The following is a 44,093-nucleotide window of genomic DNA, read 5'->3' as shown; positions in this document are numbered from 1 at the left end:
GACTTGGCCTTGGCGAGCAGGTCGGCACCGTGTGAACCCAGCTTGTCCTTGGGCGATTTGACGGTCCCGGCGGGCTTCACGGGCCCGGTCTGCGGGCCGTCGGCGAAGGCGGGGGCCGCGCCCGTGGCGGCGAGGGCGACCGCTGCGGCGGCCGCGACGGTATTCGGCCGGCGCGTCTGGCGCCGCCGCGGGGGGAGGGGGTGGTCATGGAGGTCCCTGGCTCGTTGAGGTAACGGCTGCCGGTGGCGAGGTCCGGATATCGGAACCGGATGACGCATCACTTTTATGGAAGTGACGGGCGTTTGGGGAGAGTTGACAGGGCGGGAAAATAAAGATGGCGTAAAAAGCCCGCCAGCCCGCGCACCGGGGGAAGCGGGACGGACGACGTGAACCGGTCGCGGCCCGATTCGCGCGCCTTTCCCGCAGCTCAGCCGGGTGGGGCACGGGCAGGCAAATGGACTACAGCGGTACCCGCGGGGCCATAGGGTTCCCTGGGTCGCCTTCCTGTCGGGTGAACGCTGAGTGAGCCTCAGTGGGGAGGGGACGAGTGATATATGTCGGTTCGCAGTAGCCAAGATCGATGTGAGGTGATCGGCGGCGACCGTTGCCGCCCTGTTCACGCCCAGGTCATTCGCGCTGCCACGATCCTCGTGACAGCAGCGCAGACGCCTGCACGCCCGTCGCCTTCGCGTTCGCACTCGGGGAGACCGCCCATGCCCAGCAGATCGAAAGATCCGCAGCTACGCACCTCGACCGCCGCGTGGTTCACTGGCCGCCGCGGGCGCGCCGTCGGCACGACACGGACGCGCGGAATCGCCTGGGCTCGTTGGTGATTCAACGGCTCAACGAATCACGGTAGTTCATGTGAGAGACATCCTCCGACTGTGCCCGAACCAAGCACCTGCCCTCTTGTATCCGAATGAACGAATGTCAAACTTGCCCAGATTTATTCCGTTTTTCACGGTCGGGCGTTGCGATACCTACAGCAAACCCTCACCTTCCCTTTACAAGTAACTTGCCGAGTACATACAGTCATCAGGCCTGAGGGGGTGTCAGGTCGCCCAGCGGCCTCGCCATGTCCGCGAGTTCGCTCCACAGCACCTGGAACGCGAAGCAGTGCTCCCCGAGGCTGCCTTAACGCCCATGTATATGCCAAAGGGGACATAGATGCCTGCGAGTCATCCCACTTACGCGCGCTTGGGAGAGGCCGTCAAGCGCGGGATGGTGGCCACCGCGGTGCTCGTTGCCGTCACAGGAGCTCTGGCCCCCGGTACGGCTGTCGCCGAGCCGATGGTCACGGCTACTGCTGCAGAGGGCATCGGAACCACCGAGGCCCAACGGATCGCTGCCGCAGGGCTGGTTGGGCTCGATCCGACTCCGGACGTACTTCTGCTCAGCGATTACAGCTTCATCCGCGCGCTGTGACAGAAGGCCAATGACGCAGGCGAGAAGCGGACCGCGGTGCGTACGGCGGCCGAGGAGGCCATGGCCAGCGATTCCGCCGAGGACCATGTGCGGTTCATCGTCACGGGCATATTTGACGCGGACAAGCTTGATGCGAAGCGGGAGCAGGACCGGGCCGAGGCCGAGCGCGCGGCCCGGCTCGCCAAGTCCCAGGCGCTGCTTGCTGCCGGCATCCCCAGCAGTCCGGAGCTTCTGGAGCGAGCCGCCCCTCGCCGGTCCTGACGCCCCAACTGGTGTCGCCGTCATGGAAGGTGGCGATGATGGCCCCGTGAGGGCCCTGTCCCACGCTGACCGTCGTCGTGGTCGCGCAGGGCGACGAGTCGTCCTCGTCCGGTGCCGCCGAGGCCACCCCGGCCGCCGTGCCCGCGGTGAGCAGTGCGAGGGCGGTCAGGGCTGCGATGTGGCTGCGGCGGCGATTCATCCCGGTCTCTCCCCAGTGGCACGGGTCGGTCGATGCGGTGGCGCTGCAGGAGCCCCCCTGGTCCAGGCTGACAGGGTGGCCACACCGTGCACAGGCCCATTCGGCTGAACCTGAACGCCCTCAGCCAGCCCACACCCCCGACGCCGCCGCCTCCCGCGCGAACTCCGTGAAGTCGCGCGGGGCCCGGCCGAGGACCTCCCGTACGCCGTCGACGAGATGCGCGTTGCGGCCGTCGGTGATCAGGGCGAGGAGATCGGCGAGTTCGGCGGGCAGCTCGTGCTCGGCGAGGTACGCGCGGTACGCCTCGTCCGTCACCGGGGTTGTAGCGGATCTCCCGGCCCGTCGCCCTCGACAGTTCGGCGGCCACGTCGTGGAAGGTCAGGAGGCGCGGGCCGCCGAGTTCGTAGGTGCGTCCCGCGTGCCGGGCGTCCGTGAGGGCGGCCACCGCGACCTCGGCGATGTCGCGGGTGTCGACGAACGGTTCGGCCGCGTCGCCGGTCGGGAGGACGAGTTCGCCGGACAGGACCGCGTCCAGGAAGAACGCCTCGTCGAAGTTCTGGAAGAACCAACTGGCGCGCAGGATCGTCCAGTCCGCGCCGGAGGCCTGAAGGGCGCGTTCCGTGCCCCGGGCGCCTTCCTCGCCGCGCGACGACAGCAGGACCAGGCGGCGCGCCCCCTTCCCGACCGCGAAGTGGGCGAACTCGCCTACGGCTTCGGCTGCGCCGGGCATCCCGAGGTCGGGGTGGTACGTGACGTAGGCGGCCCCCACCCCGTCCAGCGCGGCGTCCCACGTCGCCGGGTCGTCCCAGGCGAACGGCGGCGTCGCGGAGCGCGAGCCGAGGCGGAGCGGCAGGCCCTGTGCGGTGAGGAGTTCGGTAACCCTGCGGCCGGTCTTGCCGGTTCCGCCGATGACGAGAATGGGCTTCTTCGCTTTGTCGCTGACTTCGGTCATGACCTGTCGAACCGCCGCGAGCGGGATGGGAATTCCCGCGAGCGACTGTGCGGCGTTTGCGATCCGTCCCCCACACGAGTGGGTTTACGCGCGTATGTACTCTGCCGTTTCGGACAGTTGGGGGGAGACATTCCGGCCCGGGCGTGAACTCCTTGGCTTAATCTGACTGTCCGAAAAAATATGTCGTCGTCCCATGCCGGGACGGTCCGGCAGCCGGGGGTGCGTGACATGTCCACTGTGCCCGACCAGCCCACTGTGCCCGCCCACCGCACCGAGGCCACGCGGCTCCTCTGTGCGGGCGTCTACCTCGATCTCGATTTCCGCCGTCGCGTCATCGAAGAGCTCTGGGAGCACCGGGAGAGACCGGTCGCGCCGTCCCTCGGCATCGACGTCGCGCCGGTGCTCGGCCACGCCCTCCGGGCCCGTGGTCAGGACGCCATGACGGCCTTCTTCCTCGTCGTGCTGTGGGCGGGATTCGCCGCCTGCGACTACGCGTACGTGTCCACCGCCGACCCTGCCGGCCTCCCCTTCGGGCTCGATCTCCCGATGGTGTGGTGCCTGATGTACGCCGTCGTGTCGATGGTGTACTGGCTCGCCCAGGTCGGGGCCGGGCGAGGCGGATCGGCGTACGTCGTCGACAACCGCACGCTCCAGAGCGGCCTGACGGGTCACGGCTCGATGCGGGCGGTGAAGGTCGTCGGATCGTGCGGACTGCTCTCGGCCTACTGGGAGTTGGCGATCGAGGCCATGGCCGACGGAGCGGGCAACTGGCCGGCGGTCGTCTTCCCGCTCCTGCTCACCGTTCCCGTGTGGTTCCACCGGATCTGGGTCGCCTCCGTGATGAGGGAGGAGCTGTGCTGGCGGGCGTGGATCAAGGACGTTCCCCGAATCGTTCCGAACCGCCCCGCGCTCGTCGAGGCCATCGACCGCGAGCAGTGCTCGCAGCTGTTGGTCTACGACGCGTCGCGTCCCTTCATCGGCATGGGGCAGCCGGGCGAACCCTGGTTCTTCGCCCTGGAGCTCAAGCGCCGGGCCGGCGCGGACGCGGCGACCGCTCCGCTCACCGCCCGTGAGGTCCTGGAGCTGATCCGGCCCCACCTGCGGGATCTGCAGGGGCCGGACGAGGCCGTGACCTACGACAGCCTCAAGGGCCTGGACATGACGGAACTCGTCTGTGTCCCTCCCAAGTGGCGCCGGAACGAGGTGCCGTACGACCCGGTGAAGGTCGGCCAGTGCCTTCGGGAAGCGTTGGAGGGAGGTGGTGAGTGGCACCGGCACTTCCTCTGGGTCCGCGTCGGCGCCTGGAAACAGGACGTCGTGGTGTCCGTGCTGGTGCGGGTGCACACGCAGGGCGGCATGCTCGTGGTGGAGGTCGCCCCCCATGTGCTGATGCCGGTCCGGCTGGAGTACCGCGCGGTGGACGCGATCGGTGAGCGCGGCGAGGGCGGACTCCTGGGCTGGATCCGGGCGTTGCGGACCGCTCACGCCGCGGGCTTCGCGGCGGTGGTCTCGACCTGGCGCGCCTGTTCCGACGGCTGCCGGAGCTGGTTCGCCGCGGCGCAGCGCGCCCTGCCCGACAGCCCGGCGGCCTCCGTACGGGAACTGGGCTCGGCGGACCGGCTCTCGCTGTTCCAGGAGATGGACGCGAGCAGGTACATCAGGACGGTCCAGGACCGGGTCGTCAGCGGAGTGCGGGACGCCCTGCGGTCCCGGGGCTACGAGACCGACGAGTTCGAGCAGCAGGTGGTGCAGCTCGGCGCGGGGAGCGTCTACATCGGGGCCATGAGCGGTGGCGCGGTGGCGGTCGGACGCGAGGCCCGGGCAAATGCCCGGAGCCAACGGTGACTCGGCAGGGGGATTTCTGTGCGACAGGGTGACGAGAACGAGCGGCAACGGTCCGGATCCGGGGGCGGCAACTTCTACGCCGGGCGGGTCACCGGCAGCGCCGTCGCGGTCGGGGAGGGCGCCCACGCCGAGTACGAGGGCGACGGGCCGTCCCCCGGCCGGGAGGTGGCGCCGTCCGCGCCTCCGCATCCGCCCATGCCCGCGCAACCGCCCGGATCGGGGAACGCCGTCGTGGGCGAGGTGGACAGCAGCGCGGTCGGTGTGGGCAAGAACGCACGGGCGGTGCGCCGCGAGCACATCCGCGTACCGCAGGCCGTGCTGGACGGACTTGAGCGGCTCGACGGTCAACTCGCCCGCGCCGGCCGGACGTCGGAGGACGAGCTCAGGAGGCTGATCGCGGAGGTGCTGGCGGACGGGGAGCGGGAACGGCCGACCGGGCGGCGCCGGCTGGAGCGGTTGCGCGCGCTGCTGGCGGGCGGGGTGTCCGTGGCCGGCCGCCTCGTGCCGGTCGCGGAGCTCGCCGGAAAGATCGGCGAGCTGGTGGCGTAGGACGGAGTGCGCTCAGTCGACCGTCACCCGGAAGGTGAGTGTGCGCAGCAGCCCCGGTGAGGAGCAGCAGGGCTGCTGCTGCGGCGGTGGGGGCGGTGCGGCGCATGGTTCCTCGGGTTCCTCGGGGATGTGTCAGGAGCTTGTCAACGGTCCGGACGGGACATCGTGCACCGGTCCCTGTCCGGCCCGTCCCGGCATGTCACAGAAGGGGATGACGTGATTCAGGTCACCTTTTGCAACCGGCGAGGCATACATCGTTCGAATTTGGTTAGGCGCGGCGCGTTGACGGCCGAGCGCTGGGCGCCCGGCCACATGCACACAGCACGGAAGGCAGACGATGTCGGCAGTCGAGACGATCCACGTGGACGGGGTGTGGCGGGCCGCCGCCTCCGGTGACCGGCGGGAGGTGCTCGACCCGGCCGACGCCAAGGTCCTCGCCGTGGTCGCCGAGGGCGGCGCCGCGGACGCCGACGCGGCCGTCGCCGCGGCCCGTACCGCGTTCGATGCCGGTCCGTGGCCGCGCACCCCCGTCGCCGAGCGCGCGGCCCTCCTGCGCCGCGTCGCCGACCTGCTCCAGCGCGACCGCGAGGAGATCGCGCTCGTCGAGAGCCGCGACACGGGCAAGACGCTGGAGGAAGGGCGCGTCGACGTCGACGACGTCACCAATGCCTTCCGGTACTTCGCCGACCTCGTCGTCAACGAGGGCGGCGGGCGCGTCGTCGACGCGGGCAGCAGCGATGTCCACAGCGTCGTCGTCCACGAACCCGTCGGCGTCTGCGCGCTGATCACGCCGTGGAACTACCCCCTCCTCCAGGCCAGCTGGAAGATCGCCCCGGCGCTCGCCGCGGGCAACACCTTCGTCATCAAGCCCAGCGAGGTCACCCCGCTGTCGACGGTCCGGCTGATCCGGCTCCTCGTCGAGGCCGGGCTGCCCGCCGGCGTGGCCAACATCGTCACCGGCGCCGGCGACCCCGTCGGAGCCCGGTTCTCCGAGCACCCGGACGTCGACCTCGTCTCCTTCACCGGCGGACTCGCCAGCGGCACCCGGGTGATGGCCGCCGCCGCGCCGACCGTCAAGAAGGTCGCCCTCGAACTCGGCGGCAAGAACCCCAACGTCGTCTTCGCCGACGCCTGCGCCACCGACGAGGGCTTCGACACCGCCGTGGACCAGGCGCTCAACGCCGCGTTCATCCACAGCGGCCAGGTCTGCTCGGCCGGCGCGCGGCTGATCGTCGAGGAGTCCGTCCGCGAGCGCTTCGTCACCGAACTCGCCCGCCGCGCCGAGAAGATCCGGCTCGGCCGCGGTACGGAGGACGGCGTCGAGTGCGGACCGCTCGTCTCCGCCGCCCAGCTGGCCAGGACCGAGGCGTACGTCGCCTCCGCGCTCGCCGAGGGCGCGGTGCTGCGCTGCGGCGGCTCCCGCCCGGAGCCGAGCGAAATCCGGCCCGCCACCGGCTACTTCTACGAGCCGACCGTCCTGGACCGGTGCAACCGCGGCATGAAGGTCGTCCGCGAGGAGACCTTCGGGCCGATCCTCACCGTCGAGACGTTCCGCACCGAGGACGAGGCCGTCGCCCTCGCCAACGACACCGAGTACGGGCTCGCGGGCGCCGTGTGGACCCGCGACGCGGGCCGCGCCCGCCGCGTGGCCGGCCGGCTGCGGCACGGCACGGTCTGGATCAACGACTACCACCCGTACCTGCCGCAGGCGGAGTGGGGCGGCTTCGGCAAGTCCGGCGTCGGCCGCGAGCTCGGGCCGGCCGGCCTCGCCGAGTACCGCGAGAGCAAGCACATCTACCAGAACCTCGCCCCCGCGCCCGTCCGCTGGTTCGCCGGCTGATCCGCCCGTAAGCACGCGTACCACCCATCAGCGCAGCACCTTCAGCGACAGAGGAGTAGCCCCGTATGCCCCCCGCAGTTGAGAAGATCACCGCTGACTACGTCGTCGTCGGCGGCGGCACCGCCGGTTCGGTGATCGCCTCGCGCCTCGCCGAGGACCCCGGCACCAGCGTCGTCGTCATCGAGGGCGGCCCCACCGACATCGACCGCCCCGAGGTCCTCACGCTGCGCCGCTGGCTCGGCCTGCTCGGCGGAGAGCTGGACTACGACTACCCCACCGTCGAGCAGCCGCGCGGCAATTCGCACATCCGGCACAGCCGCGCCCGGGTCCTCGGCGGCTGCTCCTCGCACAACACCCTGATCTCCTTCAAGCCGCTGCCGGGCGACTGGGACGAGTGGGCCGCCAACGGGGCCGAGGGCTGGGACGCCGCGTCCATGGACCCGTACTTCGGCAAGCTGCGGAACAACATCGTCCCGGTGGACGAGAAGGACCGCAACGCCATCGCCCGCGACTTCGTCGAGTCCGCGCTGAAGACGGCGGACGTGCCGCGCGTCGCGAGCTTCAACGCGAAGCCCTTCCACGACGGCGTCGGCTTCTTCGACCTCGCCTACCACCCGGAGAACAACAAGCGGTCCTCCGCGTCCGTCGCCTACCTCCACCCCCACATCGAGGCCGGCGACCGCCCCAACCTCCGCATCCTGCTGGAGACCTGGGTGCACAAGCTGGAGCTGGACGGCACCCGGGCCACCGGTGTCCGCGCCCGCACCGAGGACGGCCGGGAGCTGCTCGTCGAGGCCGGCCGCGAGGTCGTCCTGTGCGCGGGCGCCGTCGACACGCCGCGGCTGCTGATGCACTCCGGCATCGGGCCCAAGGCCGACCTGGACGCCCTGGGCATCCCCGCCGTCCACGACCTGCCGGGCGTCGGCGAGAACCTGCTCGACCACCCCGAGTCGGTGATCGTCTGGGAGACGAACGGGCCGATCCCCGAGAACTCCGCGATGGACTCCGACGCGGGCCTCTTCGTCCGCCGGGACCCCAACTCCCCCGGCCCGGACCTGATGTTCCACTTCTACCAGATCCCCTTCACCGACAACCCCGAGCGCCTCGGCTACGAGAAGCCCGAGCACGGCGTGTCGATGACCCCCAACATCCCCAAGCCGCGCAGCCGCGGCCGGCTCTACCTCACCAGCGCCGACCCGGCCGTCAAGCCCGCCCTCGACTTCCGCTACTTCACGGACGAGGAGGACTACGACGCGCGCACCCTCGTCGACGGCATCAAGCTCGCCCGCGAGATAGCCAAGGCCGAGCCGCTGGCGGGCTGGCTCAAGCGCGAGGTCTGCCCCGGCCCGGAGATCACCACGGACGAGGAGATCAGCGAGTACGCCCGCAAGGTCGCCCACACCGTCTACCACCCGGCCGGCACCTGCCGCATGGGCGCCGTCGACGACGAACTCGCCGTCGTGGACCCGGAGCTGCGCGTCCGCGGCCTGGACGGCATACGCATCGCCGACGCGTCGGTCTTCCCGACGATGACGGCCGTCAACCCGATGATCGGAGTCCTGATGGTGGGGGAGAAGTGCGCGGAGCTGCTTGTCGAGGCCTCGGCCGAAAGGGGGGACGGCCAGTGACCGTTGCCGATACCCGCGTCGCGGAGCCGCAGGCGACCGCACCGGACGCCGACGCCGCGCCGCCCGTCTTCTCCGTCCGCAACCTGTGGAAGGTCTTCGGACCCGGGGCCGACCGGGTCCCCGGCACCGAGCTGGCCGAGCTCTCCCCCGAGGCCCTGCGCGAGCGGACCGGCTGCACCGTCGGTGTCCGCGACGTCTCCTTCGACGTCCGCCCCGGCGAGGTCTTCGTCGTCATGGGCCTCTCCGGCTCCGGCAAGTCCACGCTGGTGCGCTGCCTCACCCGGCTCATCGAGCCCACCAGCGGCAGCATCGCCATCGACGGCGAGGACGTCTGCGCGATGGACAAGAACGCGCTGCGCGAACTGCGCCGCCGCCGCGCCGCCATGGTCTTCCAGCACTTCGGCCTGCTGCCGCACCGCACCGTGCTCGACAACGTCGCCTACGGGCTGGAGATCCAGGGCGTCCCGAAGCTCCAACGCCGCGCCAAGGCCGCCGAGATGATCGAGAAGGTCGGCCTGGCGGGGATGGAGGGCCGCCGTCCCGCACAGCTCTCCGGCGGCCAGCAGCAGCGCGTCGGCCTCGCCCGCGCGCTCGCCGCCGACCCCGAAGTGCTCCTGTTCGACGAGCCGTTCAGCGCCCTCGACCCGCTGATCCGCCGCGACATGCAGGAGGAGGTCGTCCGGCTGCACCGCGACGAGGGCCGCACCATGGTCTTCATCACCCACGACCTCGCCGAGGCGCTGCACATCGGCGACCGCATCGCGCTGATGCGCGGTGGCCGCGTCGTGCAGTGCGGCACCCCCGAGGAGATCGTCGGCTCCCCGGCCGACGACTACGTCCGGGACTTCGTCCGGGACGTGCCCCGGGAACAGGTGATCACCGTGCGCCGGGCCATGCGCCCGGCCACCCTCGCCGAGGCCCGCGGCGGCTCCGGGCCCACCGTCGCGGCGGGCACCACCGTCGCCCAGGCCATCGACGTCGTCGCCCGCGACGGCAGCCCCGCCCGCGTCCTCGACGACGGCCGGTGCGTCGGCATCGTCGACTTCAAGTGCCTGCTGCGCGTCGTCGCAGGGCTCGAAGGCCCCGGCCGCCTGGAGAAAGCCGCCGCATGAGCACCACCGGTACCACCACCCCCCGTTCCGTGGCCACGTCCCCGTCGGCATCGGACCCCGGCCGGCTCCGGGCGCTGCTGCGCCACCGGACCGTCCGCCGGCTCCTGCCGCTGGCCGCGGCCGGGGCGGTGCTCGCCCCGCTCGCCCACGTCCTGTGGGGGAGCGGCGGCTGGCCCGACGCGCTGAGCGTCTCGCTCGACGGGCCGCTCCGCTCGGCCGGCGACTGGATCGTGGACAACCGCGACAGCCACTGGATCTTCCTGTACTTCTTCGGCTGGATCAGCGCGGGCCTCATCGCCGCCGTACACGGCGTGTACGTCGTGCTGCTCGCCCTCGGCTGGGCGGGCGTGACGGCCGGCGCGGCCCTGATCGCCTGGCGGGCGGCCGGGGTACGGGCCGCGGTCACCGCCCTCGCGTCGTTCGCGGCGTGCGGGCTGCTGGACATGTGGGTGCCCACCATGCGCACCCTCGCGCTGATGGCCGTCGCCGTCGCCGCGTCCGTCGTCGTCGGCGCGCTGCTCGGCCTCGCGGCCGGGCTGTCGGAGCGCGCGTTCCGCGTGCTGCGGCCCGTCCTCGACACGATGCAGGCGCTGCCCGCCTTCGCGTACCTGCTCCCCGTCGTCCTCGTCTTCGGCATCGGCGTCGCCCCCGCCGTCCTGGCGACGGTCGTCTACGCGGCCCCGCCGATGGCCCGGCTGACCGCGCTCGGCCTGCGCTCCACGGACCGGGGCGTCCTGGAGGCGGTCGACTCCCTCGGCGCCACGCCCCGCCAGCGCCTCCTGACCGCCCGCCTCCCGCTGGCCCGGGAGCAGCTGCTCCTCGGCGTCAACCAGGCGATCATGATGGCCCTTTCGATGGCGGTCATCGCCTCGGTGATCGGCGCGGACGGCCTGGGCGACCGCGTCTACCAGGCCCTGTCGACGGTGGACGTCGGCGCGGCGCTGGCGGCCGGCATCCCGATCGTCCTCCTGGCGATAGTCATGGACCGGACCACCTCCGGCAAGGTGGGGGCAGGCGTTCCGCAGGGCGATGGGGGCACCCCCGGCCGGAGGTTGGGGGAGGGCGGGCACACCGGAACGACCACCCGCACCCGAACCGCAACCACATGGGCGCTCGGCCCTGGCCACCGTGGCCGCACTGGCACTGACCGTCCCCACCACCTGGCCGAAGACCTGGACGCTCCAGATCGCGAGGCCGGTCAACCAGGCCAAGGACTGGCTGGTCGACCACCTCTACACCGGCATCCCGGCATCGGCGGCACCGCCGACTGGGCGGCCCACTACACCGGCTGGATCGTCGACCCCCTCCGCGACGGCCTGACGGCCCTCCCTGGTGGGGAGCCCTCCTCCTCGTAGCAGCCCTGGCCAGGGCCATAGGCACCTGGCGCACCACCACGACCGCCGTCGCGGCCCTGGCCGCGATCGGCGTCATGGGCCGCTGGACCACCGCCATGGACACCCTCTCCCAGGTGCTCGCGGCCGTCGCCGCCACGCTCGTCCTCGGCTTCGCCGCGGCCGTCGCGGTGGCCCGCAGCCGCCGCACGGAGCGGCTGATGCGCCCGGTGCTGGACGTCTTCCAGACCATGCCGCAGTTCGTCTACCTCATCCCCGTGGTCGCCCTGTTCGGCGTGGGCCGGGCCCCGGCCGCCGCGGCCGCCGTCGTCTACGCCCTGCCGGCCGTCATCCGCATCGCGGGCGAGGGGCTGCGGCAGGTCAGCCCGGCGGCCATGGAGTCCTCGCGCTCCCTCGGCGCGACGGGCCGGCAGCAGCTGCTGCAGGTCCAGTTCCCGCTGGCCCGCCCCGCGTTGCTCCTCGCCGTGAACCAGGCGGTCGTCCTCGTCCTCTCCGTCGTCATCATCGGGGCGCTCGTGGGCGCGGCGGGCTCGGCTACGAGGTCGTCTTCGGCCTGGCGCGCGGCGACCTCGCCGTCGGGCTGGTCGCGGGCGCTTCGATCGCCTGTCTGGGACTGATGCTCGACCGGGTCACCCAGCCGACGAAGGGAGCGCACGATGCGCGCTAAGCACCTGGCCGCCGCCGGGGCCGCGTTCGGCCTCCTGGCCCTCACCGGCTGCGGCGCCGCCGACATGACCAAGCAGGGCTCGCCCTACGCCAACGCGGCGGGCGCCAAGTCCGTGACCCTCTCCGTCCCAGTCCTGGGTCGGCGCCCGCGCCAACGCGGCCGTTGCGCAATACCTGTTGGAGCACGAGCTCGGCTACCGCGTCGACACCGTCCAGGTGGACGAGGTGCCCGCCTGGGACGCGCTCAGCCAGGGCCGGGGTGGACGCGATCCTGGAGGACTGGGGCCACCCCGAGCAGGAGCAGCGCTACGTCCCGCGACAAGAAGACCGTCTCGGGACGCGGGCCCCCTCGGCGTCTCCGGCCACATCGGCTGGTGGGTCCCCAAGTACTTCGCCGACGCGCACCCGGACGTCCTCGACTGGAAGAACCTCAACAAGTACGCGGCGCAGCTGCGCACCCCCGAGAGCGGCGGCAAGGGCCAACTCCTCGACGGCTCCCCGTCGTACGTCACCCACGACAAGGCGCTGGTGAAGAACCTGAACCTGGACTACCAGGTGGTCTTCGCGGGTTCCGAGGCGGCGCAGATCACCCAGATCAAGCAGTTCGCCAAGGACCGGAAGCCGTTCCTGACCTACTGGTACGAGCCGCAGTGGCTCTTCAACGAGGTCCCGATGGTCGAGGTGAAGCTGCCCGCGTACAGCGAGGCGTGCGGGACGAAGGGCGAGAAGGACCCCGACTCGGTCGACTGCGCCTATCCCACGTCCGAGTTGAAGAAGTACCTCAACGCCGGCTTCTCCCGGAAGGGCGGCGACGCGGCCTCCTTCCTGAAGAAGTTCCGCTGGACGAAGAAGGACCAGAACGAGGTGGCGCAGCTGATGGCGGAGGACAAGCTGTCCGCCGAGGACGCCGCCGAGCGGTGGGTGAAGCGGCACCCGGACGTCTGGAAGAAGTGGGTCGCCTGAGGCCCTAGCGATCCCTCCCCGGGGCCCGCCGCCAGCGCCCGGCCTTCTCCTCAGGTCGTCACTGACGTGGCGGAGGAGGAGGCCGGCGCTCTCCAGCCGGGCCCCGGCGGGCGGTCCCGGCGCCGCCGAGGACGGCGGATCCCCGGAAGGCGGACTCGGCCAGGGCGCCGTTCATCCGGGCGCTGGTCAGCACGGCCCGCACCCAGGACGTCGTCGTCGACGACGTACCGCTCGGGCCCCGCGCCGCCCGTCGCGTTCCCGCCGGACCAGATCCTGCCCCTCCAGATAGGCGATCGCCTTCGAGACCGACGCAGGGCTGACGCGCAGCCGCCGGACCAGGTCGGCGGAGGTGAGGCTGCCGGAGTCGGTGATGGACAGGCAGCCGAGCACGCGGGCCCGTCATCCTCGGCACACCCGTGGTGACCAGGAGTTCCGTGAACTGCTCCACGAAGTCGCGCAGGGCGTCGGCGACTTCGGGCGGGGGCTCCGGGTCGGCGGCCCGGCGGCGGCGGGCGCGCCACTCCGTCGCCCGGTGGGCGTGGTCGGCGCGGTAACCGGCCGGTCCGCCGTTGCGGTGCGCCTCCCGGCTGACGGTCGAGGTCGGCCGCTCCAGGCGCCGGGCTATCTCGGCGTATCCCAGCCCGTCGGCCAGCCCGGTTGCGATGGCCCGGCGGTCGTCGTGCGTGAGCCTGCCTCCGGGCATGTTCCGCCTCCGTCGTCCTCCGCCGTGCCGTCGGGGACATCCGGTGGGCGCGATCACGGTGCGGGAGTCCGGCCGGCGGAGGCTCGGCTAGAGGATCACATGCGGGACGAACCGCGCGTACCCGTCCGTCACCAGCCCCGCCGACTCCCGTATCCCCATCCCGGCCGGCTCGCCGTCGACGACCCACGCCCCCAGCACCACCCGGTTGCCGTCGAACTCCGGCAGGGGTTGCCAACTCCTGGTAGCAGCAGGGCTCGTCGCGCACCGCGCCGGGGGCGGAGTGGAGCACCACCCCCGCCCCCTCGCGGCCGAGCAGCGGCTTCGAGACGTACGAGGTGAGGTCGCGCGGGCCGTCCACGTACGCCGGCAGCAGGTTCGGGTGCCCGGGGAACAGCTCCCACAACACCGCCAGCAGCGCCTTGTTGGACAGCAGCATCTTCCACGCCGGCTCGATCCACAGCGTGGACCCCGTCCCGCCCCCGTTGTCCAGGGTGTCCAGCAGCTGCGGCCCGAACCGGTCGGCGGTCATCCACTCCCACGGGTAGAGCTTGAAACAGGCCCGCACGAACCCGTACCGCTCGTCCACGAACCGTCCGGATATCCGGTCCCAGCCGATGTCCTCCATGGCGACGGCGCGCGTGTCGAGCCCGGCCTGCGCGGCCGTCTCGCGCAGGTAGGCGACGGTCATCAGGTCCTCGCCGATCTCGTCGCCGACCGAGTGCGCGAAGTGCACGGGCGCGCCCGGCGGGCAGCAGCGGCGCCTGCCTCCGCCACGCCTCGACGAGCCGCTCGTGCAGGGAGTTCCACTGGTCGGCCCCGGGGTGCTCCCCGAAGCGGTCCTCCATCCAGAACCACTGGGCGCTCGCGGCCTCCACCAGCGACGTGGGGGTGTCGGCGTTGTACTCCAGCAGCTTGGCCGGGCCGCCCCGCCCGTCGTGGCGCAGGTCGAACCGGCCGTACAGCGACGGGAGTTCGGTCCTGCGCCGCCAGGACGCGGCGACGAGGGCGGCCAGCCGCCCGTCCGCGATGCCGAGTTCCGCGAAGCGGCCGGCCGTCACGATGTGCTCCGCCGCCGCCAGGCACATCGCGTGCAGCTCGGCGACGACCTCCTCCAGGGCCTCGATCTCGGGCAGGGAGAAGGAGTAGTAGGCGCTCTCGTCCCAGTACGGGCGGAGAACGCCGTCGGGGTGGCGGGTGAGCGGGTAGACCACCCCCTGCTCCTCGACGGTCTCCTGCCAGCCGGGACGCGGGGTGGTGCGATGGCGCCGCACGCCGCTCACCCACCGCCCGAGCCGGACGAGGAGCAGCCGAAGCCGCCCCGGTCCACGGCCTGGCTCTTGCTGAACGTGCCGTTGTCGGCGTAGCCGCCGGACTTCCCGCCCGTGCCGTAGTACCAGCGGCCGCTCGTCGTACCGCTCGAACCGTCCTTGCACGCCTTCCCGTCGAGCACGCGGTAACCCCGCGTCACGTCATAGCTCTTGGGGTCGACGCACCGCTTGTCCGGCTCGGACCCGCAGGACGTCAGGGCCGTCGCCAGCACGCCCATCCCGCCGAGGAGCACCGTGCTGGACCGTAGTCTTCTGCCTGCCATTTCTCTGTCCCCCGTCGTACAACAGCGTCCGGACACGATAAACCCGGCCACCGACACCGACCCGGTCAGCCCTCGGGCGGCAGCGCCTCCAGCAGGGCCGCCAGGGCGGCGGAGAAGGCGTGGTCGGGCGGGGTGCCGTAGGCGACGACGATCCCGTCCCCGGCGTCCGGCCCGCCGGCCAGCGGGTGCCGGAAGCGGCCGAGTCCCTCCAGGGCCACGCCCCGCTCGCGGGCCGCCCGGACGGTGGCCGCCTCGGTGCCGGGCGGCAGCCGCAGGACGACGTGGAGCCCGGCGGCGATGCCCGTCACCCCTATGTGCGGCGCGCGGTCGGCGAGCGCGGCGACGAGCCGGTCGCGGCGGCGCCGGTAGCGCAGCCGCACGGAGCGCACGTGCCGGTCGTACGCCCCCGACGCGATGAGCTCGGCGAGGGTCAGCTGGTCGAGGACCCCCGTGCCCCACTCGCCGGTCGCCTTCAGCGCCGCCACCTCGCCGGCCAGTTCCCCGGGCAGCACCATCCAGGCCAGCCGCAGCCCGGGCGCGAGGGACTTGCTCACCGTGCCGCAGTGGACGACGTGGTCGGGGGCCAGGCTCTGCAGCGCGCCGACCTTCCGCCCGTCGTAGCGGAACTCGCCGTCGTAGTCGTCCTCCAGGACCAGCCCGCCGGTGCGCGCCGCCCAGTCGACGACGGCGGTGCGGCGGTCCGGGTGCAGGGGGACGCCGGTGGGGAACTGGTGGGCGGGGGTGAGGAGTACGGCGCCCACGCCCGGGTGCCGGTCCAGCTCCGTGACGTCCGCGCCCAGCGCGTCGACCGGCAGCGGGACGCCGCGCAGCCCGGCGCGCTCCACGGACTCGTGGTGGCCCCAGAAGCCGCGGTCCTCGACGCCGATCGCGCGCACCCCGCGCCGCCGCAGCACCCGGCCCAGCAGGGCCACGCCCTGCATGAACCCCGAGCAGACGACGATGTGCGCGGGATCCGCCCGCACGCCGCGCACCCGCGCCAGATAGCCGGCGAGGGCCGCGCGCAGCTCGGGGCGGCCGTGGCCGTCGCCGTAGCCGAACGCCTCGTTGGGTGCCGCCGCGAGGGCCCGCCGGGCGGCGGCCGCCCAGGCCGTGCGCGGGAAGGCGGAGACGTCCGACGTGCCGGCGCGCAGGTCGTAGGGGGGGCCGTTCGACGGGCCGGGGCGGGGCCGCCGTACGGGCGGCGGGCCCTCGCGGCGCCACGGAACCGGGTGCCACCCGGGTCGCCGAGCCCCGGCGCGCGGTCAGCCAGCCCTCGGCGACCAGCTGTCCGTACGCCTCGGCGACGGTGTTGCGGGCCATGCCGAGGTCGGCGGCGAGGGCGCGGGAGGAGGGCAGGCGCGTGCCCGGGGCCAGCCGCCCCGAGCGCACGGCGTCGCGCAGCGCCCGGATCAGCCCCGCGCGCAGCCCGCCGCGCGGGGCGGCCGGGTCGAGGTCGAGGTGGAGGTCCGGGGCGGCCCGGTGCGCGTCGGTTGCCCATGATCCGGTCATGTAAGTGGACCATACAGGCGGTCCGTTGGGCGCCTAGGCTGCGGTCCATGACAGACCTCACGGCAGCACTGCGCGCCCTGCACCACGGGCGCCGCCCGGACGATCCGCTGATCCTCCCCGGCCCCTGGGACGCGGGCTCCGCCCGCATGCTCGCCGACGCCGGCTTCCCGGCGCTGGCCACGCCGAGCGCGGGCATCGCCGCGTCGCTGGGCGTGGCGGACGGCGAGGTGCCGGCGGACGAGATGTTCGCGGTGGTCGCGAGGATCGCGCGGGCGGTCCCCGTCCCCGTCTCGGCCGACCTGGAGGACGGTTACGGGCTGCCGCCCGCGGAGCTCGTCGAACGCCTCCTGGAATCCGGCGCCGTGGGCTGCAACCTGGAGGACACCGACCGGCACACCGGCGGCATGGTGGACGCCCGGGAACAGGCCGACCGCCTCGCGGCCGTCCGCGCCGCCGCCGGCGACGCGCTCTTCGTCAACGCCCGCATCGACAGCTACTTGCACGGCGCGCCGGCGGAGGACGCGCTCGAACGCGCCCGCCTCTACGCGGCAGCGGGGGCCGACTGCGTCTTCCCGATCCTCGCACCCCCGGAGCGACTCGCGGAGATCGGAAAGGCCGCGGGCCTCCCCGTCAACTCCATCGCCAAGGGCGACGAGTTCACCCCCACCCGGCTCGGCGAACTGGGTGCGACACGCATCACCTTCGGCCCCGGGCTGCACCGACGGACGATGGCGGCCCTGGCCACGATCGCGGGCGACCTGCGCTGACCCCCGCGAGGGCGCGCCGGGACGTCGCCGTCTCCGCGAACTCCCGGAGCCACTCGCCGACTTGCCCGACTTTCGGTGCCTCGTCCTGGACGGACGAATCAGCCGGTCCGGGGGTCCGGGGGCGAAGCCCCCGGTGGGGGCCGGGGAGTGGCGCACCTCCCGGGTCGGGGGGCCAGGGGGCGGAGCCCCCGGTGGGGTGCAGGGGCGGAGCCCCGCCGGGGGTGCGGGGGGCGGAGCCCCCCGCTCGCCGCGGGCGGAGCCCGACCGCCGCGCCGAGCGCGGGTCCGGCGCGCCCCGCGCGCCACGGGGGTGCCGCAGGGGCTGCGCCCCTGCGGAGACGGGGAGAGGGCGGGGCGGGGAGAAATCCCCCCGCAGGCATCAGCCCGCCAGCACCGCCCTCAACTGGTCCAGCCCCCAGTCCAGATCCTCCTCCGTGATGACCAGCGGCGGCGCGATCCGAATCGTCGCCCCATGCGTGTCCTTCACCAGAACCCCCCGCTCCAGCAACCGCTCCGACACCTCCCGCCCACTGCCCCGCGCAGGCGCGATGTCGACGCCCGCCCACAACCCCCGCCCCCGTACCGCCTCCACCGCGCCCCCGCCGACCATCAGGCCCAGCTCCCGGTGCAGATGCTCGCCCAGCCGCGCCGCGCGCTCCTGGTATTCACCCGTTCTGAGGATCGCGATCACTTCCAGCGCCACCGCGCAGGCCAGCGGATTTCCCCCGAACGTGGACCCGTGCTCGCCGGGCCGGAACACCCCGAGCACCTCGCTCGACGCGACGACGGCGGACACCGGCACCACACCACCGCCCAGCGCCTTGCCCAGCACGTACATGTCGGGCACCACGCCGTCGTGCTCGCAGGCGAACGTCCGCCCCGTGCGCCCCAGTCCGGACTGGATCTCGTCCGCGATGAAGAGGACGTTCCGCTCGGCGGTCAGCCGCCGGACGCCCGCGAGGTAGCCGGCCGGCGGGACGAGGACGCCGGCCTCGCCCTGGATCGGCTCCAGGAGCACCGCCACCGTGTGCTCGTCGACGGCCGCGGACAGGGCCGCGAGGTCGCCGTAGGGCACGATCTCGAATCCGGGGGTGTACGGGCCGTAGTCCGCCCGCGCCTCGGGATCGGTGGAGAAGCTGATGATCGTGGTCGTCCGGCCGTGGAAGTTGTTGTCGGCGACGACGATCTTCGCCTTGCCGTCCGGGACGCCCTTGACCCGGTAGCCCCACTTCCGCGCGGTCTTGACGGCGGTCTCGATCGCCTCGGCGCCGGTGTTCATCGGCAGCACCATGTCCTTGCCGCAGAGCGCGGCCAGCTCGGCGCAGAACTCGGCGAACCGGTCGTGGTGGAAGGCGCGGGAGGTGAGCGTCACCCGCTCCAACTGGGCCTTGGCCGCGTCGATCAGACGCCGGTTGCCGTGGCCGAAATTGAGCGCCGAGTAGCCCGCGAGGAGGTCCAGGTAGCGGCGGCCCTCGACGTCGGTCATCCACGCGCCCTCGGCGCTCGCGACCACGACGGGCAGGGGGTGGTAGTTGTGCGCGCTGTGGGCCTCGGCGGCGGCGATGGCGGCGGTGCTGCGTTCCGTGGAGATCAACGTGTGCTCCGTTCAGATCCGGCAGATCCGGGCATGCGGCGGGATGTCGCGGCGGGTTGTCGCGGCGGATGCCGCCTTTTTAACACCCCTCTGACACCCGGACCCCACCGTCGGACCGACCCGACGGCGGTACCTGAGAGAATGTGGGCATGGCCCTTGATCGTTCGCGTGTGCTCTCCGGAATCCAGCCCACTGCCGGTTCGTTCCACCTCGGCAACTACCTGGGCGCCGTACGTCAGTGGGTGGCTCTCCAGGAGTCCCACGACGCCTTCTACATGGTCGTCGACCTGCACGCGATCACGGTTCCGCAGGACCCGGCGGAGCTGCGCGCCAACACCCGCCTCGCCGCGGCCCAGCTGCTCGCCGCCGGTCTGGACCCGGACCGCTGCACCCTCTTCGTGCAGAGCCACGTCCCCGAGCACGCCCAGCTCGGCTGGGTGATGAACTGCTTCACCGGCTTCGGCGAGGCGTCGCGCATGACGCAGTTCAAGGACAAGTCGGCCAAGCAGGGCGCCGACCGGACCACGGTCGGCCTGTTCACGTACCCGATCCTCCAGGTCGCCGACATCCTGCTGTACCAGGCCGACGCCGTCCCCGTCGGCGAGGACCAGCGTCAGCACATCGAGCTCACCCGGGACCTCGCCGAGCGCTTCAACGGCCGCTACGGCGACACCTTCACCATCCCGGCGCCGTACATCCTCAAGGAGACGGCGAAGATCTACGACCTCCAGGACCCGGCGGTCAAGATGAGCAAGTCGGCCTCGACGCCGAAGGGTCTGATCAACCTGCTCGACGAGCCCAAGGTCTCCGCGAAGAAGATCAAGAGCGCCGTCACCGACACCGACACGGTGATCCGCTTCGACCCCGAGAAGAAGCCGGGCGTCAGCAACCTGCTCACGATCTACTCCACGCTCACCGGCACGGGAATCGCGGAACTGGAGCAGAAGTACGAGGGCAAGGGCTACGGTGCGCTCAAGACCGACCTCGCCGAGGTGATGGTGGAGTGGGTGACGCCGTTCCGTGCCCGCACGCAGGAGTACCTGGACGACCCGGAGACGCTGGACGCCGTGCTGGCCAAGGGCGCGGAGAAGGCGCGCGCCGTGGCCGCCGAGACCCTGGCCCGGGCGTACAACAAGGTGGGCTTCCTGCCCGCCAAGCACTGACCGGCGACGGCGGACACCGGCGGACACCGCTGAGAATTCCGTCACAGCGGACAAGCCGGTACGGCCCGACGGTGCAGGGAGGAGCGGGATCCGCCCTGCACCCGGGACCGGTACACCTGGCAGTGGACGCGGCGCAGCCGCCACACTGACCACGGGGACCTACAGGCGCACAGGAGGGAGAACTCGATGGGGACCGTAACGCTCGGCGTTTCGATCGCGGTCCCGGAGCCGTACGGCAGCTTCCTCCAGAAGCGCCGCGAGGGCTTCGGCGATCCGCACGCCCACGGCATCCCCACGCACGTGACCCTGCTGCCGCCCACCGAGGTGGAGGCCGCGTCACTGCCCGTGATCGAGCGGCACCTCGCCGAGGTCGCGGCGCTCGGCCGCCCGTTCCCGATGCGCCTGTCGGGCACGGGCACCTTCCGGCCGCTGTCGCCGGTGGTCTTCGTGAACGTGGTGGAGGGCTCCGCCTCATGCTCGTGGCTCCAGAAGCGGATCCGGGACGCCTCGGGCCCGCTCGCCCGCGAGCTCCAGTTCCCGTACCACCCGCACGTCACGGTCGCCCACGGCATCCCCGAGGAGGCCATGGACCGGGCCTTCGAGGAGCTCGCGGAGTACGAGGCGGACTGGAGCACCACCGGCTTCGCGCTCTACGAGCAGGGCGCCGACGGCGTCTGGCGGCTGGACCGCGAGTACCCCTTCGGGGTGGACCCGGGGGCGTCCGCCCAGGACCCTTTCCAGGCCGCGGTGCCCCGGCAGACCGGGGTCTCGCGGCCGCCCGCGACCTCCCGCTGAACCCTCCCCGGCCCGTGGACCCGCCTCCGACGGGGTAGACGGGGATCATGGACTGGTTGACCAGGCTGCCCGTGATCGGCCCCATGGCCGCGCGGCTGTTCCGCACCCACGCGTGGCACTCCTACGAGACCCTGGAACGGGTGAAGTGGACCCGGCTCGCCGCCGCGATCACCTTCACCAGCTTCGTCGCCCTCTTCCCCCTGCTCACCGTCTCCGCCGCCGTCACCGCCGCCGTCCTCGGCCCCTCGAAGGTGCGCGAGCTGGAGGGGAAGCTCGCCGAGCAGGTGCCCGGCATCTCGAAGTCCCTCGACCTCGGCGCCCTGGTGGACAACGCCGGTACGGTCGGCGTCGTCGCCGGCGCCCTGCTGCTCCTCACCGGCGTCGGCTGGGTCAGCTCCCTGCGCGAGTGCCTGCGCGCCGTCTGGGAGCTGGAGGAGAGCCCCGGCAACCCGTTCCTGCTGCGGGTGCGGGACGCCGGCGTGCTGCTGGGCCTGGGCGGGGTGGTGCTGATCTCCTTCGGCTGCTCGGCCTTCGCCTCCGCCGCCGTGAGCTGGGCCGCGGGCCGGGCCGGGCTGCCGTCCGGCGGGGCGGGCGGCGCGCTGCTGTCGGCCGCGGGCTTCTGCGCCGCCGTCCTCGCCGACGTCCTGCTGCTGCTCTACGTCCTGACCCGGCTGCCCCGCGTCCAGCCGCACCCGCGGTCCCTGCTGACCGCCGCGCTGATCGGGGCGGTCGGGCTGGAGGTGCTCAAGCTGGTGATCGGCGGCTATCTGAGCGGGGTGGCGGCCAAGAGCATGTACGGCGCGTTCGGCACGCCCGTCGCGCTGCTGCTGTGGATCAACTTCACCGCGAAGCTGCTGCTGTTCTGTGCCGCGTGGACGGCGACCACGCGGCACGACTCCTCCGCCGACCTGCTCAGGGACGCACCCGATTAGGCCCGCGCCCGCTCAGGCCCGCGGCGGGCGCCTGAGCGGCCACCGGCGGTGCACCACGTACGCGGCCCCGGCCAGGACCGCGAGCGAACCGCCGGTGATCCCCACGGCCGTCCACAGCCCGCCGCCGCCCGAGCCGGAATCGGCCACTGACGCCTGCGCCTTGTCGCCCGCCTTGCCGCCGGACTTCGCGCTCGTACTGCCGTCGGCCTTGCCGCCGGAGCCGCCCAGCGGCGGCACCAGCACCCCGACCGGCTTGACGTGCCCGACCGCCTCGAAGCCCCAGTCGAGCAGGGCCGCGGACTCCTTGTAGACCTCGTTGGGCTCCTTGGTCTCCGGGTTCATCACGGTCACCAGCAGCTTGCGGCTGCCGTGCTGGGCCACGCCCGTGAAGGTGTTCCCGGCGTTGGTCGTGGAGCCGTTCTTCACCCCCGCGATGCCCTGGTAGACGGGCACGCCCTGGCCGGTCAGCAGCCGGTTGGTGTTCTGGATGCCGAAGCTCTCGCGCTTCTTGCCCTTCTTCTCCTCGCCCGGGAACTGCGAGGTGGCGGTCGCGCAGTACTCCCGGAAGTCCTTCTTCTGCAGCCCCGAGCGGGCGAAGAGGGTCAGGTCGTAGGCGCTGGAGACCTGGCCGTCCGCGTCGTAGCCGTCCGGCGTCACCACGTGCGTGTCGTTGGCCTGGAGCTCCTCGGCGTGCGCCTGCATGTCCCGGACGGTCTGCTCGACGCCGCCGTTCATCGCGGCCAGCACATGGACGGCGTCGTTGCCCGAGCGCAGGAAGACCCCCAGCCACAGGTCCTGCACGGAGTACGTCGACTCCTCCTTGAGCCCCACCTGGCTGCTGCCCTCGCCCATGCCCTCCAGGTCCGTCGGCAGGACCTTGTGCTGCGTGGTCTTCGGGAACTTCGGCAGCACGGTGTCCGCGAAGAGCATCTTCAGCGTGGACGCCGGCGCGAGGCGCCAGTGGGCGTTCTTCGCGGCCAGCACCTCGCCCGACTCGGCGTCCGCGACCAGCCACGCGTCACCGCTGAGGCTCCTCGGCAGCGCGGGGGCCCCCGGCTCCGGCCGCACCTGGACGCCCGGTCTGCCCAGCAGCTCGCCGCCCACCTCGGACATCTTCGCCGGCGGCTGCTTGGGCGGCCTGCCCTTGCCGTCGGACGGTGTTCCGGACGGCGTTCCGCCGGGCTTTCCCGACGGGGCGTGCGTGGACGGCGGCGTGTGCGTGGCCGGCGGGGAGGGCGGGGCGGCGAACGCGGGCGAGACGGCCGCCAGGGGGAGCAGCAGCGAGGCAGAGGCGGCCACGAGGGCCGCGCCGCGCCGCCGGACTGTCTGTGATGTCGTCATCGGCACGCCGGTGAACGTACCCCTCCGCCGCGGCTCCGAGGCCGCGCCGGCGGCGCGGTCCCCCGCCGAGGACCCGATAGGACCAGTGCCGGTGCCGGATCGCATACTGAAACCCATGGTGAATCCCTCCGGGTCGTCGGCCCCTCGCACTCCCGCTGTCCTCTCCCGCCCCGTGTCCTGGTTCCTGCTCGCCTTCGGCGTCTGGAGCTGGTTCATCTGGATCACTTTCGCAAAGAATCTCTGGAAGGACGGGAGCGGGCTCGCCTTCGACGACGCGGGTGAGCCGACCGCGTACTTCTGGGTCCACTTGGCGCTCGCGGTTACCTCTTTCCTTCTGGGGACGGCCGTCGGCCTCATCGGGTTGCGTGGGGTCAGGGCGTTGCGGCGCACCTCATAGCGGTTCCCCGCCGCGACCCGCGGACAGCCCGCCCGCCCCCGGATGGCTGCGAATCGGATGGCTGGCGATCACTTGGCCCATTCCCCGGACGCACGCGCGTTCGTGTGTTTAGGTGAGGCGCGTCACTGGAAAAGGGGGCGCGGTCGATGCGTGGGATCCGGAGACGCACCAGGGGCGGGGCGGCCGTTGTCGCGGCGGCACTGATCTGGGCGGGGCTGAGCGGCTGTTCGCTCGTCTCCTCCGAGGGAGGGGACGACGGTCCGATCACGGTGGGGACGACCGACACGGTCACCACCCTCGACCCGGCGGGCGCGTACGACGCCGGATCCTGGGCGCTCTTCGGCAACCTCTACCAGTCGTTGCTCACCTTCGGCCCCGGCACCACGGCCCCCGTGCCGGACGCGGCCGACGACTGCCGCTTCACGGACGAGGGACTGCGCACGTACACCTGCCGGTTGCGGGAGGGGCTGAAGTTCGCCAACGGCCACGATCTGACGGCCCGTGACGTCAAGTTCTCCTTCGACCGGATCCGCCGCATCAAGTCGGATCAGGGGCCGGGGCCCCTGCTGTCCACCCTGGAGTCGGTCACGACGACCGGCGCGGACAGGGTGACCTTCCGGCTGCGCTCGCCGGACGCCACCTTCCCGTTCAAGATAGCCACCGGCGCGGGCTCCATCGTGGACAGCAGCCTCTACCCGGCGGACCGGCTGCGCCCCGGGGACGGGGCGGACGGCTCCGGCCCGTACCGGCTCACGTCCTACGCGGCGGGCGCGTCGGCCGAGTTGACGCCCAACGACCGCTACAAGGGCGCGGTCGGCAAGCCCGGGCACCCCGTCACCGTCGACTACTTCGCCGACCCCGGGAAGATGGCCGCGGCCTGGAAGAAGCGCTCCGTCGACGTCGTCTCGCGCCAGCTGCCGCCCGCGGACACGGCCCGGCTGTCGCTCGGCGACGACGGCGGGAAGGGGTTCCATGTCACCGAGAACGCCTCGGCGAACACCCGCTTCCTGGTCTTCAACCTGCGCGGCGGCTCCCCGCTGAAGGACGTCGCCGTCCGGCGCGCCATCGCCGCCGCCCTCGACCGCGAGGCGCTCACCCGCGACGTCCACCGCCGCACGGTCGAGCCGCTCTACTCCCTGATCCCGCAGGGCGTTTCCGGCCACACCACGTCCTTCTACGACCGCTACCCGAGGCCGGACGCGGACGAGGCGCGCCGCCTGCTGACCACCGCCGGGATCTCCCTCCCCGTCCGCTTCCGCCTCGCCTACTCCAAGGGCGCGGCGACGGGTGAGGAAGCGGCCATGATGAAGCGGCAGTTGGAGTCCACGGGTCTGTTCCGTGTCGACACCTCCTACGTCGAGTGGAAGAAGTTCCAGGAGGGCTATGCGCGCGGCGCCTACGACGCGTTCTGCCTGAGCTGGATCGCCGACTTCCCGGACGCCGACACGTTCACCAGCCCCCTCCTGGGCCCCGACAGCACCCTGCACTCCGGCTACTCCGACGACCGCGTCACCCGCCTCATCCGCCGCGCCCAGCTGAGCAGCCCGCGCGACCGCGCCACGGACACGTACCGCACGATCCAGAAGATCGTCGCCGAGGACGTCCCGCTGGTGCCGCTGTGGCAGAAGAAGGAGTACGTGGTGAGCAAGGGCGCCATCTCGGGGGCGCAGTACCTGTCGGACGGGACGGGTCTCTGGCGGCTGTGGAGGCTGGGGCGGATGTGAGGCCGTTGTGACAAGGATGTGAGCCAGTCCTTGATCGTTTTTGGTCGGGGTTGTTGGGTCGGGGTGTTGTTGTCACCGAGAACGAAGGCGGTATGTCCCGTGTCCCTCACCCCCGAGACCGAAGAAGCGGTGCGCGGCGTCGTCCGGGACCTCCAGGACGCGTTCAACGCCAAGGACGCGGACGCCCTCGGCGCGGTCTACGCGCGGGACGCCACCTGGACCAACGTCATGGGGATGCGCGCCGACGGCCGGGAGGCCATCGCCGAGGCGGCGCGGAAGGTGTTCCCGGTCCTGGCGGACCAGTTCGTCCGGTACGAGGTCCTCCGGATGTCCCCCGTCCGCCCCGACGTCATCGTCGTCAACGTGCTCCAGCACCCGGTCACGGAGTCCGGCGAGCCGGTCGAGGGCGCCAAGGGCGCGCCCCTGTACGTGATTTCGGCGGAGGAGGACGGCTGGAAGATCTCCGCCGGGGTGAACGTCCTCGTGGGCGGCCCGGCGGGCAAGTGAGTTGATCAAGGCGGTCGCCTCGGGCACGATGCGGGCATGACCCGGAATGTCCCGCCCGTCGAAGCCCTGATCGTCGTCGATGTGCAGTCCGCGTTCGTCGCCGGGGGCGAGGCCGTGCCCGCCGCGGACGAACTGCTCGCGCGGATACGTCCGCTGGTCGAACGGGCGCGGGCCGCCGGGGCGTTCGTCGTCCACCTCCAGAACGACGGCGAGCCGGGCACGTCGGACGAGCCCGGCACGCCCGGCTGGCCGCTGCACCTGCCCGTCGTGCCCGGCCCCCGGGAGGTCGTGCGCCGCAAGACGGTGGACGACGGGTTCGAGGAGACGGACCTGGAGGAGCTGCTGAGGAGCGCGGGGGTGGGCTCCCTGGCAGTCTGCGGTGTGATGTCGGAGATGTGCGTCATGGCCACCGCCCGTGCCGCCCTCGAACGCGGCTTCCGCACGGTCCTGCCGCACGACGCCCACGCCACCTACGACATACCGGCGGCCCCCGGGATCGCCGACGAGGTGCCCGCCGCGATGGCCTCGCGGGTGGCCGAGTGGGCGCTGGGCGACGAGGTGGAGATCGTGGCGCGGGCGGCGGACGTCCTCTTCGTCGCGCCACGGGCCGTGCCGGCCCTGGGGTAAACCCCGTCGCCAGCGCGGGGGTTGACCGTGGCCGGAATCCCCTCCTCCTATCCGTGACCCATGCACGCTAAGTTCCGTGCGTTGACCACTGATACTCAGGAGGACCGGTGAGAACCACTGTCGGCATAGCCATGGCCGTCGCCGCGTGCGGCGCGTTACTCGGCCCCCGCCGCCCCGACGGCCACGGCGCACACCCCCGCCGCGCCGCGGCCCACGGAGTGCCTCGACCCCTACCAGGGCGACTGGTCCCTCGGCCCGAAGACCGTTCCGGCGAAGCAGCCGGTGGCTCCGCTGGTCAAGGACTGGAAGCGGTTCGGGATCTACCCGACGGCCCGGTCGTTCCTCAACGACTGGAAGACGAACGACTGGCAGTGGGCCTACCCGGCGAACGACGGCTTCGCGGGCGAGCCGGCGCCGACGACGCTCGGGGCCGGCGCTCTGCTGGATCGTTTCGGCGGCACGGGCGGCTCGTTCGTCTCCCCGGCCGACTCCAAGAAGCCGGTCTCGTACGGCGAACGCTCCATCCCCCCGTCCAACCTCCGGACGTACCGGCAGGGCGCGACGTACGACGTCGAGTGCAACTACCACGTCTACAAGGTGAAGAAGTCCACCGTCGCGGTCACGGGCCGGAAGGGCGCCATAGCCGCGGCGTTCGGCCAGCCCGGCGGCGGCGTCCAGGTCAAGCTGGACAAGGACGTCAAGTCCCTGCTGGGGGCGGGGGCGCTGGAGGACGTCACGCCGGGCCGCGCGCGGGCGCCCCGCCGTGCGGCGGCGCCGTCGTCGCCGACCCGGGCCACGCTCCGCGCCGAGCTGCGCCGCGCGGGCGTGCCCGATGCGTACTACCGGCTGCCCGGGGCGCGTGAACCCCGGCTGCCCGCCACGGAGTTCCACGTGCTGCGGCGGGGTGCCGACGGCCGGTGGGTGGTCGCACTGAACGAGCGGGGGAGCGAGCGGGTGCTGGCCCGTTACGCGGACGAGTCGCGGGCGGCGGCCCGTCTGTACGGCGAGGTGGTCGCGCACCTCGGGTAGGCGCCGCGACCTCACGACGGGCCGCCGTCGGCGGACAGCGCATTGACTTGGAGTGCGCTCCAACTCCTAACGTCTGAGGTGTCAGACCTCGGTGACCACAGGAGGCCACATCATGCCCACTCTTCCCACCCGCAGCCTCGGCGGACTCGACGTCGGCGCCCAGGGCCTCGGCTGCATGGGCATGAGCCACGGCTACGGCGCCGCGGACGACGAGCAGTCGATCGCGACGATCCATCACGCCCTCGACCTGGGCGTCACCCTCCTCGACAGCTCCGACTTCTACGGCCACGGCCACAACGAGGAGCTGGTCGGGCGGGCCCTCGCCGACCCGCGCCGTCGCGAACAGGCCGTCGTGGCGACGAAGTTCGGGTTCGCGAACAGGCTCGGTGAGCCGACGGAGATACGGGGCGACGCCGCGTACGTCCGGCAGGCGGCCGAGGCGTCCCTGCGGCGCCTCGGCGTCGACCACATCGACCTGTACTACGTCCACCGGATCGACCGGAACGTCCCCATTGAGGAGACGGTCGGCGCGATGGCCGAGCTGGTGAAGGAGGGCAAGGTGCGTCACCTCGGCCTCTCCGAGGCGGGCGCGGAGACGATCCGGCGGGCGCACGCCGTGCACCCGATCGCCGCGCTGCAGAGCGAGTGGTCGCTGTGGACGCGGGACATCGAGGCGGAGGTGCTGCCGGTCTGCCGCGAACTGGGCGTCGGGGTCGTCCCGTTCTCCCCGCTGGGACGAGGCTTCCTGACCGGCCGCTACACGTCCCTGGACGGCCTGCCCGAGACGGACCTGCGCCGCACCCAGCCCCGCTTCACGGACGGCAACCTGGAGCGCAATCTGGCGATCGTCGAGCGCCTGGAGGCGCTGGCCGCCGAGCGCGGCGTCACCGCCGGCCAGCTGGCCCTGGCCTGGATCCAGCACCGGGGCGAGGACGTCGTCCCGATCCCGGGCACGCGCCGCCGGACGTACCTGGAGGAGAATGTCGCCGCCGCGGCCCTGACCCTGTCCGCGGACGAGCTGGCGGCCATCGACGCCGCCGCGCCGGCGGACGGTGTCGCGGGCACCCGCTACGACGCGAACAGCCTCACGTTCGTCAACGGCTGAGGCCCCGAGCGGACTTCATTCGGTCAATGCGGGTTCAGTGGCGTGATGCCTGTTCCCGCATAGGCGTCCGGAGCGAGTGACAGGACGGTGACCGGTGTGCCCGCCTTGGCCGCTTGCCAGGCGATGGCTGCCGCATGTGCCACCGGCCACTCGGTGTCCCGCCAGGCCAGAGCGTCCAGGGCGTGATCCGAGGTGAACGGCACGGGCTCGACGAAGCGCAGGGACGCGGCGTACGTCCCGGCTCCGGCGGTCCGGTGCTCGGCGGCGAGGACGGACAGCGAAGGGACCAGAACCCTTCCGGCGCCACGCGATGCCTCGACGTAAAGGCCGGTGAAGAAGGGATCCGCCCGGTACAGGGCAGTCAGGGCGGTGTGGTCGAGGACGGCTGTCAGGCTCACGCGGCGGCGCTGTTCTGGTGGGCGCGGACCTTCTCCCAGGCGGACTCTCCGGCCCTGCGGACTTCTCCGGTGTATTCGATTCCCAGCTCGCCGGCGGCCTCGATGGCCCGCTGCTCCTGCTCGTCCTGGGTGAGCTGACTCGCGGCGAGCTCCTCGAGCAGGTCCGTGATCGATGTGCCGCGCTCCTGCGCGAGGACGCGCAGCCGGTCGCGCACAGCCTCGGTGGTCTTGATGCTGGTCGGCTTGCTCATGCCCCGATTCTACCGCTGGTAGAAATTCGTGGCCGGTGCAACAGCCGTCTCCGTGCTCCCTTGCAAATGGGGCGCCATCGCGGGACCTCCTCCTCCGGCACCCCACCGGCCGCGCCCGCCCGCCGCCGCAGCGCGACCGCCGTCACCGTCAGCGCCACGGCCACCACGCCCGCCCCGGTCCAGCCGAGCGCCGTGACGTCCGTCCCGGCGTCCAGCAACTGTGAACCGCCCCAGGAACCGCCCGCGTTGCCGAGGTTGAAGGCCGAGGTGTTGGCGGCGAGGGTCAGGGCCGAGCCGCCGCCCGCGCGACCTCGAAGGCCGAACTGGCCTGGCTGGAGGCCACGATCGGCGACCTGGAGCAGGGCACCTGAAACGCGCGAGGGCCCCGCTCCGTGAACTCACGGAGCGGGGCCCTCGCCGGGTACTGCCGGGTGATCAGAAGCGACGCGTGATCAGCGCGCGCTTGACCTCCTGGATCGCCTTCGTCACCTCGATGCCGCGCGGGCAGGCATCGGTGCAGTTGAAGGTGGTGCGGCAGCGCCAGACGCCGTCCTTGTCGTTCAGGATCTCCAGGCGCTGCTCACCCGCCTCGTCGCGGGAGTCGAAGATGAAGCGGTGCGCGTTGACGATCGCCGCCGGGCCGAAGTACTGGCCGTCGTTCCAGAACACCGGGCACGAGGAGGTGCACGCGGCGCACAGGATGCACTTGGTGGTGTCGTCGAAGCGCTCGCGGTCCTCGGCGGACTGCAGGCGCTCGCGCGTCGGCTCGTTGCCCTTGGTGATCAGGAAGGGCATCACGTCCCGGTACGCCTGGAAGAAGGGCTCCATGTCGACCACGAGGTCCTTGAGGACCGTGAGGCCCTTGATGGGCTCCACAGTGATCGGCTTGGCCGGGTTGAGGTCCTTGATCAGGGTCTTGCAGGCGAGGCGGTTGCGGCCGTTGATGCGCATGGCGTCCGAGCCGCAGATGCCGTGGGCGCAGGAGCGGCGGAAGGTCAGCGTGCCGTCCAGGTCCCACTTGATCTTGTGGAGGCCGTCGAGCACACGCTCCTTCGGGTCGATCTCGACCTCGAAGTCCTGCCAGGTGGCTTCCGCCGACACCTCGGGGTTGAAGCGGCGGATGCGGAAGGTGACCTTGATGTAGGGGGAGGCCTTGGACGCAGCCTCGACCTTGTCCTCGATCGCGGTGCTCATCAGTACTTACGCTCCATGGGCTGGTAGCGGGTCTGCACGACCGGCTTGTAGTCGAGGCGGATGGAGTCCTTGCCGTCGGCGTCGACCTCGCGGTACGCCATGGTGTGGCGCATGAAGTTGACGTCGTCGCGGTTCGGGTAGTCCTCGCGGTAGTGACCGCCGCGGGACTCCTTGCGCGCCAGCGCGGACACGGCCATGACCTCGGCCAGGTCGAGCAGGTTGCCCAGCTCGATGGCCTCCAGCAGGTCGGTGTTGAAACGCTTGCCCTTGTCCTGGACGGAAACGTTCTTGTACCGCGCGCGCAGCTCGGCGATCTTCTCGACGGCCGTCTTGATGGTCTGCTCGGTGCGGAAGACCATGACGTTGGCGTCCATGGTCTCCTGCAGCTCGCGGCGCAGCTCGGCCACCCGCTCCGTGCCGGTGGACTCGCGCAGCTTCTCGACCTGGTCGACGACCAACTGGGCTGGGTTCTCCGGCAGTTCGACGTAGTCGGCCTTGTGCGCGTACTCCGCGGCGGCGATGCCCGCGCGGCGGCCGAAGACGTTGATGTCGAGGAGCGAGTTGGTGCCGAGGCGGTTGGCGCCGTGCACCGAGACGCAGGCGACCTCGCCGGCGGCGTACAGGCCCGGCACGACGGTGTCGTTGTCGGCCAGCACCTCGCCCTCGACGTTGGTCGGGATGCCGCCCATCGCGTAGTGCGCGGTCGGCTGGATCGGGATCGGGTCCGTGTAGGGCTCGATGCCGAGGTAGGTGCGCGCGAACTCGGTGATGTCCGGCAGCTTGGCGTCCAGCTGCTCCGGCGGCAGGTGGGTGAGGTCCAGGTAGACGTGGTCGCCCTCGGGACCGCAGCCGCGGCCCTCGCGGATCTCCGTGTAGATGGAGCGGGAGACGACGTCGCGGGACGCGAGGTCCTTCATGACCGGCGCGTACTTCTCCATGAAGCGCTCGCCGTCCTTGTTGCGGAGGATGCCGCCCTCACCGCGGGCGCCCTCCGTCAGCAGGATGCCCATGCGCCAGATGCCGGTCGGGTGGAACTGGAAGAACTCCATGTCCTCCAGCGGCAGTCCGCGCCGGTAGCAGGCCGCCTGGCCGTCACCGGTGAGGGTGTGCGCGTTGGAGGTCACCTTGAAGAACTTGCCGGTGCCGCCGGAGGCGTAGATGACCGACTTCGCCTGGAAGACGTGGATCTCGCCGGTGGCCAGCTCGTAGGCGACCACACCGGCGGACTTCTTGACGCCGTCCACCTCGGTGATCAGCTGGTCGAGGACGTAGAACTCGTTGAAGAACTCCACGCCCTCCTTGACGCAGTTCTGGTACAGCGTCTGGAGGATCATGTGGCCGGTGCGGTCCGCGGCGTAGCAGGACCGGCGGACCGGGGCCTCGCCGTGGTTGCGCGAGTGACCGCCGAAGCGGCGCTGGTCGATGGTGCCGTCCGGGGTGCGGTTGAACGGCAGGCCCATCTTCTCGAGGTCGAGGACCGCGTCGATGGCCTCCTTCGCCAGGATCTCCGCGGCGTCCTGGTCGACCAGGTAGTCACCGCCCTTGACCGTGTCGAAGGTGTGCCACTCCCAGTTGTCCTCCTCGACGTTGGCGAGGGCGGCGGCCATGCCGCCCTGCGCCGCGCCGGTGTGGGAGCGCGTGGGGTACAGCTTGGTCAGCACGGCGGTGCGGCTGCGCTTGGTCGACTCGATGGCCGCGCGCATTCCGGCGCCGCCGGCGCCGACGATGACGGTGTCGTACTTGTGGATCTTCATGAGAAAGCGCCTCAGCCCCGGCTCTAGCGGATGTTCGGGTCGAAGGTGAAGATCACCAGCGTGCCCAGCAGGACGGTGAACACCGTGGCGGTGTACAGCAGCATCTTCAGCCAGAAGCGGGTCGTGTCCCGCTCCGCGTAGTCGTTGATGACCGTACGCAGGCCGTTGGCGCCGTGCAGCATGGCGAGCCACAGCATGATCAGGTCCCACGCCTGCCAGAACGGCGAGGCCCAGCGGCCCGCGACGAAGGCGAAGCCGACCTTGGTGACGCCGCCGTCCAGGACCAGCTGGATCAGCAGGTGGCCGAGGACCAGGACCACGAGGACGATGCCGGACAGCCGCATGAACAGCCAGCCGTACAGCTCGAAGTTGGTGCGGGTCGCCTTCGGGCTCTTCTTGGTGCGCTTGCGCGGCGCCTCGATGACCGGGGCCGGGTTGTCGACGCCGTAGTCGGCGGCGGCCGGGGCGGCAGCGGGGGTGGTTTCAGCGGACATGTCTTGCGTCAGCTCCCGAACAGCGTGTGCAGCGTGTGCTGGAGCACGGGGTAGAAGGCACCGGCCATCAGCACGACCCAGACGGTGACGACGGACCACAGCATCTGCTTCTGGTACCGCGGGCCCTTGGACCAGAAGTCCACCGCGATGACGCGGAGGCCGTTGAGCGCGTGAAAGAGGATGGCGGCGACGAGGCCGTACTCCATCACGTTGACGACGGGTGTCTTGTACGTCGCGACGACGTCGTCGTATGCCTCGGGGGAGACACGGACGAGAGCGGTGTCGAGAACGTGCACGAACAGGAAGAAGAAAATGAGGACGCCGGTGACTCGGTGAGCCACCCAGGACCACATGCCTTCCCGGCCGCGGTAAAGCGTTCCAGCCGGCACGGAAAACCCTCCGGGAGCGGATCGGGGCCTGCCGGCTTCGCTGTCGGTCTGGCCCGGCCGGGTACGGTCCACCGGCCCTGGCCATCGTAGCGACGCCTTGTCGGTTCGGTCGCGTGGGGTGTGGCAGGTGTGATCAAACTGGCATGTACGGGTCGCCGCCGGTGGCCATGTGCCGCCCGGTGCCCCGGTGATGGCCGAACGGCCCCTGTTCAGGACGCCGGAAATTCACCCATATGAGGAATGTTTCGGGCGTGCATTCGATGGACCCGGCGGAAGAAAGAGCTACCTTCCTAGCAATTGGGAGGTTTTGCTCCATGGGTCTGCCCGTCCGTGTCACCCGCGCCACCCTGCTGAGGACCTCGGCCGTCCTCGTCGCCCTCGTCGTCGCCGGAGTCGCCCCGGGCTGCTCCCACGACGGCCCCGCCCCCACCCGCAGCGCCCCCGACGACGCCCGCTCCAGCCAGGCGCCCCCGCCCTCCTCGTCCCTCGCCGCACCCGTCACCGGCCCGCCGCGGGTCGTTCCCGCGGTGCGCTCCTTCACCGCCCGCTCCGGCCCGGGCTGGCGGCCGGCGCCCGGCGCCCGGGTCGTCGCCGACCCCCGCGGCCCGCTCGCCGACGAGGCGCGCCTCCTCGCCGGCGAGCTCCGGCTCACGGCCGCCGCCGGGCCCGCCCGCGCCGGTGACGTCGAGCTCGCGCTCCGCCCCGGCGACCCCGGCGGCGCCGAGGGCTACCGGCTGACCACCCGGTCCGGCAGGGTGCTCGTCACCGCCCCCGCCGAGGCCGGCGCCTTCTACGGCACCCGCACCGTCCTGCAGGCCGTCCGCTCCGGCGGCGGGCTCCCCGAGGGCGACGTCGAGGACGCCCCCGACCGCGCCCAGCGCGGGCTGCACCTGGACACCGCCCGCAAGCACTTCGACGCCGCCTGGATCGAGGCCCGGCTGCGCGAGCTGGCCGGCCTCAAGCTCAACCAGCTCGCCCTGCACTTCTCCGACGACCAGGGCTTCCGCATCCAGAGCGACACCCACCCCGAGATCGTCTCCCCGCAGCACCTCACCAAGGACGAGGTCCGCCGGATCGTCGCCCTCGCCGGATCCCTCCACATCACCGTGATCCCCGAGCTCGACTCGCCCGGTCACCTGGGCGCCGTCATCAAGGCCCACCCCGGCCTCCAACTGCGCGACGCCGCCGGCACGAGCACCCGGGGCGCCGTCGACATCGCCGCGCCGGACGCCGCGCGCATCGTGGACGACCTGATGCGCGAGTTCGCCCCGCTCTTCCCCGGGCCGTACTGGCACCTCGGCGGCGACGAGTACCGCGCCCTGACGGCCCGCGACCCGCAGGTCGCCTACCCGCAGCTTGCGGGGCTGGCCCGCGAGCGCTTCGGCCCGCAGGGCCGCGTCCAGGACCTGGCCACCGCCTGGCTGAACGACCGCGCCGCCGTCGCACGCTCCCTCGGCAAGACGCCCAAGGCATGGAACGACGGCTTCTTCCGCGGCGGCCTGGTCGCCCCCGACCCGGGCATCGAGGTCGAGTACTGGACCGGCCGCGAGCTGGGCGCCCGCGACCCGCAGGAATACCTGAACGAGGGACGCACGGTCGTCAACCTCAACGACCGCTACCTCTACTACGTGCTCGGCGAGCCCAACGACTTCCGCTACCCCACGGGAGAGCTCATCTACAAGGAGTGGTCGCCCGCCGTCCTGCGCGGCACGGGCGCCGTCGCCGCCGGCACCGCGGGGCCCGGCCGGGTGCCCGGCGGCCGGTTCGCCGTCTGGTGCGACCACGCCGCCGCCCAGACCCCCGAGCAGGTCGCAAACGGAATCCGGCTGCCGCTGGCCGCCACGGCCCAGCGGCTGTGGGACCCCCGCCCGCCCCAGCTGTCCTGGCCGGACTTCACCGCCCTGCACGCGCGGGTGCGCGGCGGCTGAACACCCTTGCGGCGCCGGGCCAATGGCCCACATAACGGGACGGCCCGGGCGGTCGTCGCCACGCGTCACGAAAGCGGGCTAGCCTCCGGGGTTGAACCATGCGCGGCGCCCGGTCGTTGTCCAAACGGAAGATGAACGGAAGGTACAGACACCGGTACGCGGCGCAGCTGTCCACGGCGGAAGCGCGCGAGCGCGCCCATCGCACCATCGCACCTGAACGAGGGCCCGATGAAGATCGAATTTCTGCTGCACAACGCGTACGGGATCGGCGGGACCATCCGCTCGACCGTCAACCTCGCCACCGCCCTCGCCGAGCGGCACGAGGTCCGCATCATCAGCGTCAACCGCCCCGTGGACGATCCCGAGCTCACCATCGACCCGCGCGTGCGCCTCACCCCCCTCGTCGACCTGCGCGAGGGCACCGAGGGCGACGAGTACGCCGCGCCGCTCAACCAGAAGCCCAGCGAGATCTTCCGCGACGAGCGCATCGACAACGGCCGCATGGCCGCCACCGCCCTGACCGACGAACGCGTCCGCGCCCACCTCGCGGCCACCGACGCCGACGTCGTCATCGCCACCCGCCCCAAGCTCATCGGCTACCTCGCGCAGTACGGCAGCGACCGCTACCTGCGCATCGGCCAGGAGCACCTCACCCACGAGGCGCACGTCGACGAGCTGCACGCCGTCATGGACCCGGCGATCAACGCGCTCGACGCCTTCGCCACCGTCTCCGAGGCCGACGCCGGCCACTACCGCGACCGGCTCCCCGGCGGCGGCCGCGCCAAGGTCCTCGCCATCCCCAACGCCGTCCCCGCGCCCGCCGCCGAACCCTCCGACGGCACCTCGAAGGTCATCGTCTCGGCGGGCCGGCTCGTCTCCGTCAAGCGCTACGACCGCCTCATCGACGCCTTCGCCCGCATCGCCGACGAGCGCCCCGACTGGCAGCTGCGGATCTACGGGCGCGGCACGTCCAAGGCGAAGCTGCGCGCCCGCATCGAGAAGCTCGGCCTCTACGAGCGCGTCACGCTCATGGGCGCCCGCTCGCCCATCGAGACCGAGTGGTCCAAGGGCGCCGTCGCCGCCGTCGCCTCCGACGCGGAGTCCTTCGGCATGACCATCGTCGAGGCCATGCACGCCGGACTGCCGGTCGTCGCCACGGACTGCCCGCACGGGCCGCGCGAGATCCTCACCGACGGCACCGACGGCGTCCTCGTCCCCCTCTCCTCCGACGAGGCCGCCAACGTCGAGGCGTACGCCGAGGCCCTCCTCAAGCTCACCGGCGACGCGGGCCAGCGCGCCCGGCTCGGCGCCGCCGCCCGGGGCGCCGCCAAGCGCTACGAGCCCGACGCCGTCGCCGGCCGCTACGAGCGGCTCTTCGAGGAACTGCGCCCCGGCTGCACCGCAGCCCCCAAGAAGGGCCTCCTGCGCGGCCTGTTCGGCGGCGGCCGGGCCAAGCAGCCGGCCGCCGTCCCGGACGCGACCGCCGCCGAGGCGGCCAACCCGGCCGCCCGCTGCGCCGTCACCGCCGACGGCTCCCTCCTCTTCCGCGTCCGCGCCGACGAACTCACCGCCGCCGACACGCATCTGCTGCTGCGGCACCGGGGCAGCAAGGGCAAGGAATCCGTCCGCGTCCCGCTGGAGCGGCGCGCCGGCACCTGGGCCGAGGCCCGCGTGGACCGCGCGGCGCACGCCGCCCTGCCCGAGGGCCGCTGGGACACGTACGCCGAGCGCCCCGGCGACAAGTCCCGCCGCCGCCTCCGCGCGGTCCTGGTCGAGCAGAAGGCCCTGCTCCGCCTGGAGCTCTCCGCGTCCGTGTGGATCCCCTACGAGACGAGCGACGGCTTCCTCGCCGTCCGCACCTGGCTGCGCCCCGAGCACGCGGAGGCGGTCGCGGTGCGCGTGGAGGACGACGCGGTGACGGTCACGGTGCGGCCGTACGGGGTCGAGCTGGGGGAGGGCGCGGAGCTCGTCGCCCGACTGCGGGGCGGCGACGGCTCGGTGGGCGACGTCCGCGCGCCCCTGTCCGCCGCGGACGGCGTCGCGCGGCTTCCGTACGGCGTGATGTGGCAGCGCCGTGCGGAGGAACAGGACCTGTGGGACCTGTCCATCCGCCCGGCGGCCGGGGCGCCCCTGCTCCGAGTGGGCCGTCTGGCCGGGGACTTCGCGGATCGCAAGGGCGTCGACACGTTTCCTGCGGCGGAGCGGGACGGGGTGCGGGTGCGGCCGTTCTTCACGGTGACGAACGATGTGACGCTGTCGGTGAAGGACGTGGTGGAGGGGGAGTAGTTCCCCCCGGTCCCGCCCCAACCCTCTTCCGCAGGGGCTGCGCCCCTTCGTAACCCGCCGGGGCGGGCCGCGTTCGGCGCGGCGGGCGGGGCTTCGCGCGGAGGGGCGGGGCTTCGCCCCTGCACCCCACCGGGGGCTCCGCCCCCTGGGCCCCCGTCCCTTGGGCTTACGTCCCGGGCTGTGCCCCCCTGGGCCTCCGTCCCGGCTCCGAGCCCTGGGCCCCGTCCCGGGCTCCGCCCCAGCACCCCCTCCCGGGCTGCGCCCCTGGCCCCCGAAGCGCCCTTCGGGCTCCCCCGGGGCCCCGGTCCTCGGAGTGCCGGACAGGCTGATTCAGCCCGTCCGGCGTTTGAGGACGAACGCGGCGCAGCCGCGTTGCCGGGGTCCGGGGCGGAGCATCGGGCAGGGGTGCAGGGGGCGCAGCCCCCGCCACCGCCCGGAGGGCGGTTCGGGGCCGGGGCTCGCCCCGGAGGAGACGGTGAAAGGGCGGGGCGGGGAGAAACAACCCCACCTGCACCACAACTCGCCCCTGTGACACAACCCTCACCCCCCACGCAGTACCTCCCGAAGACCCCGCACACCACCACCGGGAGAAACGATGCGCTTCTGGGGCTACCTCCTCCTCGCCCGCCGCGACCGCGCCCTCCCCGAGAGCCCGGTCCTCCGCCCGAGCCGCCACCACCTCCTCCCCACCGCCTCGTTCGGCGACGGCTGGCAGCTCTGGCACCACCCCCACCAGCCTGAACTCGGCCCCCACCAGCCCGAACTCGGCGACCTCGACGCCCTCGTCCGCGCCCTCGCCGACGAGACCGGCGCACCGGCCCTGGCCGCCTACGTGATGGAGAGCGACTGCGCCGTCGTCAGCGGCGCCGGCCCCGGCGGCGCGCCGTGGTCCGCCTGCCTGGGGCGCCGGGCCCTCGCGGGCTACATGGCCGATACGGGTCTGGCCCTCGACGAGCTCTTCCCCGATCCCCGCGCCGCCGCGGCGCACTGCTCGGCCTGGGCCGCCGCCGCGGGCCACACCGCGGACCCCGCCGAACTCGCGGCCGTCCTCACCGCCGAGCCCGAACCGCGCGTGGAGAACCTCTTCGAGGACCTGCTCGCGCACCTCGGGATAGACGGCGGCCGACGGCCGGGGCCGCCACCCCCCACAGGAGAGGCCCCGGCCGCCACCCGCTGCGAACCCCGGTGAGGCCCGCACTCCCTTCAGCGCCGGACGGCGGTTTTCCGTCACACCGGGTCCGTACCGGAGCCGTCCTGGACGGAGACGGCCCGCGGCCCGTAACGTGCGGGGCCGCGCGTGTCCTGTGGGGGGAGACGAAGAGATGCATCCGTGCGGTCACTGCCGGGCAGCCGCCGTGGGCCCGGACGGCCGGTGCGCGGCCTGCGGCGCGTATCAGCAGCAGTACCGGCAGCAGTACCGGCAGGCGTCGGATCCCCAGGGCTTCGCCGCTCTCGGCCCGCCTCCCGGGCTCGCCCCCGGCCCGCCACCGCCCGTGGCCCACACCGGTGTTGACCTCCGCCGTGGCCTGCGCCGCTCGCTCACCGCGCTGCTCACCCTGTCCCTGCTCGCCCTGCTGCTGCTCGCCGCCGCGCGGTTCCAGCAGCGCGGCGCGCTCGCGGACGTCGTCGCCGAGGGGCCGGACCTCACCGAGGGGACGGCGGAACGGGCCGACGCCGCGGACGCCTTCCACGCCTCGATGACCCTCGTCGCCGGCGTACTGGGACTCGGCACGGCGGCCCTGTGGGCGGCGTGGTTCCGCCGCGTCCGGCTCAACGCCGAGGTCCTGGCGCCCGGTTCGCACCGTTTCGGCAGCGGGTGGGCGGCCGGCGCGTGGTTCACGCCGGTCGTCAACCTCTGGTTCCCCAAACGGATCGCCAACGACATCTGGCGGGCCAGCGCACCCCCCGGCCCGCAGGGCCCGCCCAGGGGCCTGCTCAACGTCTGGTGGGTGTGCGCCGTCGTCGCCGGCGCGGTCAACGCCGCGACGACCACGGCGTACGTGCTGACCGAGCGGGATGACGCGCGCCGGCTGCGGACCCTGGCCGGCGCCAGCGCCTTCGGGTATCTGCTCTGCGCGGTCGCCGGCGTGCTCGCCCTGCTGGTCGTACGGCAGTTGACGCGGATGCAGGAGGAACGGGCCCTGGAGGCACTGTCGTACGAGACGTACCAGGCGTATCCGACGGCTCCGGCGGCGTATTCACCCGGCCCGTACGGCCCGTTGCCTCCGATGCCGTCGGCCCCGTACGGTCCTTCGTACGGCAATCCGTACGGCGGCCCGCAGGGCAATCCGTACGGCGGCGGACCTGCGGGTTACTGATCCATCAGTTCTGCAAGTGGTGCAGGATGTGGGTGTGCAGGGGGATGACGCTGAACTGACCGCCGCGGTACGCGCGGCACAGGGCGGTGACGACACGGCGTTCCGCACCGTCTACCGGTCCGTACAGCCTCGCCTGCTGGGGTACGTGCGCACACTCGTCGGCGAATCCGACGCGGAGGACGTGGCGTCCGAGGCGTGGCTCCAAATAGCCCGTGATCTGGGCCGGTTCACCGGCGACGCGGACCGATTCCGCGGCTGGGCGGCCAGGATCGCCCGCAACCGCGCGCTCGACCACCTACGGATGCGCGGCCGGCGTCCCGCCGTCGGCGGCGACGACAGCGAACTCGCGACCCGCGCCGGGAACGCGGACACGGCGGGGGAGGCCCTGGAGGCCCTCGGCACCGGCCGCGCCCTGGCCCTCATCGCCCGGCTCCCGCAGGACCAGGCCGAGGCCGTCGTCCTGCGCGTGGTCGTCGGCCTCGACGCCGCGACCGCCGCGGAGGTGCTGGGCAAACGGCCCGGCGCGGTCCGCACGGCCGCCCACCGGGGCCTGCGCAGGCTGGCCGAACTGATGACGACCGCGACGGAGACGACGGGAGGGACCGGGATGAACGGACGGGACGGGCAGGACGGACGGGACGGACGGGACGGCGTTCCGGGCCGGCACCGGTCACCCACCGGAGCGAGGCCCTCTCGCGGTGTGACGCGATTGCGTGCCCGGACGCAGAAGGACATGTGATGGCGGACGACCACGGGTGGGACCACGGCCCGACGGCCGAGGAGCACCGTGCGGCGCACGAACCCGATGACGAAGCGAGGGCCCGCGGCGTCATGGGTCCGAACTGCCGTGACGAGACGGCCGCGTTGAAGGCCCTGCGCACCCTCGTCGCCCCCCTGCCCGAGCCCGGCACCCCGCTCCCCGGCGAGGAGGCGGCGCTGTCCGCGTTCCGCGCGGCGCGGGCGGCAGGTGTGCGGACCCCCGGTCCGGGGGGCGGGCGCCGCACCGCCCGGCGCCGCCGTCCCGTGCGTGCCGCGCTCGTACTCGCCTTCGCCGGCTGCGCGTTGAGCGGTGTCGCCGTGGCCTCCGGACTCGTCGGGCTGCCCGCGCCGTTCGGGACCGAGGCCCGCGGCCCGGCGGCCGGGGAGGGACAGGTGGCCGCGAGCGCCGGCCCCGGCGCGCGGACCGGCCGTCCCGTCGACGCGTCCGGCCCGTCCCCGTCCCGCGTCCCGCGGGCGGACGACGGGCCGCTCCCGCCGCCCTCCGCGCACCCCGGCGGCCGTCGCGGCGCCGGCCCCGGCGGCGGTACGGCCGCGCCGGGCACGCCGTCCGGCGGAAGCCCCTCCGCGTCCTCGCCGCCGGACGAACGGCCGGAGAAGGACACGGACACGGGAACGGACAGGGACACGGGGACGAGGAGGAGGAAGGACGGCGACCCGCCGTCCCACGACGAGGACCGGGGCCACCGCCGCTGGGCGGCCCGCCTCTGCCGGGACTACCTCCTGGAGGGGAAATGGCGGGAAAGAGCCGACGAGGGCGCGGTGCGCACCCTCGAACGCGAGGCCGGCGGCCGGTCCGGCGTCCGCGGCTACTGCGAACAGCTGCTGCGCGACGAGAGGGGAAGGGAAGGGGACGAGGACGGGGGCGACGAGGCTCATGGCGGGCGGCACCCGTCCGGCCCGTCCGGCCCACCCGGCGACGGGAGCGGCGGGAGCGACGGGAGCGGCGGAAGCGCCCACCCGTCCGCCCCGGCCCAGGACCCCACCCCGGAGCCCACTCCGGACCCCGCCCCGTCCGTGACGTTTTCCGGCACCCCGGCGCTGTAGGGAGTGGGCCGACTGGTCATCGGCCGCGCGGGAGCCGCAGTTCCCCCCTTATTGCCGGCTCCGCGCACGGCGCGGGCGGGGCACATCCCCCGGCCCTGCCCGCGCTCCTCGCATCGGCCGACGGCGGCAGGCGTGTGCGCGTCCCCTGACACCCTCCTCCGCCCGCCGCTACAGTCCGGTGCCCGGGGCGGCGTTCGCACGGCGGGAGTCACTCATGGATCAGGCACCCCGGACCACCGAGTCCGGACTCGGCATCCGGCCCGTCTACGGGCCCGCCGACCTCGACGGCTGGGACCCCGCGGAACGGCTCGGCGAGCCCGGTTCGTACCCGTACACCCGCGGCATCCACCCCACCATGTACACCGGCCGCCCCTGGACGATGCGCCAGTACGCCGGGTTCGGCACCGCGGCCGAGTCCAACGCCCGCTACCGGCAGCTGATCGCCCACGGCGGGCACGGCCTCTCCGTCGCCTTCGACCTGCCCACCCAGATGGGCCACGACTCCGACGCGCCCCTCGCGCACGGCGAGGTCGGCAAGGTCGGCGTCGCCGTCGACTCGGTCGAGGACGTGCGGCTGCTCTTCGACGGCATCCCGCTCGACCGCGTCTCCACGTCGATGACCATCAACGCCCCGGCCGCGCTGCTCCTGCTCATGTACCAGATCGCCGGCGAGGAACAGGGCGTCGCCGCGGAGCAGTTGACGGGCACGATCCAGAACGACGTCCTCAAGGAGTACATCGCCCGCGGCACGTACATCTTCCCGCCCGCCCCGACGCTGCGCCTCACCTCCGACATCTTCCGCTACTGCCGCACCGCGATCCCCCGCTGGAACACCATCTCCATCTCCGGCTACCACATGGCCGAGGCGGGCGCCTCGCCCGCGCAGGAGATCGCCTTCACGCTCACCAACGGGATCGAGTACGTACGCGCCGCCGTCGCCGCCGGGATGGCCGTGGACGACTTCGCACCCCGCCTCTCGTTCTTCTTCGTCGCCCGCACGACGCTGCTGGAGGAGGTCGCCAAGTTCCGTGCCGCGCGCCGGATCTGGGCGCGCGTGATGCGGGACGACTTCGGCGCCCGCGCCCCGAAGTCGCAGATGCTGCGCTTCCACACCCAGACCGCGGGCGTCCAGCTCACCGCCCAGCAGCCGGAGGTGAACCTGGCGCGGGTCACGGTGCAGGGGCTGGCCGCCGTCCTCGGCGGCACCCAGTCCCTGCACACCAACTCCTACGACGAGGCCATCGCCCTCCCCGGCGCGAAGGCCGCCCGGCTCGCCCTGCGCACCCAGCAGGTCCTCGCCCACGAGACGGACGTGACCGCGACCGTCGACCCGTTCGCCGGTTCGTACGTCGTCGAGTCCCTCACCGACGAGCTGGAGGCGGCGGCCGTGGCGCTGATGACCCGCGTCGAGGACCTCGGCGGCGCCGTGGCCGCGATCGAGCGCGGCTTCCAGAAGGGCGAGATCGAGCGGAACGCGTACCGCATCGCGCAGGAGACCGAGAGCGGCGCACGCGTGGTCGTCGGCGTCAACCGCTACCGCCTGGACGAGGAGGAGCTGGCCGGGGAGGAGCCCTACGTCCCGCTGCGCGTGGACCCCGCGATCGAGACCCTCCAGCGCGAACGCCTCGCCGCGCTGCGCTCGCACCGGTCCGCGCGGGCCGTCGGCTCCGCCCTGACCGCGCTGCGCCGCGCCGCCACCACTCCTGAAGCGAGAACGTCCTCCCCCCGATGAAGGAGGCCCTGCGCGCCCCGTGCCACGGTCGGCGAGGTCTGCGGAGCCCTCCGGGAGGTATGGGGTTCCCACATCCCGACGGGAGACGTTCTGAACATTTGCGACACTTGAGGGATGTCCGCACCCCGCCGCAGCTGCCCCGTCTGCTCCCGAGAGATCGCCGTCGTCGGCGGGCCGCTACGCCCGCCACGACCCGCCGGGCCGCCGCGTCTCCTACGACCTCGTCTCTGCCCCCGGCTCCCGCCGTTCGGCGCCCCTCCTGGCGACCGAACCCCGGCTCTTCGACCCGGAGGAGCCGCCGATGGACGGGCAGGGGGAGCTCTTCTAACCGGCTGCGCAGTACGCGTCCCCGGACGGCCGCTTCCCGGTGGTGAGGTATGCGGTGACGGCCCGGTCGCCGCAGGCGTTCCCGTTGCCGAGGTAGACGCCGTGGCCGCCGCGGTCGACCGTGACGAGGCGGGCGCGCTGCCCCAGCGCCTCGCGCATCTTCAGGGCGCCGAAGTAGGGGGTCGAGGGGTCGCGCAGGTTCTGGATCATCAGGATGTCGGACGGGCCCTCGGACGTGAGCCGGACGGGCTTCTCGGCGGCGTCGTTCTTCCAGAACGCGCAGGGGGTGATGCCCACCGGCATCCCCGCCGTCAGCGGGTACCGGGCCCGGTCGGCGGCCACGTCACGGGCGTACGAGCGGACGGAACGCGGCCAGCGGACGTCGTTGCAGATGGTGGCCACCGTGACGGCCGCGTCCTCGTCGGGCGCCGGGTGCGCGAGGAACGGCGGCAGGACGGGCGTCCGCCGCGGGTCGCGGGCCGCCCGGACCAGCTCGGCGAACCCCTCGAACTCGTTCCCGTACAGCGTCTGCTGCAACGCCTGGCGCAGTCGGTTGCCGGTCAGCGGCGGGCCCGGGACCAGGACCGGCTTCCCGTCCTCGCCGCGCTCCTCCACGACCGCCG

The 44,093-nt window shown here is 72.6% G+C and carries 35 protein-coding genes and 7 pseudogenes; 27 read left to right on the top strand and 15 right to left on the bottom strand.

What is annotated here, in order from left to right:
* On the bottom strand, window positions 1-281 hold a 281-nt coding region (locus ABD794_RS03715), incomplete at its 3' end, for a hypothetical protein (protein WP_425585913.1).
* 940 nt (window positions 282-1,221) lie between these two features.
* Here ABD794_RS03715 and ABD794_RS03710 point away from each other — a divergent pair.
* Both ABD794_RS03710 and ABD794_RS03705 read left to right on the top strand, forming a co-directional pair.
* Entirely contained in the window at window positions 1,222-1,425 is a 204-nt protein-coding gene (locus ABD794_RS03710) for a hypothetical protein (protein WP_344960873.1), read from the top strand.
* Between the two features lie 60 nt (window positions 1,426-1,485).
* Window positions 1,486-1,686 (top strand): hypothetical protein, encoded by a 201-nt coding sequence (locus ABD794_RS03705; protein ID WP_344960872.1) that lies wholly within the window; start codon window positions 1,486-1,488, stop codon window positions 1,684-1,686.
* Between the two features lie 319 nt (window positions 1,687-2,005).
* Here the strand turns inward: ABD794_RS03705 and ABD794_RS03700 are convergent.
* Window positions 2,006-2,837 (bottom strand): annotated as a pseudogene (locus ABD794_RS03700) (NmrA family NAD(P)-binding protein).
* A gap of 228 nt (window positions 2,838-3,065) precedes the next feature.
* Here ABD794_RS03700 and ABD794_RS03695 point away from each other — a divergent pair.
* From ABD794_RS03695 to ABD794_RS03665, 7 genes and pseudogenes are all read left to right on the top strand, one after another.
* Window positions 3,066-4,682 (top strand): hypothetical protein, encoded by a 1,617-nt coding sequence (locus ABD794_RS03695; RefSeq protein WP_344960871.1) that lies wholly within the window; start codon window positions 3,066-3,068, stop codon window positions 4,680-4,682.
* Window positions 4,683-4,700: 18 nt separating this feature from the next.
* On the top strand, window positions 4,701-5,231 hold the full coding sequence (locus tag ABD794_RS03690) for a hypothetical protein (RefSeq protein WP_344960870.1): 531 nt from the start codon (window positions 4,701-4,703) through the stop codon (window positions 5,229-5,231).
* Between the two features lie 337 nt (window positions 5,232-5,568).
* Window positions 5,569-7,071, top strand: a complete 1,503-nt coding sequence (locus ABD794_RS03685) for an aldehyde dehydrogenase family protein (RefSeq protein WP_344960869.1) — start codon at window positions 5,569-5,571, stop codon at window positions 7,069-7,071.
* Window positions 7,072-7,136: 65 nt separating this feature from the next.
* Window positions 7,137-8,699, top strand: coding sequence for a GMC family oxidoreductase (locus tag ABD794_RS03680; RefSeq protein ID WP_344960867.1), 1,563 nt, complete (start codon window positions 7,137-7,139; stop codon window positions 8,697-8,699).
* Window positions 8,696-9,811 carry a quaternary amine ABC transporter ATP-binding protein gene (locus ABD794_RS03675; protein WP_344960865.1) on the top strand — a complete coding sequence of 372 codons (1,116 nt, stop codon included), beginning with the start codon at window positions 8,696-8,698 and terminating at the stop codon, window positions 9,809-9,811. The genes ABD794_RS03680 and ABD794_RS03675 overlap by 4 nt, the downstream gene beginning before the upstream one ends.
* Window positions 9,808-11,830 (top strand): annotated as a pseudogene (locus ABD794_RS03670) (ABC transporter permease subunit). Before ABD794_RS03675 ends, ABD794_RS03670 begins: the two are co-directional and overlap by 4 nt.
* Before the next feature lie 176 nt (window positions 11,831-12,006).
* Window positions 12,007-12,792, top strand: coding sequence for a glycine betaine ABC transporter substrate-binding protein (locus ABD794_RS03665; RefSeq protein ID WP_344960864.1), 786 nt, complete (start codon window positions 12,007-12,009; stop codon window positions 12,790-12,792).
* A gap of 45 nt (window positions 12,793-12,837) precedes the next feature.
* On the opposite strand, the pseudogene ABD794_RS03660 reads toward ABD794_RS03665, so the two are convergent.
* The 4 genes and pseudogenes from ABD794_RS03660 to pdxR all read right to left on the bottom strand — a co-directional run.
* A pseudogene (locus ABD794_RS03660) lies at window positions 12,838-13,495 on the bottom strand (helix-turn-helix domain-containing protein); the annotation flags it as partial.
* Window positions 13,496-13,582: 87 nt separating this feature from the next.
* Window positions 13,583-14,766: pseudogene (locus ABD794_RS03655) on the bottom strand (glutathionylspermidine synthase family protein).
* Window positions 14,767-14,771: 5 nt separating this feature from the next.
* On the bottom strand, window positions 14,772-15,086 hold the full coding sequence (locus tag ABD794_RS03650) for a hypothetical protein (RefSeq protein WP_344960876.1): 315 nt from the start codon (window positions 15,084-15,086) through the stop codon (window positions 14,772-14,774).
* A 65-nt stretch (window positions 15,087-15,151) separates the two neighbouring features.
* Window positions 15,152-16,595, bottom strand: a pseudogene (gene pdxR / locus ABD794_RS03645) (MocR-like pyridoxine biosynthesis transcription factor PdxR).
* A 47-nt stretch (window positions 16,596-16,642) separates the two neighbouring features.
* Here pdxR and ABD794_RS03635 point away from each other — a divergent pair.
* On the top strand, window positions 16,643-17,362 hold the full coding sequence (locus ABD794_RS03635) for an isocitrate lyase/PEP mutase family protein (RefSeq protein ID WP_344960863.1): 720 nt from the start codon (window positions 16,643-16,645) through the stop codon (window positions 17,360-17,362).
* Window positions 17,363-17,740: 378 nt separating this feature from the next.
* Here the strand turns inward: ABD794_RS03635 and rocD are convergent, their stop codons facing one another.
* Window positions 17,741-18,955 (bottom strand): ornithine--oxo-acid transaminase, encoded by a 1,215-nt coding sequence (gene rocD, locus ABD794_RS03630; protein ID WP_344960862.1) that lies wholly within the window; start codon window positions 18,953-18,955, stop codon window positions 17,741-17,743.
* Between the two features lie 149 nt (window positions 18,956-19,104).
* Between rocD and trpS the strand changes: the two genes are divergently transcribed.
* From trpS to ABD794_RS03615, 3 genes are all read left to right on the top strand, one after another.
* Window positions 19,105-20,118: a tryptophan--tRNA ligase gene (gene trpS / locus ABD794_RS03625; protein ID WP_344960861.1), complete on the top strand. Its 1,014-nt coding sequence runs from the start codon at window positions 19,105-19,107 to the stop codon at window positions 20,116-20,118.
* Between the two features lie 186 nt (window positions 20,119-20,304).
* On the top strand, window positions 20,305-20,913 hold the full coding sequence (locus ABD794_RS03620) for a 2'-5' RNA ligase family protein (RefSeq protein WP_344960860.1): 609 nt from the start codon (window positions 20,305-20,307) through the stop codon (window positions 20,911-20,913).
* Between the two features lie 47 nt (window positions 20,914-20,960).
* On the top strand, window positions 20,961-21,845 hold the full coding sequence (locus ABD794_RS03615) for a YihY/virulence factor BrkB family protein (protein WP_344960859.1): 885 nt from the start codon (window positions 20,961-20,963) through the stop codon (window positions 21,843-21,845).
* A gap of 12 nt (window positions 21,846-21,857) precedes the next feature.
* On the opposite strand, the gene ABD794_RS03610 is transcribed toward ABD794_RS03615, so the two are convergent.
* A complete protein-coding gene (locus tag ABD794_RS03610; protein WP_425585912.1) occupies window positions 21,858-23,402 on the bottom strand; it encodes a D-alanyl-D-alanine carboxypeptidase family protein in 1,545 nt (514 codons plus the stop codon).
* On the opposite strand from ABD794_RS03610, the gene ABD794_RS03605 reads away from it, so the two are divergent.
* From ABD794_RS03605 to ABD794_RS03580, 6 genes are all read left to right on the top strand, one after another.
* Window positions 23,302-23,583, top strand: coding sequence for an SCO4848 family membrane protein (locus ABD794_RS03605; RefSeq protein WP_344960857.1), 282 nt, complete (start codon window positions 23,302-23,304; stop codon window positions 23,581-23,583). The genes ABD794_RS03610 and ABD794_RS03605 overlap by 101 nt on opposite strands.
* A 146-nt stretch (window positions 23,584-23,729) precedes the next feature.
* On the top strand, window positions 23,730-25,307 hold the full coding sequence (locus tag ABD794_RS03600) for an ABC transporter substrate-binding protein (protein WP_344960856.1): 1,578 nt from the start codon (window positions 23,730-23,732) through the stop codon (window positions 25,305-25,307).
* 99 nt (window positions 25,308-25,406) lie between these two features.
* Window positions 25,407-25,814, top strand: coding sequence for a YybH family protein (locus ABD794_RS03595; protein WP_344960855.1), 408 nt, complete (start codon window positions 25,407-25,409; stop codon window positions 25,812-25,814).
* Window positions 25,815-25,850: 36 nt separating this feature from the next.
* Window positions 25,851-26,441: a cysteine hydrolase family protein gene (locus ABD794_RS03590; protein WP_344960854.1), complete on the top strand. Its 591-nt coding sequence runs from the start codon at window positions 25,851-25,853 to the stop codon at window positions 26,439-26,441.
* A gap of 282 nt (window positions 26,442-26,723) precedes the next feature.
* Entirely contained in the window at window positions 26,724-27,470 is a 747-nt protein-coding gene (locus tag ABD794_RS03585; protein ID WP_344960853.1) for a TNT domain-containing protein, read from the top strand.
* A 112-nt stretch (window positions 27,471-27,582) separates the two neighbouring features.
* A complete protein-coding gene (locus tag ABD794_RS03580; RefSeq protein ID WP_344960852.1) occupies window positions 27,583-28,575 on the top strand; it encodes an aldo/keto reductase in 993 nt (330 codons plus the stop codon).
* Between the two features lie 23 nt (window positions 28,576-28,598).
* Here the strand turns inward: ABD794_RS03580 and ABD794_RS03575 are convergent, their stop codons facing one another.
* The 6 genes from ABD794_RS03575 to sdhC all read right to left on the bottom strand — a co-directional run bounded on the left by ABD794_RS03575 (window position 28,599) and on the right by sdhC (window position 33,055).
* Window positions 28,599-28,973 carry a PIN domain-containing protein gene (locus ABD794_RS03575; RefSeq protein WP_344960851.1) on the bottom strand — a complete coding sequence of 125 codons (375 nt, stop codon included), beginning with the start codon at window positions 28,971-28,973 and terminating at the stop codon, window positions 28,599-28,601.
* Window positions 28,970-29,224 carry a hypothetical protein gene (locus ABD794_RS03570; RefSeq protein ID WP_344960850.1) on the bottom strand — a complete coding sequence of 85 codons (255 nt, stop codon included), beginning with the start codon at window positions 29,222-29,224 and terminating at the stop codon, window positions 28,970-28,972. Before ABD794_RS03570 ends, ABD794_RS03575 begins: the two co-directional genes overlap by 4 nt.
* Window positions 29,225-29,659: 435 nt before the next feature.
* Complete coding sequence (locus ABD794_RS03565) at window positions 29,660-30,418, bottom strand: succinate dehydrogenase iron-sulfur subunit (RefSeq protein ID WP_344960849.1); 759 nt, start codon at window positions 30,416-30,418, stop codon at window positions 29,660-29,662.
* Window positions 30,418-32,172 (bottom strand): succinate dehydrogenase flavoprotein subunit, encoded by a 1,755-nt coding sequence (gene sdhA, locus ABD794_RS03560; protein ID WP_344960847.1) that lies wholly within the window; start codon window positions 32,170-32,172, stop codon window positions 30,418-30,420. Before sdhA ends, ABD794_RS03565 begins: the two co-directional genes overlap by 1 nt.
* 23 nt (window positions 32,173-32,195) lie before the next feature.
* The gene (locus ABD794_RS03555) at window positions 32,196-32,666 is read right to left on the bottom strand and encodes a succinate dehydrogenase hydrophobic membrane anchor subunit (RefSeq protein WP_344960846.1); all 471 of its coding nucleotides are present in this window, start codon (window positions 32,664-32,666) and stop codon (window positions 32,196-32,198) included.
* A gap of 8 nt (window positions 32,667-32,674) precedes the next feature.
* Window positions 32,675-33,055: a succinate dehydrogenase, cytochrome b556 subunit gene (sdhC, locus tag ABD794_RS03550; RefSeq protein WP_344960845.1), complete on the bottom strand. Its 381-nt coding sequence runs from the start codon at window positions 33,053-33,055 to the stop codon at window positions 32,675-32,677.
* A 314-nt stretch (window positions 33,056-33,369) separates the two neighbouring features.
* On the opposite strand from sdhC, the gene ABD794_RS03545 reads away from it, so the two are divergent.
* The 8 genes and pseudogenes from ABD794_RS03545 (at window position 33,370) to ABD794_RS03510 (ending at window position 43,471) form a co-directional block, all read left to right on the top strand.
* Window positions 33,370-34,983 carry a beta-N-acetylhexosaminidase gene (locus ABD794_RS03545; RefSeq protein WP_344960844.1) on the top strand — a complete coding sequence of 538 codons (1,614 nt, stop codon included), beginning with the start codon at window positions 33,370-33,372 and terminating at the stop codon, window positions 34,981-34,983.
* Between the two features lie 228 nt (window positions 34,984-35,211).
* Window positions 35,212-37,269, top strand: coding sequence for a glycosyltransferase (locus ABD794_RS03540; RefSeq protein ID WP_344960843.1), 2,058 nt, complete (start codon window positions 35,212-35,214; stop codon window positions 37,267-37,269).
* Window positions 37,270-37,864: 595 nt separating this feature from the next.
* Window positions 37,865-38,458, top strand: coding sequence for a hypothetical protein (locus tag ABD794_RS03535; RefSeq protein WP_344960842.1), 594 nt, complete (start codon window positions 37,865-37,867; stop codon window positions 38,456-38,458).
* A gap of 133 nt (window positions 38,459-38,591) precedes the next feature.
* Window positions 38,592-39,587 (top strand): DUF4328 domain-containing protein, encoded by a 996-nt coding sequence (locus ABD794_RS03530; protein WP_344960841.1) that lies wholly within the window; start codon window positions 38,592-38,594, stop codon window positions 39,585-39,587.
* 34 nt (window positions 39,588-39,621) lie between these two features.
* Window positions 39,622-40,326, top strand: a complete 705-nt coding sequence (locus ABD794_RS03525) for an RNA polymerase sigma factor (RefSeq protein WP_344960840.1) — start codon at window positions 39,622-39,624, stop codon at window positions 40,324-40,326.
* On the top strand, window positions 40,326-41,411 hold the full coding sequence (locus ABD794_RS03520; protein WP_344960839.1) for a hypothetical protein: 1,086 nt from the start codon (window positions 40,326-40,328) through the stop codon (window positions 41,409-41,411). Before ABD794_RS03525 ends, ABD794_RS03520 begins: the two co-directional genes overlap by 1 nt.
* Window positions 41,412-41,625: 214 nt before the next feature.
* Window positions 41,626-43,254, top strand: a pseudogene (locus ABD794_RS03515) (acyl-CoA mutase large subunit family protein).
* Between the two features lie 3 nt (window positions 43,255-43,257).
* Window positions 43,258-43,471, top strand: a pseudogene (locus ABD794_RS03510) (hypothetical protein).
* Here the strand turns inward: ABD794_RS03510 and ABD794_RS03505 are convergent.
* On the bottom strand, window positions 43,468-44,093 hold a 626-nt coding region (locus tag ABD794_RS03505; RefSeq protein ID WP_344960838.1), incomplete at its 5' end, for an alpha/beta hydrolase. The pseudogene ABD794_RS03510 and the gene ABD794_RS03505 sit on opposite strands and share 4 nt — an antisense overlap.

Source organism: Streptomyces thioluteus, from assembly GCF_039535865.1.
Note: the sequence above shows the minus strand (reverse complement) of the source record. Positions and strands in the feature narration are given on the sequence as shown.

Bases quoted from the DNA above. Each gene is read 5' to 3' on its own strand.
- ABD794_RS03650 (WP_344960876.1), bottom strand. From the start codon at position 15,086: ATGGCAGGCAGAAGACTACGGTCCAGCACGGTGCTCCTCGGCGGGATG.
- ABD794_RS03635 (WP_344960863.1), top strand. From the start codon at position 16,643: ATGACAGACCTCACGGCAGCACTGCGCGCCCTGCACCACGGGCGCCGC.
- ABD794_RS03610 (WP_425585912.1), bottom strand. From the start codon at position 23,402: ATGAACCAGCTCCAGACGCCGAAGGCGAGCAGGAACCAGGACACGGGG.
- ABD794_RS03695 (WP_344960871.1), top strand. From the start codon at position 3,066: ATGTCCACTGTGCCCGACCAGCCCACTGTGCCCGCCCACCGCACCGAG.
- ABD794_RS03570 (WP_344960850.1), bottom strand. From the start codon at position 29,224: ATGAGCAAGCCGACCAGCATCAAGACCACCGAGGCTGTGCGCGACCGG.
- ABD794_RS03620 (WP_344960860.1), top strand. From the start codon at position 20,305: ATGGGGACCGTAACGCTCGGCGTTTCGATCGCGGTCCCGGAGCCGTAC.
- ABD794_RS03545 (WP_344960844.1), top strand. From the start codon at position 33,370: ATGGGTCTGCCCGTCCGTGTCACCCGCGCCACCCTGCTGAGGACCTCG.
- trpS (WP_344960861.1), top strand. From the start codon at position 19,105: ATGGCCCTTGATCGTTCGCGTGTGCTCTCCGGAATCCAGCCCACTGCC.
- ABD794_RS03535 (WP_344960842.1), top strand. From the start codon at position 37,865: ATGCGCTTCTGGGGCTACCTCCTCCTCGCCCGCCGCGACCGCGCCCTC.
- ABD794_RS03520 (WP_344960839.1), top strand. From the start codon at position 40,326: ATGGCGGACGACCACGGGTGGGACCACGGCCCGACGGCCGAGGAGCAC.
- ABD794_RS03590 (WP_344960854.1), top strand. From the start codon at position 25,851: ATGACCCGGAATGTCCCGCCCGTCGAAGCCCTGATCGTCGTCGATGTG.
- ABD794_RS03685 (WP_344960869.1), top strand. From the start codon at position 5,569: ATGTCGGCAGTCGAGACGATCCACGTGGACGGGGTGTGGCGGGCCGCC.
- sdhA (WP_344960847.1), bottom strand. From the start codon at position 32,172: ATGAAGATCCACAAGTACGACACCGTCATCGTCGGCGCCGGCGGCGCC.
- ABD794_RS03680 (WP_344960867.1), top strand. From the start codon at position 7,137: ATGCCCCCCGCAGTTGAGAAGATCACCGCTGACTACGTCGTCGTCGGC.
- ABD794_RS03705 (WP_344960872.1), top strand. From the start codon at position 1,486: ATGGCCAGCGATTCCGCCGAGGACCATGTGCGGTTCATCGTCACGGGC.
- ABD794_RS03580 (WP_344960852.1), top strand. From the start codon at position 27,583: ATGCCCACTCTTCCCACCCGCAGCCTCGGCGGACTCGACGTCGGCGCC.
- ABD794_RS03605 (WP_344960857.1), top strand. From the start codon at position 23,302: ATGGTGAATCCCTCCGGGTCGTCGGCCCCTCGCACTCCCGCTGTCCTC.
- ABD794_RS03600 (WP_344960856.1), top strand. From the start codon at position 23,730: ATGCGTGGGATCCGGAGACGCACCAGGGGCGGGGCGGCCGTTGTCGCG.
- ABD794_RS03555 (WP_344960846.1), bottom strand. From the start codon at position 32,666: ATGTCCGCTGAAACCACCCCCGCTGCCGCCCCGGCCGCCGCCGACTAC.
- ABD794_RS03565 (WP_344960849.1), bottom strand. From the start codon at position 30,418: ATGAGCACCGCGATCGAGGACAAGGTCGAGGCTGCGTCCAAGGCCTCC.
- ABD794_RS03530 (WP_344960841.1), top strand. From the start codon at position 38,592: ATGCATCCGTGCGGTCACTGCCGGGCAGCCGCCGTGGGCCCGGACGGC.
- ABD794_RS03710 (WP_344960873.1), top strand. From the start codon at position 1,222: ATGGTGGCCACCGCGGTGCTCGTTGCCGTCACAGGAGCTCTGGCCCCC.
- ABD794_RS03540 (WP_344960843.1), top strand. From the start codon at position 35,212: ATGAAGATCGAATTTCTGCTGCACAACGCGTACGGGATCGGCGGGACC.
- ABD794_RS03615 (WP_344960859.1), top strand. From the start codon at position 20,961: ATGGACTGGTTGACCAGGCTGCCCGTGATCGGCCCCATGGCCGCGCGG.